General features: G+C 68.9%; 54 protein-coding genes and 2 pseudogenes (2 of these 56 only partly in view). 32 read left to right on the forward strand and 24 right to left on the reverse strand.

From position 1 onward, the window contains the following. Positions 1 to 26 carry the end of an acyl-CoA synthetase gene (locus D0C15_RS04215; protein WP_116041010.1) on the forward strand. It extends 1,549 nt beyond the left edge of the window, so the window shows 26 of its 1,575 coding nt (coding positions 1,550–1,575); its start codon lies beyond the left edge, outside the window; it ends in the stop codon at positions 24 to 26. Positions 27 to 146: 120 nt separating this feature from the next. Here the strand turns inward: D0C15_RS04215 and D0C15_RS04220 are convergent, their stop codons facing one another. After that, complete coding sequence (locus D0C15_RS04220; RefSeq protein WP_116041011.1) at positions 147 to 959, reverse strand: crotonase/enoyl-CoA hydratase family protein; 813 nt, start codon at positions 957 to 959, stop codon at positions 147 to 149. Between the two features lie 64 nt (positions 960 to 1,023). Here D0C15_RS04220 and D0C15_RS04225 point away from each other — a divergent pair, with 64 nt between their 5' ends. Together D0C15_RS04225 and D0C15_RS04230 are read left to right on the forward strand one after the other, a co-directional pair. Further along, the gene (locus D0C15_RS04225) at positions 1,024 to 2,658 is read left to right on the forward strand and encodes an acyl-CoA synthetase (protein WP_116041012.1); all 1,635 of its coding nucleotides are present in this window, start codon (positions 1,024 to 1,026) and stop codon (positions 2,656 to 2,658) included. A gap of 40 nt (positions 2,659 to 2,698) precedes the next feature. Further along, positions 2,699 to 3,805, forward strand: a complete 1,107-nt coding sequence (locus tag D0C15_RS04230) for an NAD(P)H-dependent flavin oxidoreductase (RefSeq protein ID WP_116041013.1) — start codon at positions 2,699 to 2,701, stop codon at positions 3,803 to 3,805. A 189-nt stretch (positions 3,806 to 3,994) separates the two neighbouring features. Here D0C15_RS04230 and D0C15_RS04235 read toward each other — a convergent pair whose 3' ends face one another. Then, positions 3,995 to 5,263: an APC family permease gene (locus tag D0C15_RS04235; protein WP_116041014.1), complete on the reverse strand. Its 1,269-nt coding sequence runs from the start codon at positions 5,261 to 5,263 to the stop codon at positions 3,995 to 3,997. Next, positions 5,260 to 5,637 carry a VOC family protein gene (locus D0C15_RS04240; RefSeq protein WP_116041015.1) on the reverse strand — a complete coding sequence of 126 codons (378 nt, stop codon included), beginning with the start codon at positions 5,635 to 5,637 and terminating at the stop codon, positions 5,260 to 5,262. Before D0C15_RS04240 ends, D0C15_RS04235 begins: the two co-directional genes overlap by 4 nt. 77 nt (positions 5,638 to 5,714) lie before the next feature. Here D0C15_RS04240 and D0C15_RS04245 point away from each other — a divergent pair, with 77 nt between their 5' ends. Further along, positions 5,715 to 6,260, forward strand: a complete 546-nt coding sequence (locus D0C15_RS04245; RefSeq protein ID WP_245975553.1) for a hypothetical protein — start codon at positions 5,715 to 5,717, stop codon at positions 6,258 to 6,260. 44 nt (positions 6,261 to 6,304) lie between these two features. Then, the gene (locus tag D0C15_RS04250; protein ID WP_116041016.1) at positions 6,305 to 6,742 is read left to right on the forward strand and encodes an SRPBCC family protein; all 438 of its coding nucleotides are present in this window, start codon (positions 6,305 to 6,307) and stop codon (positions 6,740 to 6,742) included. A 44-nt stretch (positions 6,743 to 6,786) separates the two neighbouring features. Here the strand turns inward: D0C15_RS04250 and D0C15_RS04255 are convergent, their stop codons facing one another. From D0C15_RS04255 to D0C15_RS04270, 4 genes are all read right to left on the reverse strand, one after another. Then, the gene (locus D0C15_RS04255; RefSeq protein WP_116041017.1) at positions 6,787 to 8,454 is read right to left on the reverse strand and encodes a fumarate hydratase; all 1,668 of its coding nucleotides are present in this window, start codon (positions 8,452 to 8,454) and stop codon (positions 6,787 to 6,789) included. A 320-nt stretch (positions 8,455 to 8,774) separates the two neighbouring features. Beyond that, positions 8,775 to 9,824, reverse strand: coding sequence for a sigma-70 family RNA polymerase sigma factor (locus D0C15_RS04260; protein ID WP_116041018.1), 1,050 nt, complete (start codon positions 9,822 to 9,824; stop codon positions 8,775 to 8,777). Between the two features lie 255 nt (positions 9,825 to 10,079). Further along, complete coding sequence (dtd, locus tag D0C15_RS04265) at positions 10,080 to 10,505, reverse strand: D-aminoacyl-tRNA deacylase (RefSeq protein WP_116041019.1); 426 nt, start codon at positions 10,503 to 10,505, stop codon at positions 10,080 to 10,082. Continuing rightward, on the reverse strand, positions 10,502 to 12,010 hold the full coding sequence (locus D0C15_RS04270; RefSeq protein ID WP_116041020.1) for a DUF7782 domain-containing protein: 1,509 nt from the start codon (positions 12,008 to 12,010) through the stop codon (positions 10,502 to 10,504). The genes dtd and D0C15_RS04270 overlap by 4 nt, the downstream gene beginning before the upstream one ends. A 47-nt stretch (positions 12,011 to 12,057) precedes the next feature. Between D0C15_RS04270 and D0C15_RS04275 the strand changes: the two genes are divergently transcribed. Then, positions 12,058 to 12,636, forward strand: a complete 579-nt coding sequence (locus D0C15_RS04275; protein WP_162829892.1) for a hypothetical protein — start codon at positions 12,058 to 12,060, stop codon at positions 12,634 to 12,636. A gap of 10 nt (positions 12,637 to 12,646) precedes the next feature. On the opposite strand, the gene D0C15_RS04280 is transcribed toward D0C15_RS04275, so the two are convergent. Next, positions 12,647 to 13,597, reverse strand: a complete 951-nt coding sequence (locus tag D0C15_RS04280; RefSeq protein ID WP_116041022.1) for a GlxA family transcriptional regulator — start codon at positions 13,595 to 13,597, stop codon at positions 12,647 to 12,649. A gap of 70 nt (positions 13,598 to 13,667) precedes the next feature. Between D0C15_RS04280 and D0C15_RS04285 the strand changes: the two genes are divergently transcribed. From D0C15_RS04285 to D0C15_RS04295, 3 genes are all read left to right on the forward strand, one after another. After that, a complete protein-coding gene (locus D0C15_RS04285) occupies positions 13,668 to 14,492 on the forward strand; it encodes an alpha/beta fold hydrolase (protein WP_211323080.1) in 825 nt (274 codons plus the stop codon). 83 nt (positions 14,493 to 14,575) lie between these two features. After that, positions 14,576 to 15,850, forward strand: a complete 1,275-nt coding sequence (locus tag D0C15_RS04290; protein ID WP_116041024.1) for an amidohydrolase — start codon at positions 14,576 to 14,578, stop codon at positions 15,848 to 15,850. A 40-nt stretch (positions 15,851 to 15,890) separates the two neighbouring features. After that, the gene (locus tag D0C15_RS04295; RefSeq protein ID WP_116041025.1) at positions 15,891 to 16,205 is read left to right on the forward strand and encodes a DUF3099 domain-containing protein; all 315 of its coding nucleotides are present in this window, start codon (positions 15,891 to 15,893) and stop codon (positions 16,203 to 16,205) included. Between the two features lie 174 nt (positions 16,206 to 16,379). Here D0C15_RS04295 and D0C15_RS04300 read toward each other — a convergent pair whose 3' ends face one another. Continuing rightward, a complete protein-coding gene (locus D0C15_RS04300) occupies positions 16,380 to 17,276 on the reverse strand; it encodes a carbohydrate kinase family protein (RefSeq protein ID WP_425455360.1) in 897 nt (298 codons plus the stop codon). Further along, entirely contained in the window at positions 17,273 to 17,443 is a 171-nt protein-coding gene (locus tag D0C15_RS33935) for a pseudouridine-5'-phosphate glycosidase (protein WP_162829888.1), read from the reverse strand. The genes D0C15_RS04300 and D0C15_RS33935 overlap by 4 nt, the downstream gene beginning before the upstream one ends. A 124-nt stretch (positions 17,444 to 17,567) precedes the next feature. Here D0C15_RS33935 and D0C15_RS04305 point away from each other — a divergent pair, with 124 nt between their 5' ends. Then, positions 17,568 to 17,816 (forward strand): DUF3039 domain-containing protein, encoded by a 249-nt coding sequence (locus D0C15_RS04305; protein ID WP_116041026.1) that lies wholly within the window; start codon positions 17,568 to 17,570, stop codon positions 17,814 to 17,816. Here D0C15_RS04305 and D0C15_RS04310 read toward each other — a convergent pair. Next, on the reverse strand, positions 17,783 to 19,006 hold the full coding sequence (locus D0C15_RS04310) for a YihY/virulence factor BrkB family protein (protein ID WP_116041113.1): 1,224 nt from the start codon (positions 19,004 to 19,006) through the stop codon (positions 17,783 to 17,785). The genes D0C15_RS04305 and D0C15_RS04310 overlap by 34 nt on opposite strands. Before the next feature lie 298 nt (positions 19,007 to 19,304). Between D0C15_RS04310 and D0C15_RS04315 the strand changes: the two genes are divergently transcribed. From D0C15_RS04315 to D0C15_RS04335, 5 genes are all read left to right on the forward strand, one after another. Further along, positions 19,305 to 21,038: a DEAD/DEAH box helicase gene (locus D0C15_RS04315; protein ID WP_116041114.1), complete on the forward strand. Its 1,734-nt coding sequence runs from the start codon at positions 19,305 to 19,307 to the stop codon at positions 21,036 to 21,038. Positions 21,039 to 21,307: 269 nt separating this feature from the next. Continuing rightward, positions 21,308 to 22,432: a sugar ABC transporter substrate-binding protein gene (locus tag D0C15_RS04320; RefSeq protein WP_116041027.1), complete on the forward strand. Its 1,125-nt coding sequence runs from the start codon at positions 21,308 to 21,310 to the stop codon at positions 22,430 to 22,432. An 85-nt stretch (positions 22,433 to 22,517) separates the two neighbouring features. Beyond that, a complete protein-coding gene (locus D0C15_RS04325) occupies positions 22,518 to 23,291 on the forward strand; it encodes an ATP-binding cassette domain-containing protein (RefSeq protein WP_116041028.1) in 774 nt (257 codons plus the stop codon). Positions 23,292 to 23,317: 26 nt separating this feature from the next. Continuing rightward, positions 23,318 to 24,754 carry a sugar ABC transporter permease gene (locus D0C15_RS04330; protein ID WP_116041029.1) on the forward strand — a complete coding sequence of 479 codons (1,437 nt, stop codon included), beginning with the start codon at positions 23,318 to 23,320 and terminating at the stop codon, positions 24,752 to 24,754. A gap of 84 nt (positions 24,755 to 24,838) precedes the next feature. After that, on the forward strand, positions 24,839 to 26,008 hold the full coding sequence (locus tag D0C15_RS04335; protein ID WP_116041030.1) for an ROK family transcriptional regulator: 1,170 nt from the start codon (positions 24,839 to 24,841) through the stop codon (positions 26,006 to 26,008). A 275-nt stretch (positions 26,009 to 26,283) separates the two neighbouring features. Here D0C15_RS04335 and D0C15_RS04340 read toward each other — a convergent pair whose 3' ends face one another. Then, positions 26,284 to 26,466, reverse strand: coding sequence for a DUF7455 domain-containing protein (locus D0C15_RS04340; RefSeq protein WP_091674771.1), 183 nt, complete (start codon positions 26,464 to 26,466; stop codon positions 26,284 to 26,286). 270 nt (positions 26,467 to 26,736) lie between these two features. Between D0C15_RS04340 and D0C15_RS04345 the strand changes: the two genes are divergently transcribed. The 3 genes from D0C15_RS04345 (at position 26,737) to D0C15_RS04355 (ending at position 31,372) form a co-directional block, all read left to right on the forward strand. Continuing rightward, complete coding sequence (locus tag D0C15_RS04345; protein WP_116041031.1) at positions 26,737 to 27,627, forward strand: EamA family transporter; 891 nt, start codon at positions 26,737 to 26,739, stop codon at positions 27,625 to 27,627. A 133-nt stretch (positions 27,628 to 27,760) separates the two neighbouring features. Further along, positions 27,761 to 28,405 (forward strand): DUF6885 family protein, encoded by a 645-nt coding sequence (locus D0C15_RS04350; protein ID WP_116041032.1) that lies wholly within the window; start codon positions 27,761 to 27,763, stop codon positions 28,403 to 28,405. 159 nt (positions 28,406 to 28,564) lie between these two features. Next, entirely contained in the window at positions 28,565 to 31,372 is a 2,808-nt protein-coding gene (locus D0C15_RS04355) for a PQQ-dependent sugar dehydrogenase (protein WP_245975554.1), read from the forward strand. A 26-nt stretch (positions 31,373 to 31,398) separates the two neighbouring features. Here D0C15_RS04355 and D0C15_RS04360 read toward each other — a convergent pair. From D0C15_RS04360 to ppgK, 3 genes and pseudogenes are all read right to left on the reverse strand, one after another. Then, positions 31,399 to 32,001, reverse strand: a pseudogene (locus D0C15_RS04360) (amino acid permease); the annotation flags it as partial. A gap of 120 nt (positions 32,002 to 32,121) precedes the next feature. After that, entirely contained in the window at positions 32,122 to 33,552 is a 1,431-nt protein-coding gene (locus tag D0C15_RS04365; protein ID WP_170161322.1) for an RNA polymerase sigma factor, read from the reverse strand. Between the two features lie 195 nt (positions 33,553 to 33,747). Next, positions 33,748 to 34,509 (reverse strand): polyphosphate--glucose phosphotransferase, encoded by a 762-nt coding sequence (gene ppgK, locus D0C15_RS04370; RefSeq protein ID WP_116041033.1) that lies wholly within the window; start codon positions 34,507 to 34,509, stop codon positions 33,748 to 33,750. 136 nt (positions 34,510 to 34,645) lie between these two features. On the opposite strand from ppgK, the gene D0C15_RS04375 reads away from it, so the two are divergent. Next, complete coding sequence (locus D0C15_RS04375) at positions 34,646 to 35,464, forward strand: inositol monophosphatase family protein (protein ID WP_211323082.1); 819 nt, start codon at positions 34,646 to 34,648, stop codon at positions 35,462 to 35,464. Positions 35,465 to 35,522: 58 nt separating this feature from the next. On the opposite strand, the gene cei is transcribed toward D0C15_RS04375, so the two are convergent. After that, a complete protein-coding gene (gene cei / locus D0C15_RS04380; RefSeq protein ID WP_245975555.1) occupies positions 35,523 to 36,221 on the reverse strand; it encodes an envelope integrity protein Cei in 699 nt (232 codons plus the stop codon). A gap of 495 nt (positions 36,222 to 36,716) precedes the next feature. On the opposite strand from cei, the gene D0C15_RS04385 reads away from it, so the two are divergent. Then, the gene (locus D0C15_RS04385) at positions 36,717 to 37,025 is read left to right on the forward strand and encodes a DUF4193 domain-containing protein (RefSeq protein WP_091674761.1); all 309 of its coding nucleotides are present in this window, start codon (positions 36,717 to 36,719) and stop codon (positions 37,023 to 37,025) included. A 141-nt stretch (positions 37,026 to 37,166) separates the two neighbouring features. On the opposite strand, the gene D0C15_RS04390 is transcribed toward D0C15_RS04385, so the two are convergent. Next, a complete protein-coding gene (locus D0C15_RS04390; RefSeq protein ID WP_116041034.1) occupies positions 37,167 to 37,694 on the reverse strand; it encodes a DUF3093 domain-containing protein in 528 nt (175 codons plus the stop codon). 66 nt (positions 37,695 to 37,760) lie between these two features. Between D0C15_RS04390 and dut the strand changes: the two genes are divergently transcribed. The 3 genes and pseudogenes from dut (at position 37,761) to D0C15_RS04405 (ending at position 39,890) form a co-directional block, all read left to right on the forward strand. Beyond that, positions 37,761 to 38,216 (forward strand): dUTP diphosphatase, encoded by a 456-nt coding sequence (gene dut / locus D0C15_RS04395; RefSeq protein ID WP_116041035.1) that lies wholly within the window; start codon positions 37,761 to 37,763, stop codon positions 38,214 to 38,216. Positions 38,217 to 38,267: 51 nt separating this feature from the next. Further along, complete coding sequence (locus D0C15_RS04400; RefSeq protein WP_162829893.1) at positions 38,268 to 38,954, forward strand: DUF3710 domain-containing protein; 687 nt, start codon at positions 38,268 to 38,270, stop codon at positions 38,952 to 38,954. 82 nt (positions 38,955 to 39,036) lie between these two features. Next, a pseudogene (locus D0C15_RS04405) lies at positions 39,037 to 39,890 on the forward strand (SGNH/GDSL hydrolase family protein). On the opposite strand, the gene D0C15_RS04410 reads toward D0C15_RS04405, so the two are convergent. Further along, on the reverse strand, positions 39,871 to 40,596 hold the full coding sequence (locus tag D0C15_RS04410; protein WP_245975556.1) for an alpha/beta fold hydrolase: 726 nt from the start codon (positions 40,594 to 40,596) through the stop codon (positions 39,871 to 39,873). The pseudogene D0C15_RS04405 and the gene D0C15_RS04410 overlap by 20 nt on opposite strands. Before the next feature lie 105 nt (positions 40,597 to 40,701). Between D0C15_RS04410 and D0C15_RS04415 the strand changes: the two genes are divergently transcribed. Then, a complete protein-coding gene (locus D0C15_RS04415; protein WP_116041037.1) occupies positions 40,702 to 41,082 on the forward strand; it encodes an OB-fold nucleic acid binding domain-containing protein in 381 nt (126 codons plus the stop codon). A 46-nt stretch (positions 41,083 to 41,128) separates the two neighbouring features. Then, entirely contained in the window at positions 41,129 to 41,935 is an 807-nt protein-coding gene (locus tag D0C15_RS04420; RefSeq protein ID WP_245975557.1) for a DUF3159 domain-containing protein, read from the forward strand. 82 nt (positions 41,936 to 42,017) lie between these two features. Here the strand turns inward: D0C15_RS04420 and D0C15_RS04425 are convergent, their stop codons facing one another. Continuing rightward, positions 42,018 to 42,674 (reverse strand): potassium channel family protein, encoded by a 657-nt coding sequence (locus tag D0C15_RS04425; RefSeq protein WP_116041038.1) that lies wholly within the window; start codon positions 42,672 to 42,674, stop codon positions 42,018 to 42,020. Continuing rightward, positions 42,674 to 43,339, reverse strand: a complete 666-nt coding sequence (locus tag D0C15_RS04430) for a potassium channel family protein (protein WP_116041039.1) — start codon at positions 43,337 to 43,339, stop codon at positions 42,674 to 42,676. Before D0C15_RS04430 ends, D0C15_RS04425 begins: the two co-directional genes overlap by 1 nt. Positions 43,340 to 43,549: 210 nt before the next feature. Here D0C15_RS04430 and D0C15_RS04435 point away from each other — a divergent pair, with 210 nt between their 5' ends. From D0C15_RS04435 to D0C15_RS33945, 5 genes are all read left to right on the forward strand, one after another. Further along, complete coding sequence (locus D0C15_RS04435) at positions 43,550 to 45,640, forward strand: APC family permease (RefSeq protein WP_116041040.1); 2,091 nt, start codon at positions 43,550 to 43,552, stop codon at positions 45,638 to 45,640. Next, positions 45,637 to 46,845 carry a class I SAM-dependent RNA methyltransferase gene (locus D0C15_RS04440; protein WP_116041041.1) on the forward strand — a complete coding sequence of 403 codons (1,209 nt, stop codon included), beginning with the start codon at positions 45,637 to 45,639 and terminating at the stop codon, positions 46,843 to 46,845. The genes D0C15_RS04435 and D0C15_RS04440 overlap by 4 nt, the downstream gene beginning before the upstream one ends. Before the next feature lie 77 nt (positions 46,846 to 46,922). Continuing rightward, positions 46,923 to 48,122 (forward strand): DUF2786 domain-containing protein, encoded by a 1,200-nt coding sequence (locus D0C15_RS04445; protein WP_116041121.1) that lies wholly within the window; start codon positions 46,923 to 46,925, stop codon positions 48,120 to 48,122. A gap of 147 nt (positions 48,123 to 48,269) precedes the next feature. After that, positions 48,270 to 48,596: a hypothetical protein gene (locus D0C15_RS33940; protein WP_162829894.1), complete on the forward strand. Its 327-nt coding sequence runs from the start codon at positions 48,270 to 48,272 to the stop codon at positions 48,594 to 48,596. Between the two features lie 188 nt (positions 48,597 to 48,784). Continuing rightward, positions 48,785 to 48,955: a hypothetical protein gene (locus D0C15_RS33945; protein WP_162829895.1), complete on the forward strand. Its 171-nt coding sequence runs from the start codon at positions 48,785 to 48,787 to the stop codon at positions 48,953 to 48,955. An 88-nt stretch (positions 48,956 to 49,043) separates the two neighbouring features. On the opposite strand, the gene D0C15_RS04455 is transcribed toward D0C15_RS33945, so the two are convergent. Beyond that, positions 49,044 to 50,594: a GMC family oxidoreductase gene (locus D0C15_RS04455; RefSeq protein ID WP_116041043.1), complete on the reverse strand. Its 1,551-nt coding sequence runs from the start codon at positions 50,592 to 50,594 to the stop codon at positions 49,044 to 49,046. Continuing rightward, the gene (locus D0C15_RS04460; RefSeq protein WP_116041044.1) at positions 50,591 to 52,096 is read right to left on the reverse strand and encodes an aldehyde dehydrogenase family protein; all 1,506 of its coding nucleotides are present in this window, start codon (positions 52,094 to 52,096) and stop codon (positions 50,591 to 50,593) included. The genes D0C15_RS04455 and D0C15_RS04460 overlap by 4 nt, the downstream gene beginning before the upstream one ends. A gap of 302 nt (positions 52,097 to 52,398) precedes the next feature. On the opposite strand from D0C15_RS04460, the gene dxs reads away from it, so the two are divergent. Together dxs and mmuM are read left to right on the forward strand one after the other, a co-directional pair. Continuing rightward, complete coding sequence (dxs, locus tag D0C15_RS04465) at positions 52,399 to 54,327, forward strand: 1-deoxy-D-xylulose-5-phosphate synthase (protein WP_116041122.1); 1,929 nt, start codon at positions 52,399 to 52,401, stop codon at positions 54,325 to 54,327. Position 54,328: 1 nt separating this feature from the next. Further along, positions 54,329 to 55,246, forward strand: coding sequence for a homocysteine S-methyltransferase (gene mmuM, locus D0C15_RS04470; protein WP_116041045.1), 918 nt, complete (start codon positions 54,329 to 54,331; stop codon positions 55,244 to 55,246). On the opposite strand, the gene D0C15_RS34625 is transcribed toward mmuM, so the two are convergent. Then, positions 55,227 to 56,645, reverse strand: a complete 1,419-nt coding sequence (locus D0C15_RS34625; RefSeq protein ID WP_211323083.1) for an aminobutyraldehyde dehydrogenase — start codon at positions 56,643 to 56,645, stop codon at positions 55,227 to 55,229. The two genes, mmuM and D0C15_RS34625, sit on opposite strands and share 20 nt — an antisense overlap. After that, positions 56,642 to 56,870, reverse strand: partial view of a thiamine pyrophosphate-binding protein gene (locus D0C15_RS34630; RefSeq protein ID WP_211323091.1) — the end only. 1,424 nt of this gene lie beyond the right edge of the window; only the last 229 of its 1,653 coding nucleotides appear in the window; the start codon falls outside the window, past its right edge — the gene reads right to left on this strand; the stop codon is at positions 56,642 to 56,644. The genes D0C15_RS34625 and D0C15_RS34630 overlap by 4 nt, the downstream gene beginning before the upstream one ends.

Raw genomic sequence — 56,870 nt, forward strand, 5'->3', positions numbered from 1 at the left:
GGCAGGGCCGCGAGCGCGCCATCTGACAGTGTTCGGCTGAGAGGGCGCGGCGAGAACTGCGGACCGAGTGGTTCTCAGACAGGTTCTGAGATGTCCTGGCAGGCTTCAGGGCTGGTCCGAGTGTGGGACCAGCCCTGACCGCGGTGCTACCGTCCCCGGAACTGGGGCTTGCGCTTCTCGGCGAACGCGCGCGGGCCCTCCCGTGCGTCCTCGCTGGCGAACACCGGGATGCCGTACTGGGCGTCGAGCTTGAACGCCTCCTCCTCGTGCATTCCCTCGGTGTCGCGCATCGTTCGCAGGATCGCCCGCACCGCGAGCGGGCCGTTCGCGGCGATCAACTCGGCGATCTCGAGTGCGCGGTCCAGCGCCGAGCCATCCGGCACGACATGGCCGATCAGGCCGATGTCCTTCGCCTCGGTGGCGGTGACGTGTCGTCCGGTGAGCAGGATGTCCGCGGCGATCGTGTAGGGAATCTGCCTGGGCAGCCGGACGGCGGACCCGCCCATCGGGAAAAGGCCCCACCGCGCCTCGGACACACCGAACTTGGCGCTCTGTCCGGCGACCCGGATGTCGGTTCCCTGCAGGATCTCGGTGCCGCCGGCTATCGCGGGCCCCTCGACAGCCGCGATCAGCGGCTTGCTCAACCTGCGTCCCTTGAGCAGTCCCTCGATCCGGGTCGGGTCGAACGAGCCGCGCTCGAAGGAGTCCGAGGGGTTGTTCCGGCTCATCGACTTCAGGTCGGCGCCCGCGCAGAACGCGCCGCCCGCCCCGGTGAGCACGCAGCTGCGGATCTCGTCGTCGGCGTCCACCCGGTCCCACGCCTCGGCCATGATCGCCAACATCTCGCCGGTGAGGGCGTTGCGCGCGTGCGGGCGGTTCATCGTGACCACGAGGGTCGCGCCGCGTCGCTCGACGAGCGCGTGCGGGGCTTCCTGGGAGTCTGCTGCCCTCTCCGGCATATTGCCGCCTTCCGATCGGGTCGGGACCATTGCCCAGAACAATAACATGTTCTAGTTTAGTCGCGTGGCATACAACATCGCGGACCTACTCGAGCACGCCGTCGACGTCGTGCCGGACCGCACTGCGATCGTCTGCGGCGCGCGACGGATCACCTTCGACGAGCTGGACCAGCGCGCCAACAGGCTGGCGCATCACCTCGCGGAACACGGTGTGGGACCTGGTGCCCACATCGGCGTGTACTCACGAAACTCGATCGAGGCCATCGAGGCCATGGTCGCGGCGTACAAGCTGCGCGCCATCGCGGTCAACGTGAACTACCGCTATGTCCAGGGGGAGTTGAACTACCTCTTCGACAACGCGGATCTGGTCGCGCTGGTGCACGAGCGCCGCTACAGCGACCTGGTGGCCGAGGTGCTGCCGAACCATCCGAAACTGAAACACGTTGTCGTCATCGAGGACGGCAGTGACGGTGACTACGCTCGCTACGACGGTGTCGAGTACGAGACCGCGCTCGCCGGGTCCTCACCGGAACGTGACTTCGGTGAACGCAGTGCGGACGACCTCTACATCCTCTACACGGGTGGCACCACGGGCTATCCGAAGGGCGTGCTGTGGCGGCACGAGGACATCTGGCGTGCCCTCGGCGGCGGCATCAACTTCGTGACGGGGGACTACGTCGCCGACGAGTGGACCCTCGCCAATGAGGGCAGGGACACCGGAGGGCTGGTCCGGCTCCCGGCGGCCCCGCTGATCCACGGGGCCGCACAGTGGGCTGCCTTCGGGGCGTTGTTCACCGGTAGCACCGTGGTCTTCGTGCCCCAGTTCGACGCGCACGAGGTCTGGAAAGCCGTGCAGGACAACAAGGTGCAGGTGCTCACCATCGTCGGTGACGCGATGGCACGGCCGCTGATCGAGGCATATCGACAGGGCGGCTACGACGCGTCCTCGCTCGTCGCGGTGTCCAGCCACGCGGCGCTGTTCTCCCATTCGGTGAAGCAGGAGTTCCTCAACGAGTTGCCGAACGTCGTCATCACCGACGCCATCGGCTCCTCGGAGAGCGGGTTCACCGGCATCGGCATGGTCAGCAAGGACGCCGACCATTCGGCCGGTCCGAGGGTGAATTTCGGTAAGCAGGCGATCCTGCTGGACGAGGACGACCGGCTGATCGACCCCGCTCCCGGCGCTGTCGGCCGGATCGCGCGGCGCGGGCATGTGCCGCTGGGCTACTACAACGACCCGGAGAAGAGCAAGACGATCTTCGTGGAGATCGACGGCGTGCGCTACGTCGTGCCGGGCGACTATGCCCGATACGAGGAGGACGACACCGTCACTCTGCTCGGGCGCGGCTCGCAGTGTGTGAACACCGGGGGCGAGAAGGTGTATCCGGAAGAGGTGGAGGGCGCGCTCAAGTCACATCCTGACGTCTTCGACGCGTTGGTGATCGGCGTTCCGGACGAGCGTCTCGGGCAGCGGGTCGCCGCCGTGATCCAGTCCAGGCCGGGAACAGCCCCGGACTTCGGTGCGATCGAGGCGCATGTCCGTACCGAGCTCGCCGGGTACAAGGTGCCGCGAACACTGTGGGTCGCCGACGAGATCGGCCGGTCGCCGAGCGGGAAACCGGACTATCCCTGGGCACAGCGGTACGCGCAGGAACACGAGGCCGCGGTCGACCTCAGCAAGCCTGCCGCCACCGCCTGAGCCCGGCGCGCCAAGCGGCGCACGATCGAGGAGAACTTCCATGCGTACCCCACTCTGCGACACCCTCGGCATCCAGTATCCGATCGTCGGGTTCACTCCGTCCGAGCACGTCGCGGCGGCGATCAGCAGAGCGGGCGGACTCGGCGTGCTCGGCTGCGTTCGGTTCAACGACGCGGCCGAGCTCGACTCCGTGCTCGACTGGATGGACGACAACACCGAAGGCAAGCCCTACGGCGTCGACATCGTGATGCCCTCGAAGATCCCGACCGAGGGCAGCTCGACCGACCTCACCAAGCTGATCCCCGAGGAGCATCGGGCCTTTGTGGACCGTACGCTCGCCGACCTCGGTGTGCCGGACCTGCCCGACGGCTCCGATGAGCGGGCCGGGGTGCTCGGCTGGCTGCACTCGGTGGCGCGGTCGCACGTCGAGGTGGCCCTGCGCCATCCGATCCGGTTGATCGCCAACGCGCTCGGTTCGCCGCCGGTGGACGTGATCGAGCAGGTTCACGTCCACGACGTCCCGGTGGCCGCGCTGGCCGGGAAGGCGGAGCACGCGGTTCGGCACGTGGACAACGGCGTCGATTTCGTTGTGGCACAGGGATACGAGGCCGGCGGGCATACCGGCGAGATCGCGTCGATGGTGTTGCTGCCGGAGATCGTGGACGCTGTCGGCGATCGCGCGCCCGTGCTCGCGGCCGGTGGTATCGGCTCCGGAAGGCAGGTCGCGGCCGCGCTGGCACTGGGCGCGTCCGGAGCCTGGATGGGCTCGTACTGGCTCACCACACAGGAGTACCTGCAGACGATGGGGGACTCCGCGGCGATGCAGCAGGCGCTGCTGAAGGCGGGGTCGTCGGACACCGTGCGCACCCGCATCTACACCGGAAAGCCTGCCCGGCTGCTCAAGACGCGCTGGACCGAGGCGTGGTCGACACCCGACGCGCCGAAGCCGCTGCCGATGCCGCTGCAGAACCTGCTGGTGTCGCACGCGCACAACCGCATCCACGCCGCGAACGATCCCAGCGTCGTGTCCATGCCGGTCGGTCAGATCGTCGGCCGGATGAACGAGGTCCGTCCCGTTGCCGACGTCATGGCCGAGCTCCTGCGCGACTACGACGAAACCCTCTCCCGCCTGGACAAGACCCGCTGACCCACACCCGCCACCGCCCGGAACCACCAGGGATGGTGCGTCTGCAAGTACCACCAAGCAAGATCCACTTCGTCGTTAACCGCTACCAAGCCGCCGGGCACTCGGTAGCGGTTAGCGGCGATCCCGATCTTGCTTGGGCGTACTTGCAGACGCTCCAAGCCGGGGACGCGCTCGGGGTGAGGCCTGGGACTAGGGGGTGGAGCTGCGGAGGCGGTTGCGGAGGGTGTAGGTGAGTGCGCCCGCGGACAGGACCAGCACACCGGTCAGCACCGACGAGGCCGGGAGACTGACCGCGAGAACCACACAGCCCAGCAGGCCGATCACGGGCACTGCCCTCGGTGCCGGGTTCTCCCGCGCGGTGAGCGTGAGCGCACTGGCGTTGGCGATCGCGTAATACACCAGCACCGCGAAGGCGGAGAACCCGATCGCCCCGCGCAGGTCCGCGACACTCACCAGCGCCGCGACCGCGACACCGACCGCCAGTTCGGCATGGTGCGGCACTCCGGTACGCGGGTGCACCGCCGCCAGGGTGCGCGGCAGGTGACCGTCACGCGCCATCGCGAGGGTCGTACGCGAGACCCCGAGAACCAGCGCCAGCAACGCGCCCAACGCTGCCAGCGCCGCACCTGCCCGGACGACCGGAGCCAGCCAGGACCAGTCCGTGTCCTGCACGGCTTCGGCCACCGGATCGGTGAGCCCTGCCAGCCGCTGCGGTCCCAGTTGGAGGAGTACCACCACCGCCACGGCCACGTAGACGGCGAGGGTGATCCCCAGCGCCAACGGGATTGCCCGCGGAATGGTCCGCTCCGGCGCCCGCACCTCCTCGCCGAGCGTGGCGATCCGCGCGTATCCGGCGAAGGCGAAGAACAACAGCCCGGCGGCCTGCAGAATGCCGCCCGCACCGCTGCCGGGAAACGGCACGAGGTTGGCCGCGGCGGGATCGCCCGCGACCGCGACTGCCAGCACCGTCGAGGTGAGCACCAGGAGGGTGACCGTGACGATCACCTTCGTCGCGAGCGCCGAACGCCGCACACCCCGATAGTTCAGTGCCGTCAGCGCCGCAACCACACCGACGGCGAACAGAGTTCGCCACGGTCGTTGCACGTCCGGCGCCGCGTAGCTGACGACGGCCAGTGCCATCGCCGCGCAGCTCGCGGTCTTGCCGACCACGAAGCCCCAGCCCGCCAGGTACCCCCAGAACTCACCGAGCCGCTCCCGGCCGTACACGTAGGTGCCACCGGAGGCCGGATAGCGGGCCGCCAGCCGTGCCGAGGACGTCGCGTTGCAGTAGGCGACCACCGCGGCCAGCGCCAGTCCGAGCAGCAGTCCGGAGCCCGCCACCGAAGCGGCGGGAGCGAACGCCACGAACACACCAGCGCCGATCATCGAACCGAGGCCGATCGTTACCGCGTCGAACGTGCCCAGCCTGCGGGCCAGGGGTGCGGAGCCTGAGGTCATCGTGGTTCGAAGAGTTCCACCGGATTTCCGGAAGGATCCTCCACGAGGATCTGCTTCCCGCCCCGGCCCTCGGTGAGTTCGGTGCGGAACGCGACGCCCTCGGTGCGCAAGCCGTCGACGACCGACTCCAGATCCGTGACCGCGAGCTGGATCCGGTTCCAGCCACCCGGCTCCGGCTTGCCGCCGTGCACGTCGTGTGCCGCTGCCCCACCGCCACTCGCCGGAGCTGACAGCAACAGCCGCAGAGGGCCGTGGACCACCACGGCGAATCCCGCCGCTGGGCGATCATGCACCTCGAATCCGAGGTGCCGGGTGTAGAAATCCACGGCCTCGTCTACGTCGTGCACGATGTAGCGCACGCTGATCGTGGTCATCCGCTCGCAGCCTCCCGATGTCGTCGCAATCATCCTTGCATGCAACGCCGCGGTGGTCCTGTTCCGTCTGTGCCGATATGAGGTGGAAAGAGATTCTCGTAGTCGGCAGTGTCGTCCTGCTAGCCGGGACGGCCTGCGCCAGCCAGGAACCCGATCCGGTCAACGGCACCAGACCGGCCGACGGTGAACAGCCGATCTCGGCTCCCAGCACCACGGTGCCGCCCCTGCCGATGCCGTCGGCGGAGGAGCCCATGCCGGCGCCACAACCGCCGAACGCGCCGGGGGAGCCGGTGCAGGTCCCCGACGGAGCGGAACAGGACGATCTGCTGCCGGGCAAACAGATCGACGGCAGCGCGTTACCCGAGGCGTACCCACAGGATGTCGCCACCAGCGCGGACGGCAGGAAGCTGCTGATCGTCGCGCAGGAGGGCGGCTGTGGTCAGGTCAGCGCCGAGCTGGCGGAGCAGTCCGCCCGGCAGGTGGTGGTGAACCTCGTGGAAACCGAACCGGCGGAGAAGGTCGCCTGCACGATGGACATCCGCTTCGAGACGGTGAGTGTCGTACTGGACGAACCCCTGGGTGAGCGCACCGTCGTGCTGACCTACGAAAACCGCAAGGGTTGATCGTCACAGTGTGCGGTACGCCGTGTCCCCTTACAGTGACATGCATGGGTAAACGCCAGGTCTCGGGGACACGCAGCATCGCCGCCTCGCCGGAGACGTTGTTCCAGATGCTGACCGATCCGGCCCAGCACCCGCTGATCGACGGCTCGGGCTCGGTGCGGGCCGCCCGCGTGGGTGGCCCGCAGCGGCTCGAACTGGGGTCCAGATTCAGTATGGATATGCAGCTGGGTACGCAGTACAAGATCCTGAACACGGTTGTCGAGTTCGAGCAGGACCGGCTCATCGCCTGGCGGCACTTCAACGGTCACCGGTGGCGCTGGCAGTTCGAACCCGCGGACGGCGGCCGGACCCTGGTGACCGAGACCTTCGACTGGTCAACTGCCCGGATCCCGATCCTGATCACGTTCAGTCCGTTCCCGCGCCGCAACAAGGCCGGCATCGAGAAGAGCCTCGACCGGCTGGCCTCGATGTTCCCCGGCTGACCGCAGCGGCCCGGATCACCCGGGCGCTGCGGTCAGCCGGACGTTCAGCGGAAGGCGATCTGCAGCACCGGCTCGGAGGTGGCGTCGAAGAAGTCGTTGCCCTTGTCGTCGATGACGACGAACGCGGGGAAGTCCTCGACCTCGATCTTCCAGACCGCCTCCATGCCCAGTTCGGCGTACTCCAGCACCTCGACCTTGCGGATGCAGTCCTGCGCGAGCCGGGCCGCGGGGCCGCCGATCGAGCCGAGGTAGAAGCCCCCGTGCTCACGGCAGGACGCGGTCACCTTCTTCGACCGGTTGCCCTTGGCGAGCATCACCTGCGAGCCGCCGGCGGCCTGGAACTGCTCGACGTAGGAGTCCATCCGCCCTGCCGTGGTGGGACCGAACGAACCGGACGCGTAACCCTCCGGGGTCTTGGCCGGGCCCGCGTAGTACACCGGGTGATCGCGGAGGTACTGCGGCATCGGCTCGCCGGCGTCCAGCCGCTCGGCGATCTTGGCGTGGGCGATGTCGCGGGCCACGACCAGGGGCCCGGTCAGCGCCAGCCGGGTCTTGACCGGGAGCTGGGAGAGCTGTGCGCGAATCTCGTCCATCGGCCGGTTCAGGTCGACCCGCACGACCTCGTCGGACAGCTCGTCCTCGGTGACCTCCGGCAGGAACCGCGCCGGGTCACGCTCCAGTTGCTCCAGGAACACGCCCTCGGCGGTGATCTTGGCCTTCGCCTGGCGGTCCGCTGAGCAGGAGACCGCGACACCGACCGGGCAGGACGCGCCGTGCCGCGGCAGGCGGATCACCCGGACGTCGTGGCAGAAGTACTTCCCGCCGAACTGCGCGCCGATGCCGAACTGCCGGGTCATCTCCAGTACCTGCTGTTCGAGGTCCACGTCCCGGAAGCCGTGCCCCAGCGCGGAACCCTCCTGTGGCAGGTCGTCCAGGTAGCGGGCCGAGGCGAGCTTGGCGACCTTCAGGTTGTACTCGGCCGACATACCGCCCACGACGATAGCCAGGTGGTATGGGGGGCAGGCGGCGGTACCGAGGCTGCGCAACTTCTCGTCCAGGAACCGGGCCAGGCGCTTGGGGTGCAGTACGGCCTTGGTCTCCTGGTACAGGAACGTCTTGTTGGCGCTGCCACCGCCCTTGGCCATCACCAGGAACTCGTAGCTCGGGTCACTGCCCGACGGCGCGTCCCGGTGGTACAGCTCGACCTGAGCCGGCAGGTTGGTGCCGGTGTTGCGCTCTTCCCAGAAGTTCACCGGAGCCATCTGCGAATAACGCAGGTTGAGCTCCTGGTAGGCCTCGAACACGCCCCGTGACAGCGCCTCCTCGTCGTTGCCGCCGGTGAGCACGCCTTCCGACCGCTTGCCGATGACGATGGCGGTGCCGGTGTCCTGGCACATCGGCAGCACACCCCCGGCGGCGATGGCGGCGTTGCGCAGCAGGTCCATCGCGACGAACCGGTCGTTGCCGCTCGCCTCGGGGTCGTCGACGATCGCACGCAGCTGCGCCAGATGTGACGGCCGCAGCAGGTGCTGGATGTCGGTGATGGCGGCGCGGGCCAGCGTGGTCAGCGCGGCGGGCTCGACTTCGAGGAACCTGCGGCCTGCGGCCTCGACGACACGCACTCCGTCCGGCGTGACGAGCCGGTACTCGGTGTGGTTGTCCGTGGCCAGCGGCAGGACTTCGGTGTGCTGGAACGTGGTGGGGTGGGTCACTTGCGCGGGCTCCCTTGCACGCGGTGCGGTCCGGGGGTGGACCGACGTTACCGCGCCGCCCGCCGCCACGGACGCTCGCGTGGCCCTCCTCGCACTTCCGGGAAAGTGCGAGCGAATAGTCGGAAGGCCGGGCCCACCCCGACGGACCCGACCTTCCGGGGAAGGCGATCAGGTGCGTGCACCTATCGCGAAGCTCACTCCAGGGGACGCCTTCCGTACCGGAGGCGTTGCCTCAAGCGGGCCCCATTGACCGTCCCGTGACCTTGGTCATAAGTCAACGCGGCCGAATGGGTGCACCGCGAGGGGCTTCTGCCGGCAGGTCAGCTCGCGTAGGCGCGCAGCTTCTCCGCCCGCTCACCCTGGCGGAGCTTCGACATGACCTCACGCTCTATCTGCCGCACCCGCTCCCGCGACAGGCCGAAGTGCTTGCCGATCTGGTCGAGGGTGCGGGGCTGGCCGTCGTCCAGGCCGTAACGCAGCCGGATGACGAACTGCTCCCTGTCGTCGAGCGTGGACAACACGCGCCGCAGGTCGTCCTGCAGCAGGCCGGAGATAACCGCGCTCTCGGCGTCGGTCGCGTCGGAGTCCTCGATGAAGTCGCCCAGCGGGGCGTCCTCCTCGGTGCCTACCGGCATGTCCAGGCTCACCGGGTCGCGGGCGTGGTCGAGCAGGTTGGCCACCTTGTGCTCGGCGATGCCGGACTCGGCGGCCAGTTCCTCGTGGGTGGCCTCCCGGCCCAGTTGCTGGTGCAGGTCGCGCTTGATCCTGGCCAGCTTGTTGACCTGTTCGACCAGGTGGACCGGGAGCCGGATCGTCCGGCTCTGGTCTGCCATCCCCCTGGTGATGGCCTGGCGGATCCACCAGGTGGCGTAGGTGGAGAACTTGAAGCCCTTGGAGTAGTCGAACTTCTCCACCGCGCGGATCAGGCCCAGGTTGCCCTCCTGGATCAGATCCAGCAGCGGCATGCCGCGGCCGGTGTAACGCTTGGCCAGCGACACGACCAGCCGGAGATTGGCCTCCAGCAGGTGGTTCTTGGCCGCCTTGCCGTCGCGAACCAGGGCCCTGAGCTCGGTCTTGCGCCGCGAGGTGAGGTTCTCGTCGGTGTCCAGCACGTGCTGTGCGAACACTCCGGCCTCGATGCGCTTCGCGAGTTCGACCTCGTCGGACGCGGTGAGCAGCGCGGTCTTGCCGATCCCGTTCAGGTACACCCGGACCAGGTCGGCGGCAGGACTCTGCGCGTCGAGGTCGGCGTCCATGTTCGGGGCGGCGGGCAGCTCGGTCTCGACTATGGGGGCGGACTCGGTGGCGGGAGCGGGAATCCCACGCTGACGGATCCCACGAGCCTCACGCTCGAGCGTTTGGACGGACATTCTGCCTCCCCTGTCGCGGGCTGACGTGAGCTTGGATCTCCCACGTCAACTCTGTGCGTCGCGCTGCGGGCCTGTGGAACTCGCACCGCGAGACGAGCTTGCTGACTGACACCCGGGTTAACGCTGTGGGTTCCCAAAACGTTCCCGGCTTCTCAACTTCAAGACGGCTTTCCCGGGCAGGCGGTTGCTCAACCAAAGCTGAGGTTTTCCTGAGAACGTGTGATGGTCTCTCAGGTGTGCACGCGCGACTGTGGTCTATACCTCAACCAGGACGGTGAACGGGCCGTCGTTAACGCTGTGCACGGCCATCATCGCGCCGAAGCGACCGGTCTCCACCCGGGCGCCCCTGGCGCGCAGTTCCGTCACGACCGCGGCCACCAGTTGTTCGGCGTTTTCCGGGCGGGCAGCGGAAGTCCATGATGGACGTCGCCCTTTCCGGGTGTCGCCGTAGAGGGTGAACTGGCTGACGACGAGCAGGGGCGCGTCCGCGGAGGCGCAGGACTCCTCGTCACGCAGAATGCGTAGCTCGTGCAGTTTCCTGGCCATCGTGGCGGCCTGTGACTCGTTGTCCTCGATGTGAATTCCGAGTAATACCAACAGTCCGGGTTCGTTGATGGCCCCCACGACCTCGTCCTGCACTGTGACCGATGCCTCGGTCACCCTGGCCGCTACCGCCCTCACGTGAGCTGCCCGTCCGCGGGCAGCAGCATTCCGTGGCGGACCAGTTCGGCGACCATCGGCACGGCGGTCTTGGTCAGCTCGTCCACGTCTTGTCCGTGTCCCACGGCCAGAAGTCCGAGCAGGTCCGACAGCGGGAGTGCGCCACGGCATCCCGCGAGCAGAGCAGTCGTCAGCTCGTCGAGCTCGTGCTGCCAGCCGGGACCGTCGGTCCGGTGCAGCCTGCGGATCGTCGTGGACCAGCCCTCGTCGCCCGGTTCGTCCACCCGCTCCAGCAGTACCGTTGGTGGCACCGTGAAGGCGGTGTCCAGCAGGTCCCGCTCGTGGTCGCGCAGCCAGTCCACACGGTCCAGCCAGCGACCGGCCTCCGCGCCCAGCGGGTCGTCGTACGCCTGGCGCAGGTCCTCGCACACGACGACCGGCTCGGCCGGTGTGCGGCGGAGGGTGACGAAACCGAACCCGATGCCCTCGACGTTCTGTTCGGCGAACCAGTCCAGCCAGGCACCCCCCTTGGCCCGGCCCTCCGCCGATCGCGGGTCGATGCCGGCGTCGCGCAGCCAGGTGCCCACGTACAGGGCGGGGTCCGCGACGTCGCGCTGGACGAACCATGCGTCGGTTTCGGCGGGCAGCCACGCACTCACGCGGTCCGCCCAGTCCTCGCCCTCGACATGCAGCCAGGACGCGAGCAGCTGCCCCACGCCGCCTTCGGTGAGGAAGGCGGGCAGCTGGCGGATGACGAGTGCGCTGGCGTCGTCCCCGGCAAGGCCGGAGTCCCGGTAGACGTAGTCCACGCGGGGCGGGCCGACGACGAATGGCGGATTGCACACGATCTGGTCGAACCGTCTCCTGGCGACCGGCGCGAACCACTCGCCGTGGAGCAGTTCCACGTCCAGTTCGTTGAGCTGGAAGGTCGCGCGGGCCAGCGCGAGCGCCCTGGCCGAGACGTCGGTCGCGGTGATCCGCCGCGCGTGCCTGCTCGCGTGCAGCGCCTGGACGCCGTTGCCGGTGCCGAGGTCGAGCACGGTGTCGACCGGACGCCGGGTGGTGGCCCTGACCAGGCTCAATGAGGCATGTCCCACCCCGAGCACATGGTCTTCGCGCACCGGCGCGCCCGACTGGTCGGAGTCGAGGTCGGCCAGCACCCACCAGGAGCCCTCGTCGTCACCGTGCGGGCGCAGGTCGAGACCGGCCCGGATGGTGTCCCCGGTGCCTTCGGAACGCAGGAGTCCGGTGTCGATCGCCTCATCCAGTGCTACTGGCGCGATCGCCGCGCGTACGGCTTCGGTCCGCTCGCTCGTGCCGAGCAGGAACAGCCGGATGAGGGTCCCGAGCTCGCCGGCATCAGCGGTGGCGCGCAGCGCGGGCTCGGGTTCACCCCGGCCGAGTGCGGCGTGCGCCCGCCCGCCGAGGACGCCGACGACCCCGTCGGCGTCATAGCCCGTGCGCAGCAGTGCGGCACGCAACCGGGAGCAGAAGCCGGCGGAGAACTCAGGAAGATCAACACTCACGCTGTCAATGTTGTCATGCCAGACATCCGGCGCACTATCTTGTGCCCATGTCCCAAGTTCCCGTGTGGGTCCCGATCGTGGTCGCCGGGCTCGGATTCGTCGGCGTCGTCACGGCTCAGTTCATCGCGGGATGGCGCGAGGACCGGCGATGGCGCAGGGAGTCCGAGCGCGAGGAGCTGAGATGGCGCCGCGAGCGTGAGCGGGATTGGGAGGTCCGCAACTTCGATGGAAGGGCGGAGGCGTACTCCGAGGTCATCGGTTCGATCGAGGCGTTCGACTGGGTGTTGTTCCGGGCTCGCAGGGTCGTGGAGTCCGGCGTGGACCTTGACGAGCATCTGCGGGCCGATCTTCGTGCGGTCTCCGAACAGGCGCGGAACTCGCTCGGCGCGGTCAACCTGCATTCCCCCGAGCGAGTTCGTGTAATGCTGCGCGAGGCGATGATGCCGCGTTCCCGGCTCTCGATACGGCTGCTCGACGGCGAACGCCGTGACGACATGCGCGAGCTGTGGGACACCGGCCAGCGCCAGTACCGGCTGATGCGCATCGAGATGCGCCGCGATCTCGGGCTGGACGCGGAAGAGGAGCCTGACCGGCTGCGTGCGGAGATACGGGCGCGGTCGTCGTAGCCCGCCCAGGTCAGGTCCGGCCGAACGTGCGTCGGTAGGCGCCGGGTGTGGTGCCGAGGTGCTCGCGGAAGCGGCGGCGCAGGTTGACCGCCGAGGCGAGCCCGACGCGGGTGGCGATGGCTTCCACCGGAAGGTCGGTCTGCTCCAGCAGCACCCGTGTCGCTTCGAGGCGTTGGCGGAGCAGCCACTGTCCCGGGCTGGTGCCGAGCTGTTCGGTGAACCGCCGGGCCAGAGATCGGGTCGACAGTCCGGCTCGTTCGGCGAGCCGGTCCAGGGTCAACCGGCTGTCGAGGTGAGCCGTGGCCCACTCCAGCAGTGGTGCCAGTGACCCGTCCGCCCTGGCCGGTGGGGGCTGGGTGGCGTACTGGAGTTGGCTGCCCTCCCGGTGTGGGGGAAGGACCATGTTCCGGGCGACCTGAGCGGCGTATGCCGCGCCGTGGTCGGAGCGCACCAGGTGCAGGCACAGGTCGATGCCCGCACCGGTTCCGGCACTGGTCGCCACGTCGCCGTGGTCCACGTAGAGCACGTCCGGGTCCACCTGTATCTGGGGGAAGGCGGCGGCGAGCTGGGCCGTGTGACGCCAATGTGTGGTGGCGCGGCGGCCGCCGAGAAGTCCGGCCCGGGCGAGGACGAACGCCCCCGTGCAGATGGCGACCATCCGCGCCCCACGCTGATGGGCCGCCCGCAGCGCCTCGGTGACCGTCGGCGGCACCGGCGCGTCCGGCGGCTGCCAGCCGGGGACGACCACGGTGTCCGCCTCCCGCAGGGACGCGAGATCCGCCTCCACCGACATCGAGTAACCGACGGTGGTCCGCAGCGGCCCGGGGCGCTCGGCACAGATCCGGAAGCTGTAACGGGCAGGCAGATCCCGCTGGTTGGTGCCGAAGACCTCGGTGGCGCAGGCGAGTTCGAACGGCGACTGAGGCGGATTGAGCAGGGCGACAACCCGATGGAGACTCATGGCAGGAATGTACCCCTAGGCGTCTTTCCAGACACTCGGCCGCGAGGCCCGCGCGGGTCACAGTGAGTTCATGAGTGAAACCACTGAAACGACAGTGCGCAGGACCACGGTCCAGGTCGACGGCGAACCGGCCAGCTACCTGACCGCTGGTCACGACGGCCCGCCCGTGTTGCTGCTGCACGGGACCTACTGGAGCCGGGTCTGGCTCCCCGTGCTGGACCACCTCGCCGACGCGGGGCTGCGGCCCCTCGCGGTCGACCTGCCCGGACTGGGCCGCTCAGGAGGCCGGCTCACCCCGGAAACAGCCACGGTTCCGGCCCTCGCCGACTGGGTGACACGATTCGCCTCCGCGCTGAACCTCTCCGGTTCCGTCGCCGTGGGGGGCCACGACATCGGTGGCGCCATCGCCCAGCACCTCCTCGCCCGCGAGCGGCTCGACGTGTCCCGGCTGGCGCTGGTCAACTCGGTCCTCTACGACTCCTGGCCCGCGCCACACGTGGCCAGGTTCCGGGGCGGGGACACGGCCGAGGGTGTGCTCGCCGGCCGCCGACAGTCGGTGGCGAGGGTGCTGGGCGGTGTCGCCACCGAGTCGTTGATCACGGAGTACGTGGATCCGTGGACCGATGAGCGGGTTCGCCGCTCCTGGATGGCACTGGCGGGCGCGGCCGACAACCGCTACACGCTTGACCTCGTTCCCGCGCTGCGGCGGTCCACCACGCCCAAGCTGCTGGTCTGGGGCGAAGACGACCTCCACGAGACGGTGGAATACGCCGAACGGTTCGCCTCGGAGATCCCCAGCACCACGCTCATCCGGATCCCGAATGCGGATCACATCCCCACGGAGAACGCCCCAGGCCGGATCGGCCGCGCGCTCAGCGGCTTCTTCACGGCGTAGAGGCTCACGGGAGCGCGAGCGGGACTGGGAAAGCCGCAGCGTGGACCTGAGTACGGGCGCGCTCGATGTGATCAGATGGATCGGTGACCTCAGCACAGCGAGCGGGCGTACTCGACGGACTCGACGATCTGCTGCCGGAACTGGAATCGCTCTACCGGGACCTGCACAGCCATCCCGAACTGTCGTTCGCCGAGCATCGGACGGCCGGTGTGCTCGCGGATCTGCTGGCCGAGGCCGGATACACCGTGCACAGCGGGATCGCGGGCACGGGTGTGCTCGGTGTCCTGCGCAACGGGCCTGGACCGGTGGTCATGCTGCGTGCGGACATCGACGCGCTGCCGGTCGAGGAGAAGACCGGTCTCGACTACGCCAGCAGGGCCAGGGGTATCGACCCCGGCGGTGCGGACGTGGCGGTGATGCACGCCTGCGGCCACGATATGCACGCAGCCTGGCTGACGGGTGCCGCGCGACTGCTTGCCGGGCACCGGCAGCAGTGGTCGGGCACCCTGCTGGCGGTGTTCCAGCCGGCTGAGGAGGTGGGGGAGGGGGCCGCGGCGATGGTGCGCGACGGCCTCTTCGACCACGGGGGCAGGCCGGACGTGGTGCTGGGGCAGCACGTCGTTCCCGGGCCCGCAGGTTGGGTGCTGACCAGGCCAGGGGTGCTGATGGCCGCGACCGACGCGCTGCGGATCACCCTGCACGGGCGGGGCGGGCACGGTTCGCGGCCGGAGACCACGGTCGATCCGGCGGTGCTGGCGTCGTCGGTTGTGCTGCGGCTGCAGACGATCGTGTCCCGGGAGATCGCGGCGACCGAGTCGGCGGTGGTGACGGTCGGGTCGATGCACGTCGGGACGACGCACAACGTGATCGCCGACAGTGCGGTTCTCGAGGTCAACATCCGGACGTTCGACGAGCACGTCCGCGCCCGCGTACTGGCGGCGGTGGAGCGGATCGTGCATGGTGAGGCGGCTGCGGCGGGATGTCCGCAGCCGCCGGAGATCACCTCGATCGGCCGGTTCCCGGTGACGACGAACGACGAGGCCGCGACCGAGGAGATCACCGACGTGTTCCGGGAGCACTTCGGGGCGCAGCGGTCCTTCGAGGCGCCGCTGGTCACCGGAAGTGAGGACTTCGGCAGCTTCGCGGAGGCCGCGGGGGTGCCCTCGGTGTACTGGCTGGTGGGCGGGGCCGACGAGGAGACCGTGCTCACCGCGATGGCTGAGGGTCGTTTCGAGCGCGACGTCCCGTCCAACCACTCGCCGCTGTTCGCGCCGACCACACATCCAACGCTGCGTACCGGTGTCGAGGCACTCGTTGTGGCGGCGTTGCATCGGCTGGGCTCCCCGGCTGTCGGGTGAACCCGCGCGGTGGGAGCATGGAGCCAGGAGGTGGTGCTCGGTGAGCGACCCCGACAGGCGCGTGACCCCGGTGCTGATCACCGAGGCGGAACCTTCCTACGAGGAGCAGCACGCCGCCCGCAAACGCAAGTACATGTTGATGATGGCGCTGCGCTTTCCCTGTCTGGTGCTGGCCGGGGTGTTCTACGAGACCTGGTGGCTGGCCATGGGCTTCATCGTCCTGTCCATCCCGCTGCCATGGATCGCGGTGCTGATCGCCAACGACCGTCCGCCGCGCAAGAAGGAGGACGTCAACCGCTACCAGCGGGAGGCAAGGGCCATAGAGCGAACCGAGCACCGCGTCATCGACGGTTGAACCTCCCGTCCGTACCGTCCCCGGCTTGGAGCGTCTGCAAGTACGCCCAAGCAAGGTCAACATCACCACCAACCGCTACCAAGCGGGCCGCCGACACTCGAGGCGCTTGGTTGCGGTTAATGGCGCTCATGATCTTGCTTGGTGGTACTTGCAGACGCTCCAAACCCCGCGGGGTTAGGTGAGGCGCTCTCCTGGGGCCGGTTGCGGGCCTACTCGGCGGACCGCGGCGGCGCCCGCGCGCACACCCGCCCGGAGCATGTCCGCGGCCGGTTCCCGCCGTAGCCAGGCCGCCAGCAGTCCCGCATCGAACGCGTCGCCCGCGCCCGTGCTGTCGACGCAGTCGCCCTGCGGAGCGGGGACCGTGGTGATCCCGCAACCGTCGACCCAGCTCGCGCCGTTCGCGCCTGCGGTGACGGCCACCGCGCCGACCACGTCGAGCAGTTCCCGTGCCGAGGCGGGCTCCGGCTTGCCCGTGAGCGCGGCCAGCTCGTCGGCGTTGGGCAGCAACAGGTCCACGCCTCGGACGTCGTCGAGGAAGCCTGCCGGATCGGTCAGGTGTGCCGCCGCCTGTGGATCCACCGACGTGCTCAGCCCGGCGTCGTGGGCAGCCGCGAGGGCGGCCAGCCCCGCAGGCCGCGACGCGGGATCGAGCAGGACGTAACCCGACAGGTGCAGGTGCCGCGCGGCTTTCAGGGCGGATACGCAAACCGGTGTGTGGAGGTCGGCAGGATCGAAGCGTGCGTTGGCGCCCCGGTCGGCCAGCATGCTCCGCTGACCGTCGGGGTCGACCAGGACCACGACGCAGCAAGTGGCCGCCTCGGGATCCACGGTGAACGCACAGTCCACCCCGGCGGACTCCAACTCACTGCGGATCAGCCGCCCGCCTGCGTCGTCGCCCACCCGAGCCACCAGCGTCGTCGGCACGCCACAGGAACGTAGCCACAGCGCCGTGTTCGCGCCCGCGCCGCCGCCGGTCAGCCGGACCGGCGCCCGGGTGTCGCCGCCGTGTACGACCTCGCTCGCGGGCCGGGCGACCACGTCGAGCCCGGCATCGCCCACCACGACGATCACAGTGCGCAGAGCTCCACGGCCGCCTCCGCGGCGACCCCGGGGTTGCGGGCAGCGGGGAGGCCGTGCGAGAGCGGGATGCTCTTCGGCGCGACGACGGGGCGGTGTTCGTGCAGGGCGTCGGCGACCTCTGTGGAGATCGACAGCCCGCTCAGGAGAGTGCGGTTCACGAGGCGTCATCCTCACGGATTCGGCTCATCCGGCCGCCACCGGGGCGCCACCTGTCTCCCCCTGGCGGGGCCACCTCGGGCGGCAGCCGTGACCGGCGACGGCGGTGTGCGGCATCATGGACTCGTGAGCACTCAGACCTTGCCTGACGTCGACACCCGCCCTGAGGGCACCGACAGCACCGATGACGACGCGCCGAAGATGTTCCACTACGTGCGCAAGAACAAGATCGCGGAGAGCGCGGTCATGGGCACGCACGTGGTGGCACTCTGCGGCGAGGTCTTCCCGGTGACCAAGTCGGCGAAGCCCGGCTCGCCGGTCTGCCCGGACTGCAAGAAGATCTACGAAGGTCTGCGTTCGGGCGGCGACGAGTAGGAGCCGCTATCGGTGGCCGGGGATGCTGATCCTGCGCGATCCTCCCCGGCCTGCTCGTCGTGCTCGGCCAGGTCCCGGGCCTCCTCCGGCGCGGGTGATGAATCCGCCTCCTGCGCGTCTGCCGTTCCCTGCTCGGCCGCCTTGCGTGGCCTGCGCAGTGGCATCGTGGTGCGTTCCCAGAGTTTGCGGTGTTCCTCCGAACGCATCCGCTCGTTGGCCCGCTCCATCTCCAGCCTGCGCCACTTGCGCCGCTGCCTGCGGGTCATTTTCGCCGGCCACAATTCCTGAATGGCGCTGTTGAAGTAGGCGCCGCCGACAATCGCCAGGCCGATGAAGAACGTGAACAGCAGGAAGGCGATCGGTGTGGCGAGCGCGCCGTAGGTGTAGCCGGTGGTGGTGATCCAGCTGATGTAGAACCGCAGACCGACACTGGAGAGCAGGAAGATCGCCATGGCGAGGATCGCGCCGGGCAGCCCGCGATGCCACGGCAGCTTGCGTGGCAGGGCCAGCTTGTACAGGGTAGCCAGCGCCAGCACGAGCAGCACTCCGAGCGTCGGGTAGTAGAGCACGCCGATCCAGAACGCGATCGTCGGCCCCCAGTCCGGCGGGAAGAACTCCGAGAGCAGTTCGGGGCCGAGCGCGATCACCGGGAGCCCGATCACGACGAGCACCAGCCCGGCCATGTAGAGCAACAGGGCGAAGATTCGCTGCCAGACCTCGTTGCGGACGCCGTACTGGCCGTGCGCCACGGTGATCGCGTCGACGAATGAGGACATCGCCGAAGAGCCTGCCCACAGCGAGATCAGGAAACCGACCGAGACGATCTCGCCCTTGCCGATGGTCAGGATGTCGTCGACGGTCGGCTCGATGATCTGGTTGACCACGCTACCGCTGAAGATCTTCTCGGTGAACGCGATGATCTGGTCGTGCACGGCGGTGACGACCTTCGGGCCGAACCAGTCGCCGATGAAGCCCAGGCTGCCGAGCAGGCCGAGCAGCAGCGGCGGCAGGGACAGTGTCTGCCAGAAGGCGGCCTCGGCCGCCTCGGAGAAGATGTTGCCCTCCCACGCCTTGCTGAGGGTGCGCCGGAGCAGGCGCAGGGGCCCCTTGCGGACGCCCTGACGCTGGGTAGCCCGCTCCTGCTCGCTGTCGCCGTTGCTCGGGTCGACGCCCCCGGATGCTGCGCTCATCGCAGTGCCAAGCATGGTCCATCCGCGCCGGGTTGGCTCGTCGCCCCCACCGGCGTGTTCTTTCTCGCGCGTGCCGTGGACGGCCACGGCGGGGGAGGGCGGGTAGGCTGATCGTCGCGCCCTCACCGTGGGTTCGGCACCGAGGCCGGTCGACGTGGGGGCATTCGCATGCGGCCGAGGTCGCACCAAATGACCGCGTGAGACTGACACGACACGGACGCCCGCGAGAGGAGTTGGACCCTCCTTGTCGGACACGGCCCAGCAGAATCCGGCGCAGGCTGACGAGCAGGCACAGGCCATGCGCGGGTTCATCGCACCCGAACCCGAACACGACGCCACCGCCCGCCCGCTGCGGGCCTGGCAGCGGCGTGCGCTGACGAAGTACCTGACCACGAAGCCGAAGGACTTCCTCGCCGTCGCCACCCCCGGTGCGGGCAAGACCGTGTTCGGTCTGCGCGTGGCGGCCGAGCTGTTGTCGGACCGCACGATCGAGTCGATCACGATCGTGACGCCGACCGAGCACCTCAAGCACCAGTGGGCGATCGCCGCCGCGGGCGCCGGGATCGCGATCGATTCCAACTTCCGCAACACCACGGCGGTGACGTCCTCGGACTTCCAGGGCGTCGCGCTCACCTATGCGCAGGTCGCCGCGCACCCCACGCTGCACAGGGTGCGCACGGAGAACCGCAAGACGCTGGTCATCCTCGACGAGATCCACCACGGCGGTGACGCCAAGTCCTGGGGCGACGCGATCCGCGAGGCATTCACCCCGGCCGTGCGCAGACTCGCACTGACCGGGACCCCGTTCCGCAGTGACGACTCGCCGATCCCGTTCGTCAATTACGAGCCCGACGGCGACGGCAGTCTGCGCAGCAGAGCCGATCACGCGTACAACTACGCCGACGCCCTCGCCGACGGGGTGGTGCGGCCGGTGGTGTTCCTGGCGTACTCCGGTGAGGCCTCCTGGCGAACCAGCGCGGGCGACGAGTTCACCGCACGGCTGGGTGAACCCCTGACAGCGGAGCAGAACGCGCGCGCCTGGCGGACCGCGCTGGATCCCGGTGGCGAGTGGATCCCGTCGGTGTTGCATGCCGCGGACACGAGGCTGAACCAGTTGCGTGCGGGCGGTATCCCGGACGCGGGCGGCCTGGTGATCGCTTCGGACCAGGAGTCCGCGCGCGCATACGCCAAACTGCTGGCCCGCATCTCCGGGGAGAACCCGGTGCTCGTGCTGTCCGACGACCCGAAGGCCACCAAACGTATCGGTGAGTTCTCCGACTCGTCCGACCGCTGGCTGGTGGCCGTGCGGATGGTTTCCGAAGGTGTCGACGTGCCTCGGCTTGCGGTCGGTGTCTACGCGACCAGTGCGTCGACCCCGCTGTTCTTCGCGCAGGCGATCGGCCGGTTCGTGCGCTCGCGCAGGGCCGGTGAGACGGCGAGTGTGTTCGTGCCGAGCGTGCCGGTGCTGCTGGAGCTGGCGAGCGAGCTGGAAGCCGAGCGGGACCACGTGCTCGGCAAGCCGCACCGGGAGAAGGACGGCTGGGACGACGAGATGCTCGCAGCCGCCAACCGGACCGAGGACGAACCCGGCGAGGAGGAGAAGGCGTTCACCTCGCTGGGCGCCTCCGCGGAGCTCGACCAGGTGATCTACGACGGCAACTCGTTCGGTACCGCCGTGTTCTCCGGTACCGACGAGGAGCAGGAGTATCTGGGCCTGCCCGGGTTGCTGGAACCGGACCAGGTACGTGCCCTGCTGCGTAAGCGGCAGGAGGAGCAGCTCTCCGATTCGAAGCGGCGCAAGCCTGCGGAGGAGCCCGCCGCGCAGGCGCAGCCGAAGCCGAAGAGCGTGCGAGAGCGCATCGCCGGGCTGCGCAAGGAACTCAACGCCCTGGTCGGCATGTACCACCACCGCACCAACAAGCCGCACGGCGCCATCCACAGCGAGCTGCGCAAGGTCTGCGGCGGCCCGCCCACCGCGATGGCGACGATCGAGCAGCTCGAGGAGCGCATCACCACCCTCCGCTCCTGGTAGCCCCACTCCCGACTTGGCAGTTTCGGGGCTCGAGTTGGCAGTTCTGGTGGCCGACTTGGCAGTTTAGGGCCGATCGATGAGCGGGGGTTCGTCTCCTTCGGTGGCCCGTCCCGTTGCCAAACCGTGTCCGAGCAGCGCCACTTAATCGATCCAGTACATCTTCCGCTGCTCTCGTCCCGGGCATATGTTGCCGTCCACAACATTTAGTGCGACGGAGCGCAGGACCGATTCGGCCGTCGCGCCCAGCTGATCTTGGAAAGGTTCGACGGATGCGCATCAGACCATTTGCCGTTGTCGCGGCGACCATGGTGTCGGCACTCGCCCTCGCCGCATGTGGGGCCAACTCCGAGGGGCCGGCGGAACCCGCTGGCGAGACATCCGCGGATGGCGGAGGGGCGGCGGGCAAGGTGGGCGTGATCCTGCCCGAGACAGCGACCTCGGCGCGCTGGGAGGGCTTCGACAAACCCATGCTGGAGAAGGCTCTGCGTGCGGAAGGCTTCGAGCCCGACGTCCAGAACGCCCAGGGCGACGTCCAGAAGTTCTCCACCCTGGCCGACGGCATGATCAGCCAGGGCGTCAAGGTCCTGATCATCGCCGCGATCAACAGCGAGATCGGCAGCGCGGTCGCGACCAAGGCGAAGAACGCTGGTATCCCGACCATCGACTACGACCGGCTCAACCTCGGCGGCAGCTCCGACTACTACGTCTCGTTCGACAACGTGAAGGTCGGCGAACTGCAGGGACAGGGGCTGGCCGACGCGCTCAAGGGCAAGAAGGGCGCGGAGGTCATCGAGATCGAGGGCGCCCCCACTGACAACAACGCGACCCTGTTCCACGAGGGACAGCGCAACGTGCTGCAGCCGCTGTACGACTCCGGGGACCTCGAACTCGTGCAGAGCCAGCCCATCGATGGATGGGAGAACCAAAAGGGCGGCGTGATGTTCGAACAGATCCTTACGAGCAACGGCGGCAAGGTCGACGGTGTCGTCGCGGCCAACGACGGCCTGGCCGGCGCGGTCATCACCGTGCTGAAGAAGAACGGTCTAAACGGGACAGTGCCGGTGACCGGTCAGGACGCGACAGCCGACGGGCTGAAGGCGATCCTGCGTGGTGACCAGTACATGACGGTGTTCAAGCCGATCCAGCAGGAGGCCGACGCGGTGGCGGCGCTGGCGGCGGCCCTCGCCGAGGGCGACACGGCGGCGGCCGATGCGATCGCCTCCGATGTCAGCAAGGACCCGGAGGGGAACCGGGACGTCAAGTCCGTCCTGCTCGAGCCGGAACTGATCACCAAGAACGAGGTCAAGAAGGTCGTCGACGAGGGGTATGTGCCCGCTGCCGACATCTGCGGCGGCGACCTGCAGCAGGTCTGTGCCGAACTCGGAATCTCCTGACCCCGTACCCATCCCGGACAGCCGGGGCGGGGGTGCCTCCCCCGACGAGGTGCCCCCGTCCCGGTACCCACGCGAAAGAGTTCCGATGAGCGAGCCCATTCTCGAACTGCACCAGATGAACAAGAGCTTCGGCCCCGTGCACGTCCTGCACGACGTGGACTTCGCGGTGCGCGCGGGTGAAGTGACGGCCCTGGTAGGCGACAACGGTGCCGGAAAGTCCACATTGGTCAAATGCATCGCCGGAATCCACACCGCCGACTCGGGAACGGTGACCTTCCAGGGTGAGGCCGCGCATATCCGTGGACCGAGGGACGCGGCGGCACTGGGAATCGAGGTCGTCTACCAGGATCTGGCATTGGCCGACAACCTAGACATCGTGCAGAACATGTTCCTCGGGCGGGAACGCGGCAGTCAGTGGCTGCTCGACGAGGCGAGTATGGAACAGGCCGCGCGCGAGACGCTGGCCTCGTTGTCGGTCCGCACGGTCAAGTCGGTGCGTACTCCGGTGTCCTCATTGTCCGGTGGGCAACGGCAGACCGTGGCGATCGCGAAGTCGGTGCTGTGGGAGAGCAAGGTCGTCCTGCTGGACGAGCCGACCGCCGCACTCGGAGTCGCCCAGACCAGACAGGTCCTCGACCTCGTCCGCAGACTGGCCGAACAGGGCCTCGGTGTCGTGTTGATCAGCCACAACATGGCCGACGTGTTCGAGGTCGCCGACCGGGTCGCCGTGCTGTACCTGGGCCGGATGGTGGCCGACGTGCAGATCAAGGACGTCACCCACGGCCAGGTCGTCGAACTGATCACCGCGGGCCGCTCCGGCGACCTCGGCCTCGCCCGCCCCGAATCCGCCGTTCTGTGAACGAGCGAGTCACGAAAGAACCGGTCATGACTGAGACCCCCACGTCCTCACCGCCCGCATCCCCGCCGCCGAACGCCGCCATCAGTGACTTCGGCATCGACACCACCACCATGTCCTCCAGGGAAGCCGTGCGGGACTACGTTTCCCGCCTGGGTTCCGGGCAGCTCGGCTCGCTTCCGGCGCTGCTCGGGCTGATCGCCCTCGTGATCATGTTCGCGGCCATGTCCGACGTGTTCATGTCGCTGAACAATGTCGCCAACCTGCTCGCACAGGGGGCCGGTCGCACGATCATCGCGATGGGCATCGTCTTCGTCCTGCTGGTCGGCGAGATCGACCTCTCGGCGGGCACGGCCTCCGGGGTCTGCGCCGCACTGATGGCGATGCACCTCGTCGAACAGGGCAACCTGCTCGGCGGCATGGGAAGCACCGTCTTCTACGCCTTCCTCGCGGTACTCGCACTCGCCGCGCTGCTGGCCGCGTTTCTGCGAATCTGGGTCGGGGCAGGGCTTTCGGTGCTCACCATCGTGGTCGCGCTGTCAGGACTCGGCGCGAATCCGTGGGTCGAGATCGGCCTGGCGATCTGCGCCGGCACCGCCATCGGCTGCATCACCGGGTTCCTCGTCTCCAAGATCGGGATGCCCTCCTTCGTCGTGACCCTCGCACTGTTCCTGGCCTGGCAGGGGGTGATCCTGCAGTTCATCGGCGAGGGCGGGGTGCTCGGAATCAGCTCTTCGCCGGTGTTGAACAAGGTCGCGAACGGCAACCTCTCCACGGCGGGCAGCTGGGCGCTGTTCCTGGTCGCCGCTGGCGGCTTCGCGGTGGTGACACTGGGCAGGCACTACTCCCGGCTGAATCGAGGTCTGGTGACTCAGCCGACACCGCTGGTGCTGACCAAGGTGGGTGTCATCGGGGCATTGGGCGCGATCGCCACCTACCTGATGACGATCAACCGCTCGCCCAACGACAACATCGTCATCTCCGGCGTTCCGTACGTCGTGCCGATCGTCCTCGCTCTGCTCGCCGTCGGCACCTACGTGCTGAATCGCACGCGTTACGGCAGGCACATCTACGCCGTCGGCGGCAACAGGGAGGCCGCGCGGCGTGCCGGGATCAACGTGACCAAGATCCGGGCCAGCGTCTTCGTCGTCTGCTCGTCGGTCGCGGCGGTCGGCGCGATCGTGTACTCCTCCAAGGTCGGCTCGGTCGACCCGCAGGCAGGCGGCCTGAACACCCTGCTGTTCGCCGTTGGCGCAGCCGTTATCGGCGGGACGTCGCTGTTCGGGGGCCGGGGCAGGGTGTTCGACGCGGTCATCGGCGGCACGGTGCTCGCGGTGGTGGAAAACGGCCTCGGCCTGCTCGGGCAACCTGCCGCGGTGGTGTCGATCGTGACCGGATTGGTACTGCTGCTGGCTGCGACCGTGGACGCACTATCGCGCAAACGGGCCACCGGAGGGGTGCGATGACCGGGCCTGCCGGCGTCCGGACGTGAGGCGTGAGGGCGGGTCCCGGCGGCTGGCCGTCGCCGGGACAGGTGGGACACTGGCCGCGTGACCAGCACGCCCGTTGCCCGCCCCGACGACGTGCGCCGGCACAACCGAACCACCTTGCTCCGGCTGTTGCACGTGGGCGGCCCGCACACGCGGGCGGCGCTCGCGACCGAACTCGGGCTCAATCGCAGCACGATCAAGACCCTGGTGGACGGGCTCGCCGAGAGCGGTGTGGTCCAGGAGCGGGTGCCGAGGCCGGGAAGGGGCGCGGGGCGGCCGTCGCTGCTCGTGCTGCCCCAGCCGCAGGCCGCGGTCGTGCTCGCGGTGGACGTCCAGGTGGAGCACGTCGCGATCGCGCTGGTCGGGCTGGGCGGGCAGATTCTCGGGCGCAACAGCTGGAACCTGCACGGCCGGACCGGGGAACCGGGCGAGGTCATCACGCACGTCGTGGAGTCCGCCGCCGTACTGGCCGGTGATCTCGGTGTCCAGCCGGTCGCGGCCGGGGTGTCGGTGCCGGGCGTGGTCCGGCGCTCCGACGGACACGTGCACGAGGCGCCGAACCTGCGGTGGACCGAGGTGGCGCTGGGGGAGCGGCTGGCAGCGGTTCTGCGGATTCCGGTCCAGGTGGGCAACGACGCCGAGTTCGGTGCGGTCGCCGAACACCTGCGTGGGACGGCGCGGGGGGCGCAGGACGCCGTGTATGTCTCCGCCGACATCGGAGTGGGGGGCGGGGTCATCGCGCAGGGAGCGTCGCTGCGCGGGGCGGCGGGTTACGTCGGGGAGATCGGGCACATGGTGATCCGACCGGGCGGGCGGACCTGTTACTGCGGTAATCGGGGGTGCTGGGAGACCGAGGTGGGGGAGGCGGCCCTGTGCCGCGCGCTGGAGCTGGAGCCGGACAGCCCGAGGGGCATGGTGATCGTGGAGCTGCGGCGGCTGGCCGGTGTGCCCGGCGAGGCCCGTGCGCGACTCGCGGAGTTCGCCGAATGGCTCACACTCGGCCTGGTCAACGTCGTGAACCTGCTCGGTCCGCAGCTGGTGGTGCTGGGGGATCTGTTCACCGCGCTGCCACCGTCGGTGCTGGACCAGGTCGAGGCGGAGGTGCGCAGACGCAGTCTGGTCAGCAGAGCGGTCGGTGGCGTCCGGGTCGAGGCGTCGAAGCTCGGCGCCGACGTCAAACTGCTCGGCGCCGCCGAGGCGGCCTTCGAAGGCGTCCTGGACACCGTCTGACCCCGCCCGTCACCCCCGGCTGGTGGTAGGTGTGCCTGCAAGTACGCCCAAGCAAGATCAAGAGCGCCGTTTTCCGCCGCCAAGTGCCCTGGCCCGCCCGTGCAGGGCGCCGCAGGTTGGTAGCGGTTGGTGACGCTGTGGATCTTGCTTGGGCGTACTTGCAGACGCTCCATTCCTGGGCGGGACGCAGCGCGGTGGTGCGCACGGCTATCCGGGGTGGATGTGCAACGGGCGGGGACCCCGTGAGGTCCCCGCCCGTGTGCGTCTGTGCGGCGTCAGCCGCCCTGGATGTTGGCGTCCAGCTCCTTCAGCCGGGACTCGTGCTCACGACCGTGGTGGCCGCAGAACAGAAGCTCGCCACCAGTGCTCAGGATTGCGCGAAACTTCGCCGCCGCACCGCAACGGTCGCAACGGTCCGCAGCGGTCAGTTCGGGGCGGGTGAGCGTGGGTGAAGTCATGGGAGTCTCCCTCCGTCCCGGCACCGGCGGTGCCGATGCCATCGATCCAGCCGCGACCACTCTGGTGAAAACCCGGCGATCGGATGATCGCCAGCTCCGCGGTGCTCGCTGCCTCCACTCTTGCAGACGTTTCGGCGCCCGCAAGTGTTCCCGGCTGTGTGGGAGGTGTGTCACGCGTAATTACCCCAGATGTCGTAAGTCCGTCCCGACAGGTAGGACGGCCGGGGTCAAAACTCGGCATTTCCGCCGGTCAGGCACCATGTGGAGGTGATGGCCTCGTTATCTGTCCGACGCCTTTCCGCCATTCCCGCTCCTGCCGTGTTCGTTCTCAGCGGAATTTCCATGTACCTCGGTGCGGCGATCGCGGTCGGCATTTTCGGCGCAGCCACTCCGGCCGGAGTGGCCTGGCTGCGTTGTCTCGGGGCCGCGCTGATGCTGCTGGCATGGCGCAGGCCCGGAAGGGCGGCGTGGCGGGGTCGGCCTCTGCTGCTCGCCGGGGCGTTCGGAGTGGTCACCGCGGGAATGAACGTGCTCTTCTACGAAGCGATCGCGCGGCTGCCCCTCGGCACGGCGGTGGCGCTGGAGTTCACCGGACCGGTGCTGGTGGCCGCGCTGGGCTCCCGTGGCCGCCGAGACGTGTTCGCCCTGTTGCTGGTGGGTGCCGGGGTGCTGTGCATCGCCGACGTCCGGCTCGCGGGCAGCCCGGCGGGGGTGCTGTTCGCCCTCGGCGCCGCCGCGGCGTGGGCCGCGTACATCGTGATCGGGCAGCGGGTGGCGATCGGCGGCAACGCAGGATCCGGTATCGACAGCCTCGCCGTGGGGTTCGCCGTGGCCACGGTGCTGCTCTCGCCCCTGGCGCTCGGCACGACAGGAGTCTGGGGCTCGCCGCGGCTGCTCCTGCTCGGCGTCGGGGTCGGGCTGTTGTCCACCGTCGTCCCGTACGCGCTGGACCAGGTCGTGCTGCGCCGCGTCGGCAGGGCCCGCTTCGCTCTGCTGCTGGCGTTGTTGCCGGTCACGGCGGGGGTGACCGGCCTCATCGTGCTCGCCCAGGTCCCCACACCGCTGGAAGCCGCAGGCACCCTCGCGGTCGTCGCCGGGGTGGCCCTGCGGTCCCGGGACGAACCGTCCACCCGGACCGCGCCGCCCGTTGAACCGGCCTGAGTGGCCGGGAGACGGCCGGAAAGCATGTGACCGGCCCCGCCACCACTGGCAGGATGCAACGATGACGACAGGCGGTCTGAGCGCCTTCCAGATGCCCACGCATCGTCGTGTGGTCCCTGACGGGCGGTTCTGAGTGTCGCTACTCGAGGACGTCAGGTGGCTGCCCGGCACCGCCGGGCTGCGGGCCGAACTGTCGGCCGGAGCCGGTGGCCCTCGGCGCACCCCGGAACAACTGGCGGTGCTTGCGCTGGCCGGAGAGGTGCGCCGGACGGGCGAGCCCGGCTCGACGGTGCCGCAACTGTTGCCGAGAACCGTCCGCGAACTCTCGGCTGGCCGGCTTCGGGCCGTGCCGGTGCTCGGGCCGTGGACGGCGGAGTTCGTCTGCCTCCTCCTCGAAGCGGCCATGCGGCTCAGCGCCGTGGTGCCGATCGCGGCCGTGGACACCGGCTCGTTCGCCGCGGCGGACACCCCGCAGCGAGCGTTGCGCGACTTCCTGGACACCGGGCTGCCACCGCTGTGGATGTCGGCGCACCGAACCGCCGAGGTCGTGTTCGTCGGTGGACTCCTGCGTGGCCGCGAAGGCGCACTGGCCTGCGTGCTGGACACGGCGCCCGGTCACCGGGCGCAACTGCAGCCCCTGTCGCATCTGGCGGCGGCGTTGCACGACGCGGGCATGCTGCTCGTCGTCCACGCGGCCGAGGCCGGTCGCGCTCGCCGGATCGTCACCGAGGCCGGGCTGCGGACGCGGACGTGGGATGACGAGGACAGCGTCGGTTGAACACCGTCTGTCGTGCTCCCGGAGGTCGCCGTCAACCCGGGTCGATACCACCGCGCTGCCGCGACACGGTTTCGTAACCAAGCACCTTGGTCAGGAACGAAGCCGCCCGGCGGAACGAGAAACAACCGAAAGGGTGCGTTGTGCTCGGAAGGGGCGGACATGGTCGGACGCGGCGGCGTGATGGTGTGGACAGCTGTTCTGGTTCTCGGGTTGCTGTTGATACCGGCCCCCGCGCACGCGGTGGCGGCACTGCCCACGGGCTTCGCGCTGAGCGAGCGGGCCAGCGGGCAGGAGCCGTACCAGCTCACCGACTTCGCGTACTTGCCGGACGGCGGGATTCTCAGCACCGGAAAGCCGGGCACCGTTGCCTGGGTCGCGCCGGACGGTGGATCCAAGACGATCGCGAACCTGCCCACGTACGACGTCCAGGATCTCGGCCTGGTCGGTATCGCCGTCGCCACCGACTACCTGACATCGCGGGAGATCTACCTGGCCAGGTCCGTGCCCTCGGGCGACGGCGGATTCACCATCGGGCTCGCGCGCTGGACGGTCACCGGAGCTGATGAACCAACCGGACTCGGCGGTGAACGAGTGCTGGTGGAACTGCCTGGTGAGTCCACGGTCCACGGCATCACGGGCATCGTGACGGCCCCGGACAACACCGTCTGGGTCTCCATCGGTGACGTGTCGGACTACACGAAGGTGGACCGCAGAGCGCTGCGCGCCCAGGACCCCGATGCGCTCCAGGGCAAGATCCTGCACATCACCCGTGAGGGGCTCGGGGTGCCGGGCAACCCCTCGTACAACCCGTCCGATCCCGCGTCCGTGCGCAGTCGTGTCTACGCCAGTGGTTTCCGCAGCCCTTTCCGGCTCGCCCTCGATCCCGACCTCGGTATGCCCATCGTCGGAGACGTCGGCTGGCGGAACTGGGAGGAGGTCGGGTTCGTGCGGCCCGGGTCAAACCACTCCTGGCCCTGCTGGGAGGGCACTCAACGGACGCCTGGCTACCAGGAGTTTTCCGAATGCGCCGGGGTGGCGAACAATCCTCCGCTCTGGGCCTACTCCCACGGCAGCGGGGTCGACCAGGGCAACAGCGTCACCGGAGGGATCGTCTACAGCGGGAGCAGCTATCCCGAGCGGTACCGGGGGGCGTACTTCTTCGGTGACTACGTGACGAAAAAGCTGTGGTCACTGCGGTACGACGAGCAGGGCAGGCTGGTCCAGCCGCCCCAGAGCCCGCCGCTGGGAACCGATATCGGCGGGCCGGTGAAGTTCGCCGCCGCCCCCAACGGCGACATCGTGTATGCCGACATCTACACCGGATCATTGCGGCGTCTGACCTATGTGGACGGAAACTCGGCGCCGTCGGCGAAGGCCACTACCCGGACCGACCCCGGCACCCGAACCGTGAGTTTCGACGGGACCGAGTCGGTGGACTACGACAGTGACCCGTTGACATACCAATGGGACTTCGGGGACGGCAGCGGTGCGGCGGGTGCACACGTCGACCACACCTACGCCGTGGGCTCCGACCGTGTCACCGCAGCGTTGACCGTCACGGATCCCCTTGGCGCCAACGATCGGGTGGAGTTCGTGGTGGCGCCGGGAAATCACTCGCCCGACCTGCGGCTCACCGAGCCACCGGAGCAAGACTTCGCGGTGCACGATCCAGTGACCACCTCGGCCACGGCGCAGGACGCCGAGGACGGCGACTTGCCGGTCAGCTGGATGATCAAGGTCCTGCACTGTTCGCAGGAGGCGACCTGCCACGCGCATCCCGCGACCGGCGGAACGCGTTACTCGCTCACGACTCCCTTCACCGACCACCCGGATTCGCGAATGGAGATCACGGCGACCGCCACCGACAGCGCGGGTGTGTCGGTCAGCAAGACGTATGTGGCGTGGCCGCGCGAGCACCGGCTGACGCTGCGCGGTTCCGTGCCCGCGGCACTGCAGATCACCTCCGAGGGAGGTGGCAACACGACCATGGTCACCGAGGGTGCGAACGTCGACGTCGTTGCCGCGGCTGTTGCCGCTGACGGGGTGTCGAGCTTCGCGAAGTGGGCCGATGGCTCGGCGTCGCGGAACCGCAGCCTGACGATGGGAACGTCCGACCTCACCCTGACGGCCGAGTACACGAGCCCCATCCAGCAGCGATACGGCAGTGATCCGGCACTGCGTGAACTGCTGGGGGTGGCGACAGGCCCGGAGATGACGGACGGCGGCGTGCGCTACCGGACCTACGAACGAGGCAGGCTGTACTGGTCCGCGTCGACCGGGGTGCACGAGACGCACGGAAGGATCATGGACAAGTACCTCGAGCGCGGTGGCCACACCACGCTCGGGCTGCCGGTCACCGATGAGAAGCCGACCCCGGACGAAGTCGGCCGCTACAACCATTTCTCTGGAGTCCCGGGAACGGGTCCGGCGTCGATTTATTACACGCCGTCGACCGGTGCGCATGCGGTGTGGGGTGCGATCCGGCGGCAGTGGGCGGCGTTGGGCTGGGAGTTGGGTCCGATGGGTTATCCGACGACGGATGAGAAGCCGACGCCGGACAAAGTCGGCCGGTACAACCATTTCAGCAAGGCGGCGTCGATTTATTACACGCCGTCGACCGGTGCGCATGCGGTGTGGGGTGCGATCCGGCGGCAGTGGGCGGCGTTGGGCTGGGAGTTGGGTCCGATGGGTTATCCGACGACGGATGAGAAGCCGACGCCGGACAAAGTCGGCCGGTACAACCACTTCAGCAAGGCCGCCTCGATCTATTACACGCCGTCCACCGGAGCGCACGAGGTGTACGGCGCGATCCGGCGACGCTGGTCCGCGCTCGGCTGGGAACGGTCCTACCTCGGTTACCCGACCACTGGTGAGTACGCCGTGTCCGGCGGACGACGGAACAACTTTCAGCACGGATACGCGGTGTACTCCTTCAGCACGAAGCAGGTGGTCGACCGCCGATACTGAAGAGCGGCCTCATCACGTGTTCGTCCTCATTGGATTGTGGTGGCGCCGGTGTCCTTGTTGGCGGCCAGCCGGGAGTGCTTGCGGCCGTAAAAGAAGTAGATGAGCAGACCGAGACCGAGCCAGGCGGCGAACCGCAGCCAGGTGAGGACATCGAGGTTGAGCATCAGGGCCAGACAGGCCAGTGCCGTCGCGACGGGCACCACAGGGGAGAAGGGCGCCCGGAACGGCCGTCGCAGATTGGGCCGGGTGCGCCGCAGTACCGGCACGGCCACCGCGACGATGATCATCGCGGACAGGGCACCGATGCTCACCATGTCGGCGAGTTCACTGATCGGCACGAACGCGGCGAGCAGAGCGACCAGTGTGGCTCCGCCGATGGTCATCCGGTGTGGCGTTCCCCAAAGAGGGTGCGCGGTACCCAGCTTCGCGGGCAGCAGACCGTCGCGGCCCATGGCGAAACCGATGCGGCCGATCGTCACGAGTTCGACCATCATCACCGAGGTCAGACCGGTGACGGCGCCGAGGGAGATCAACGCGCTGATCCAGTGCAGGCCGACCGAGTCGAAAGCCGAGGCCAGCGGTGCACCCTCGGCGATATTCGTGAACGGCACCATTCCGGTCCACAAGAGATAGTGCCGCTGATGGCGGTGGCTGGCACGCGGGGGAGTAGATCGGCGGGGAACTAAACGGGCCCTCCCGGCTGCCTGGGGGCAGCCGGGAGGGCCCGTTCGAGTGCTGTGTGGCCTGACTCAGTCGAGGTAGTCCCGCAGAACCTGCGACCGCGAAGGATGCCGCAGCTTCGACATCGTCTTCGACTCGATCTGCCGGATCCGTTCGCGGGTCACCCCGTAGACCTGGCCGATCTCGTCCAGCGTGCGTGGCTGGCCGTCGGTGAGACCGAAGCGCAACCGGACCACGCCGGCCTCGCGCTCGGACAGGGTCTGCAGCACCGACTGGAGCTGGTCCTGCAGCAAGGTGAACGACACCGCGTCCACCGCGACCACGGCTTCGCTGTCCTCGATGAAGTCACCGAGCTGCGAGTCACCCTCGTCACCGATGGTCTGGTCCAGTGAGATCGGCTCCCGCGCGTACTGCTGGATCTCCAGGACCTTCTCCGGGGAGATGTCCATCTCCTTGGCGAGTTCCTCGGGAGTCGGCTCGCGACCCAGGTCCTGCAGCAGCTCACGCTGTATGCGGCCGAGCTTGTTGATCACCTCGACCATGTGCACCGGAATACGGATGGTGCGTGCCTGGTCGGCCATGGCCCTGGTGATGGCCTGGCGGATCCACCAGGTGGCGTAGGTGGAGAACTTGAAGCCCTTGGTGTAGTCGAACTTCTCCACCGCGCGGATCAGTCCGAGGTTGCCCTCCTGGATCAGGTCCAGGAAAGCCATGCCACGGCCGGTGTAGCGCTTGGCCAGCGAAACCACGAGTCGCAGGTTCGCCTCGAGCAGGTGGTTCTTGGCCCGCTCTCCGTCGCGCACGATCCACTTGAGGTCGCGGCGCATCTGGGTGGCGAGCTTCTCGCCCTCCTCCTCCGCTGCTCGAACACGGTCGGCGGCGTAGAGCCCGGCCTCGATCCGCTTGGCGAGCTCCACCTCCTCCTCGGCGTTGAGCAGTGCCACCTTGCCGATCTGCTTGAGGTAGGCACGCACGGAGTCGGCCGAGGCCGTGAGCTCGGCGTCCTTGCGGGCCTGCCGCAGGGCCTCCGACTCCTCCTCGTCCCAGACGAAGTCCGGGTCGTTGGGCGACTTGGCCCCGCCCTTGGCCCGGCTGGTCGTGGCGGCCGGCTCCGAGGATTCTTCCGCCTCCTCGGGCTCTTCGGCCTCTTCGGTCACGGTGGCGTCGACGACGTCGACCTCCACCGTCTCCACGTCGAGGTCTGACAGGTCGACCTCCTCGAGTTCGGCGTCGTCACCGGGCCCGTCCGGCTCACCCTTGGTGTCGCCGGTCTTGGCGCCCTTGCGGCCCTTGGCCGGTGCCTTCTTCGCGGGCGCCTTGCGGCCGGGCGACTTCGCGGCCGCCTTCTGGTCCGCCGGACCCTCGGTGCCCGTGGTGTCCGGGTCGGCCGCCGTGTCCTCGCCGGCCGTCGAGGTCTTGGCGGCGCTCGTTGATTTCGTCCCGCTTCGGGTTGCGGTTCTTGCGGCTGCCACGTACGCCCTTTCACAGCGGTCGATCATGACGAGCCGAGACACGTACGTCCCAGCTGCCTCAGATTCGGGGATCACGCCCCGGCCTGCGGTTTTGCTTGCCGCAGCCGTGGGCCGTGTTCCATTGTAACGACGATGCTCCCCGGCGTCGCGAAGCGATCAACTCCGGCGTGTGCCGGAAGGCGCTTCCGGGCGGTTCCGCCACGGCGGAAGACGGCCTGACGATCAGTGCTCGATGCCCTCGGCCGCGGCCAGCGCGGCACCCACGATCCCCGCGTTGTTCTGCAACGATGCCACCACGATCTCGGTGCGGATGTCGAGCAGCGGAACCCATTTCTCCGATTTCTTGCTGACTCCGCCCCCGACGATGATCAGATCGGGGGCCATCAGGCCCTCCAGCACAGTCAGGTAACGGTTTACCCGCTGCGCCCATTCGGGGTACGAGAGGTCCTCGTTGTCCTTGATCGAGGCCGCCGCCCGCTTCTCGGCGTCGTGGCCGTCCACTTCCAGATGGCCGAACTCCGTGTTGGGCAGGAGCTTGCCGTCCAGGAACACGGCGCTGCCGATCCCGGTGCCGAAGGTGAGCAGGACCGTCACCCCGGTGCGCGCCTCCGGATGACCGAACCGGATCTCCGCCATCCCGGCCGCGTCGGCGTCGTTGAGCATCGCGACGTCGTCGATATCGCGGCCGAGCCGCTTGGCGAACAGCGCGTCGGCGTCGGTGCCGATCCACGAAGGGTCGATGTTGGCGGCGGTGCGCGCGAAGCCCTTCTTGATCACGGCGGGCAGGGTGACGCCCACGGGACCTTCCCAGTCGAACTCGGCCACGATGTCGGCCACCACGTCGGCGATGGCCTCGGGGGTGGAGGGCCGCGGGGTGTCGACCCGCCGCCGGTCACCGATGAGCCTGCCTTGTTCCAGATCGACCAAGCCGCCCTTGATGCCACTGCCGCCGATGTCGATACCGAAGCCACGGGTCGCCGTCATTGGCGTGATCCCTTCATCGTTCGTGTCCCATCCGTAACCATGCCCGGCGAACGTTGAGGCCGGTGTTCGCCCGAGTTACCTTCTCGATTCAGAAACCTGCGCACGAGACTTTAGCCGGATGTGATCCCATGACGTCATGGGTGCTTCGAGAACAATCGAATCCGAGCTCACCGACATCGCCGAGCAGGTCGCCGCCGAGGCCGCCGAGCTGGTGCGCGAGGCAAGGGACGGGATGTGGGCAGGGCGCGCCGTCGACGTCGACACCAAGAGCACCGACACCGATGTCGTGACCGCGGTGGACCGCGAGGCCGAACGGTTCGTCCGGACGAGGCTCGCGCAGTTGCGGCCGGGTGAGTCCGTGCTGGGTGAGGAGGAAGGCGGAACGGCGGGCACCGGGGTCACCTGGGTCGTCGATCCGATCGACGGGACCGTCAACTTCCTCTACGGCTACCCCTGGTTCTCGGTGTCGCTCGCGGCGCAGGTGGACGGGGTGTCGGTGGCCGGTGCCGTGGTGGAGCCGATCAGCGGCCGTCGCTGGACCGCGACCCGGGGAGCTGGCGCGTGGCTGGACGGCCGCCCGTTGCGCGTCTCCGCGCCGCGACGGCTGGAGCTGGCGCTGTTGAGCACCGGGTTCGCGTACCGGGTCGAGCGGCGCACTCAGCAGGCGGCGATGGTCGCCGGGCTGGTGAGCCGGGTGCGCGACGTGCGCAGGGCCGGCGCGGCTTCGCTCGATCTCTGCGCTGTCGCCGCGGGCTGGGTGGACGCCTACTTCGAGCACGGGCTCTCGCGCTGGGACTGGGCCGCGGGTGCCCTTGTCGCTGCCGAGGCGGGCGCGGTCGTCTCGCTGCCGGGCGCGGACCCCGAGTTGGGCTCGGACGCCACGTTCGCGGCGGCGCCGCCGATCGCGGAGGCACTGCGCTCCGCCCTGATCGAGTGCGGGGCCGGAGCGATCTGACGGCCGTGCCGCCCGGCGAGGTCCACGTGGTCCACACGGCCCACGTGGACCCGGGCCGTCAGCAGTGGGCGTCGCGAGCCGCGGTGATCAGGGTCGGGTCGATCTGCGAAGCCGGTGTGGCCGCCTGTTCGCCACCGCCCTGGTCCGACTGGCTGGCCGACCACTTACTGAGCTGGTCCAGGATCTGCAGGCCCTCCTTGCGCGGCCGCACGCCGTTGAAGAGTGTGCCGATGGAGAAGTCGACCGTCGCGTCCTTGCGGTTGTCCCTGATCAGCTCTGCGCACGGCTCCACCAGGCTCAGCGTGCGCGCCGCCGCCCTGCCGTTCTCGCCGAACCGGATCTGGCCACGGCAGTTCGCCTGCACTTCCTCGTACGCGGGATCGTTTGCCGGCTCCGCCGTCTCGGTGAAGCCCAGTTCACGCAGTGCCGCGGTGGTCAGGGCGGCACCGTTGCGTGCCTCGCTGGCGTTGAGAACCTGTACGGCGACCTTGTCGGGCGGAACGGGCGTGACACCGTCGAGGCCGCCGTGGCCAAGTGAGGTGTAGGTCACACCCTGTGGTGGGGCGGCTTCAGGTTCGCACCGGACGGCTTCGTTCAGGCCCTCGCGATTGACGATGACGTTGAGCCAGACGAACACCGAGATGGCCCCCAGCAAGCCGATGACGATGAGCGCGGGCAGTGGCCGATGCTTGCGGTACGGCCTTGACTTCCGCCCCCCGCGTCCAGCACCGCTGATCCCGCCGATCCCCGACACCACCTGCCCCGTCCCTTCCGGTCACTGACCGTGTCACTACTGACACCGTCGTTGCAGATCAGCCTAGGCGTTACAGCCGAGTACCCCGCTACGGGCACCACGGGCACGCCGGCTCACCGTCCGTGGACGCCCGCGCCGGCACCGGTCATCGGCGGATTCCCTGGACGAACCCCACCTCAGCGGCCATCTCGGCCGGACGGCCCCGCGGTCGCCTGCACCTCGGTTCCACCCAAAAGAGTTAACCCGTGACGAGGGCTCTCTGCGCCTGTCGAGTGATCTACGCACGGTGACGGGCAACCTGTTTCCGTGCCGTTTCCGTCATGGGCTACCCTCTGCGGGCTCCGGGCGTAGATCGAGACGGGAAAACAGAGATCTCCCTCACTGCGAAGCCGGGCACAAAAAGGGGCGCTGGGACGTTTACCAGCGACACGAAGGACTCACGGGATGGCCCGGAGTCCGGGTCATCTGATATCGACGCTGATCGCAGGGGTGAGGGAAATGGCGACCGACTACGACGCTCCGCGCCGCAGCGAGGCCGACGAGCTGGCCGAAGACTCGTTGGAGGAGCTGAAGGCGCGGCGCAATGAAACACAATCCGGCGTGGTGGACGTGGACGAGGACGCCACCGCGGAGAACTTCGAGCTTCCCGGGGCAGATCTCTCCGGGCTCTCCGGCGAGGACCTGACCGTCAAGGTCGTACCGAAGCAGGCCGACGAGTTCACCTGCTCGGTGTGTTTCCTGGTGCATCACAGGAGCAGGCTCTCCGAGGAGAGTGGCGGAAGGCTGATCTGCCGCGACTGTGCCTGACGGCACCGGGCCGCGACCGGCCAGTACGGGTCGCGGACCCGGAGGGACGCATGCGAAGGGGTGGTGGGACCGAGAGGTCCGTGCCACCCCTTCCGCTTGTCCGCGGCCCTGCGGCGGCGGCACCGAGGCTTGTGATGCTCCTCACTCCGTGCTGGTCAGCGGGGCGCGACTGGACCGGATGGCCTCGGCCAGCGCTTCCGGATCGCGGCTGCTGATCAGCCAGTAGGGGGTGGGGTCCGCGGGGTCGGTCAGTTCCACCCGGACGACGGGGCCCACCCACCCTCGGTGCAGGACGAAGGCGGCCGGATCGAGTTCGGGGCCAAGGGCCTTGCGCTTGCGGTCCTTGCCGATCACCTCGATCTCACCGGTGAACCGCACGGGCAGGTGGGCATCGCCGGCTCGAAGTTCCACTTCGCCTGCCTCCGTCGCCGCGGCGCCGTCGTCGCTCACCGCTACCTTCGCCCGGCCGAATGCGATCAGCAGCGCGGCGACCAGCGGGAGCAGCACCACGTAGGGGAGCCAGGAGCGCACTCCCGGGTATCCCATGTGAATCTCGGCAGCGAGCAGCCCGCCGCCGATCAGCGGCAGGGGCCAGCCCCACCAGGGCACATAGAGCCGTTCGAGGTACCAGGTCCGGGTTCCGGCCTGTCTGCCGCTCGTCTCCGCCACGCCGTCTGCCCGCCGATCAACCGCACTTGTGCTACCGCTCACGACCTCAGGGTAGTCTCGCCGCCCGTGTCCAGCGTGCAGGTCCTGCTCTCCAGAACTGATCCCGGTGTCCCCCTCCCGTCCTACGCCAGACAGGGCGACGCGGGTGCCGATCTCGTCACCACGACCGATGTCGTGCTCGAACCCGGCGCACGTTCGCTCGTCGGTACCGGGATAGCCATCGCACTGCCGCCCGGGTATGCGGGGTTCGTCCATCCGAGGTCCGGGCTCGCCGCCAGGGCGGGGCTCTCCGTGGTGAACACGCCGGGGACCATCGACTCCGGCTACCGCGGCGAGATCCGTGTCTGCCTGATCAACCACGACCCGCACGAGCCGATCGTGCTGTCGCGAGGTGATCGCATCGCCCAGTTGGTCATTCAGCGGGTAGAGCACGCCGAGTTCGTCGAGGTCGATGAACTCGACAAGTCGGAGCGCGGCGCCGGCGGCTACGGTTCGACAGGTGGGCATGCCGTTCTCGGCTAGCGGATGCCACACGGCTAGATTGAGCTCACTGGGGAAGGAAACGGAGAGCTAGTGGGGATTTTCGGACGTAAGCGCCGGCGGGCCGAGCAGAACGGCCAGGTGGAGGAGCGATCCAGAGGCCGGCATGCCGCACCCGATGTGGATGAGCACACTGGTGTGGACGAAGAGGACTGGGTAGATCCGCAGCCTCTCGACAGCCCGGAAGGGCCGTTCGACATCGCGGACGCGCCGGAGGACGAGATCCCGCGCATCGATCTCGGCTCCGTCCGGGTGCCCGTCCCCGACGGCGCGCAGGTGCAGGTGGAGATGGACCAGGCAGCAGGCACCGTCAGGGCGGTTCACGTGGTGACGGGGCAGGGTCAGGTCACGGTGAGCGGTTACGCCGCCCCGCGTTCCGGTGGTCTGTGGGCCGAGGTGGGCGAGGAGTTGGCGGAGCAACTGCGCAAGGACGGTGCTCAGGTCGCCACCGGTGACGGTGAGTGGGGCATGGAACTGTCCGCCGTGCTGGGCGAGGTCGCGCTGCGCTTCGTCGGTGTCGACGGTCCACGGTGGATGCTCCGGGGTGTGATCGCGGGCCCGCAGTCCAAGTCGGCGGAGGCGCCGGGCACCCTGCGCGACATCGTCCGGCACACCATTGTGGTTCGCGGCGACGCGCCGATGCCGGTGCGCACGCCACTGCAGATCACCTTGCCGGACGCCGTCGCCGAACACATCGCGGCACAGCAGCAGGGCCAGTAACCCGACATCGTGGCCGCGTGGCCGGCCGGGGCGGCTGGAAAAATCGTTATGCGGACCGGTACCCGGCTGCGAGCCTGCGATCATGAGCGCGCGTCCACACTCCGTTCCCGGCTGTTACAGCTCGCCCGTCACCGCGGACCTTCTGCGGGGCGCACTCGAGGTGGAGCGCACCTAACACGGGTTGCTCCCGCACAGGCTGCCTGCCCGGGCCCGTGCGCAGTGCTCGGACGGGCAGCTGGCCATGTCGGAGGCCCAGCCCTCCGGCGTGCGGCTGGTGTTCCGTACTCAGGCCACCGCCATCGAGCTGGACACCCTCCGCACCAAGGTGGGATATCGGGATCTCCCACCTCGCCCTGACGGCGTGTACGACCTGTTCGTCGACGGCGGCCTGGCAGGTCAGGCGCCCTGCTCGACCCGTTCACCGCCCGCGCCATGCGGGACACCCCCGCGGACCTGATCAGCATCAAGATCGGCATCAACCTGGTCAACGCCGATCTGCTGCGGCTGCGGGCCTTCACGCCCGCGGTGCACGGCTTCCTCGACACCATCCGTGAAGGCCATGCCAGCACGCCGCTACTGCTCGTCTCGCCGATCCTGTGCCCCATCCACGAGGACACTCCAGGGCCCAGTGCCGTGGACTTCAACGCGGGGAAACCGCGGTTCCGGGCCACCGGTGACCCCGCCGAGCGCGCCGCGGGGAAGCTGACGCTCAACGTCATCCGGGACGAACTGGCCCGCGTCGTGCGGCAGCGGGTGGCCGAGGACCCGAACCTGCACTACCTCGACGGCCGCGAACTCTACGGCGAGGCCGACTTCGCCGGGTCGCCGCTGCCCGATCAGCTGCACCCAGAAGCGGAGACGCACCGCCGCATCGGCGAACGATTCGCCACCACCGTGTTCGGCGCAGACGGCCCGTTCACCTGCGAGGGTGCCTGAGGGTGTCGGTCCAGGCCGCTGTCACCGCCCGCCCGAGCGACTCCCGTTCGGCGCCGAGCGTGGCCAGGGTGGTTTCCCGCACGGTCGCCCTCGGCAGTGCCGCCGCCCACTCCCACGCCACGGCGGCGGGATGTACCGGGTCGTCGACGCAGGCAGCGATGCCGACCGGGACCGTAAGACCGGCGAGATCGCTACTGCTCGGTCCCGGATGCGCGGCCGCGGCGCGCAGGCCGGCGATCAAACCGTCGCCCTGCCTGCGCCACGCCCGGCGCAGCTCGGCCGCGAGCCACGGTTCGACCTCCGCCGTCGAGATCGCCAGCGCGGCCTCGAGGCCCTCACGTTCCACGAGGTCTGCGGAGATGCCCGCGGCGACGGCCGCGGGTGCGTGCCGCGCGGGTCCGATCCACGCGGGCAGTGCGGCGAGTACTCCGGCGCACCGGTCCGGATTGCGCACCGCCCACTCGGCCGCCAGGTGTGCGCCGAGCGAGATTCCGCCCACCAGGACGGTCCCGGGCGCGTCGGCCGCGAACGAGTCGAGTTCGGCCAGATAGCCCCGGACGAGATCGCTGCCACGCGGCGGCGCCGGAGTGTGTACCCGCACCCCGAGGGCCCGCAGCGGTCCGGCGAACACTGAGCGGACGAACACCTCGTCCGAGCCCGTACCGGGCAGTAACACGGCTTGTTTCACAAGCATTGCGGACGTCACGTTGCGATCCTGACGCAAAGCAGCTTCCCTTGCCGGGAAAGAGTTACGCTGGATCTGCACGGGCCGTGAGTTTGTCGGGGGCCCCGGAGCACAGGAGCACCGCATATGCCCGCCAAAGACGGCGGCTACTTCAGCCGGCTGGTTCGTAAGCTGACCAGCGAAGTCGAGGATCTCGACGCACACGACCTGTCCGAGAAGTCGGAGGCAGGCGGGGCCCAGCGAGCGTGCGACTGCCGTTCGGGCCAGGAGGTCACCGTCCTCGGCAGGCTGCGCACCGTGGAGCTGTGTCCGAACAACGCGGCCGCCACCCTGGAGGCCGAGCTCTTCGACGGCACCGACGGCGTCACGCTAGTCTGGCTTGGTCGCCGCCGTATTCCGGGCATCGAGCCAGGACGCACGATAAAGGTGCGCGGCCGGATGGCCGACCGTAACGGTCGCAAGGTGCTGTACAACCCGTACTACGAACTGCAGACGACGACGTCGTAGCGGCTGGCGGGTTGCCCGAACCGACGTGAATGAGTGATAGCGCATCGTGAGTGACCCCGCCCGTAACGGTGATCAGGACACCAAGCCGGACACCGAGGACGTCGAGGACGCCGACAAGGCGAGCGGCACGGCCGCGAAAGACGGGGAGGACTCGGAGGACGCCGAGCGGCCCGCGGCCGCACCGACGATGCTCGAGCAGATGGGTGGCGTGTCGGGACTCGCCTATTCCTCGCTTCCGGTCGTCGTGTTCGTCCTGGCCAACTCCCTGTTCGGGCTGCAGGCCGGTATCTGGTGCGCCCTCGGCAGCGCCGTGCTGATCACCGTGGTCCGGGTGGTGCGCAAGGAACCGCTGCAGCCGGCCATCTCGGGCTTCTTCGGTGTCGCGATCGCTGCTTTCCTCGCGTACCGGACTGGATCGGCGAAGGGCTTCTTCCTCTTCGGCATCTGGGCGAGCGTGGTGTACGGCAGCGCGTTGCTCATTTCGGTCCTGGTGCGCTGGCCGCTGGCCGGGGTGATCTGGAACGCCCTCAACGGCGCTGGCATGGCCTGGCGGCAGGACAAGCGGTCGAGGCGTGACTTCGATATCGCCACGCTGGCGTTGACCGCGGTGTTCGCCGCGCGGTTCATCGTGCAGCGGTGGCTCTACGACGAGGACCACACCGGTTGGCTGGCCTTCGCCAAGATCGCCATGGGATACCCGCTGTACGGCTTGGCGCTGCTGGTCGTGGTCTGGGCGGTTCGCCGTTCGGACAAGCGACTCAAGGAGATCGAGGAGACCCGCGCGGCCGAGGAGGCCGACGTCGAGGCCCGGCTGCGCGCCAAGTACGGCCAGACGCCGCCCCAGGAAGCCTGACCGGGCGCCGGGACACCACCGGTCGGTAGCGGTCAGCGGCGATCTCGATCTTGCTTGGTGGTACTTGCAGACACCCCGTGCGCTAGTAGCCGAGGGCGGTGCGGATGTCGGATTCGACATCCGCATGCGCGACGAACAGGAGTTCGTCACCGGGCTCCAGCGGGTCCTCGGGTTGCGGAACGATCACCCGGTCGCCGCGCAGGATCGTCACCAGTGCCGCGTCCCGGGGCAGGTCGAGATCGCGCACCGGGCGGCCGGCGAGCGGCGTCTCCTCGGGCAACGTCAGTTCGACGAGGTTGGCCTGACTCTGGCGGAAGGTCATCAACCGGACCAGATCGCCGACGCTGACCGCTTCCTCGACCATCGCCGCGAGCATTCGCGGGGTGGAGACCGCGACGTCCACGCCCCAGGAGTCGGTGAACAACCACTCGTTCGCCGGGTTGTTCACCCTGGCCACAACCCGGCGAACGGCGAACTCCGTCTTGGCGAGCAGCGACACCACGAGGTTGACCTTGTCGTCGCCGGTCGCGGCGATGACCACGTCACACAGCTGGATCCCGGACTCCTCGAGAGTGGACACCTCACACGCGTCCCCGAGCACCCAGTCGGCCTGCTCGACAGTCTCCGGCATGAACTGTCCGGACTCGCGTTCGATGAGCATCACCACGTGCCCGGCATCGACCAATTCGGTCGCGATGGACCGGCCGACCGCACCCGCTCCGGCTATGGCGACCCGCATCAGTTTTCCTCCTCCGGGGCTCGCCCGGCCACGTTCGTGACGTCACTGATCGTGCCCGACTGTGCGGCCACGTAGACGACGTCGTCCGCCTGCAGCACGGTTTTGGAGTTCGGCAGCACGCCGGTCCCGAACCGCATGATGAACGCCACCCGGCAACCGCTGGCGCGTTGCAGGTCCCGCACACTGCGCCCCACCCAGCCCTCGTGCAGAGGCAACGGCAGTAGGGCGACCGTGCCCGAGGGCTCGCGCCACGAGGTGGCCACTCCATCGGGCAGCAGCGTGCGCAGAAAACGATCCGTGGTCCACGGAACCGTCGCGACCGTCGGGATGCCCAGGCGCTCGTACACGGCAGCGCGCTTGTGGTCGTAGATCCTGGCGACAACGTGCTCCACACCGAAGGTCTCGCGCGCCACCCTGGCCGAGATGATGTTGGAGTTGTCTCCACTGGAGACCGCGGCGAAGGCGCCCGCGCGCTCGATTCCGGCCTGGACGAGCACCTGCCGGTCGAAGCCGACCCCGATGACCTGCTGACCGGTGAACTCACTGCCGAGTCTGCGGAAGGCCTGCTTGTCCTTGTCGATCACGGCCACCTCGTGCCCGAGTCGCTCCAGCGCAGCGGCCAGGGACGCACCGACCCGGCCGCATCCCATGATCACCACGTGCACGCCTTGCCTCCTCCTGTCGGCGTCGCCTGCCCGGCGGCACAGTACAACCCGGACTTCGCAGGCCGCGGAAACCCTCGCTCGCGCCCACGCCAGTGGAGAACGTACCGCGAGATCGGCGCCGGTGTCCCTGCGCGGGGTGCGTGCGCAAGGCGAACCGCGCCGCGAGCGGCCAGCGTCGGCACCTCCGGTGAGACGATCTACCCTTTTCCGGTGTCCAAGTTCACCACTGCGGCGAAGAGGCTGGTGCTCGGCCGGCCGTTCCGCAGCGACCGGCTCTCCCACACGCTGTTGCCCAAGCGCATCGCGCTGCCCGTCTTCGCCTCCGACCCCATGTCCAGCGTGGCGTACGCGCCGGAGGAGATCCTCCTCATGCTCTCCATCGCGGGAGCGTCGGCGTACGTGTTCAGCCCGTGGATCGGGCTCGTGGTGGTCCTCGTCATGGTCGCGGTGGTCGCCTCGTACCGGCAGAACGTGCAGGCGTACACCTCCGGCGGCGGTGACTACGAGGTGGCCACGGTCAACCACGGACCGAAATGGGGTCTGGTCGTCGGCAGCGCACTGCTGGTCGACTACGTCCTGACGGTCGCGGTCTCCATCGCGGCGGCCGCCGCCAACATCGGTTCCGCGGTGCCGTTCGTCGCCGCCCACAAGGTCGAGTTCGCGGTGGCAGCCATCCTGCTGCTCACCGCCGCGAACCTGCGTGGTGTCCGCGAGTCCGGCAAGGCGTTCGCCATTCCGTCCTACGCGTTCGTCGTCGGCATTCTCGGCATGATCATCTGGGGCGCGATCCGGGTGTTCGTCCTCGACGAGGAGGTGCGCGCGGAGAGCGCCGATCTGATCCTGCAGGAGGAAGGCACCCACCTCGCCGGGTTCGGGCTCGTGTTCCTGGTGTTGCGCGCCTTCTCCTCCGGCAGTGCCGCGCTGACCGGGGTCGAGGCGATCAGCAACGGCGTGCCCGCCTTCCGCAAGCCGAAGGGGCGCAACGCCGCGACCACCCTGCTGATGATGGGCGTGCTCGCGATCACCATGTTCCTCGGCCTGCTCTTCCTGGCCAGGGTGACCGGAGCAGTGATGGCCGAGCACCCGGAGACACAACTGGTCAACGCGCCGGAGGGCTACGAACAGAAGACGCTGGTGGCCCAGCTCGCCAATGCGGTCTTCACCGGTTTCTCGCCCGGTGTCTGGTTCATCATCTTCTTCACCGGGCTCATCCTGGTGCTCGCGGCCAACACCGCCTTCAACGGGTTTCCGGTCCTGGGGTCGATCCTCGCCCAGGACCGGCATCTGCCCCGGCAATTGCACACCCGCGGCGACCGGCTCGCGTTTTCCAACGGAATTCTCTTTCTCGCAGGATTCGCGATCCTGCTGGTGGTCGTGTTCGAGGCCGAGGTCACACAGCTGATCCAGCTCTACATCGTCGGTGTGTTCGTCTCGTTCACGCTCAGCCAGAGCGGGATGATCCGGCACTGGAACCGATTGCTGGCCACGGAGACCGACCCCGAGGCGCGGCGGCGGATGCGGCGATCACAGGCCATCAACTCCTTCGGTCTCTTCATGACCGCATCCGTTCTCGTCATCGTGCTGGTGACGAAGTTCCTCGCGGGCGCCTGGATCTCCATCGTGGCGATGGCGGCCATCTACTGGTTGATGACCGCGATCCGCAAACACTACGACCGGGTCGCCGAGGAGCTGCGGGACGTGGATCGCAAGCCTGCCGTGATGCCGTCCCGCAACCACGCGATCGTGCTGGTGTCCACACTGCACCGTCCCACCCTGAGGGCACTGGCCTACGCCAAGGCGACCAGAGCCGATGTCCTGGAGGCGGTCACGGTCAATGTGGACGATGTGGACACCAAGAAGCTGGTGGAGGACTGGGAAAAGCACGGCTTCTCGATTCCGTTGAAGGTCGTCGAGTCGCCCTACCGCGAGATCACCAAGCCGGTCCTGGACTATGTCCGGCGGGTCCGGGGAGACAACCCGCGCGACGTCGTGACCATCTTCATCCCGGAGTACGTGGTCGGACGCTGGTGGGAACAGTTGCTGCACAACCAGAGCGCCTTGCGACTCAAGGGCAGGCTGCTGTTCCAGTCCGGAGTGATGGTGACCAGCGTTCCGTGGCAGCTCGAGTCGTCCAAGCGCCGCTCCAGCCGGGCGAAGCGTGAGCGGCCGGCCGCCGGCGACGTGCGGCGCGGACTGTACGGAGCCAGGCGGATCTCCGGATCGAACGGTCAGGACGCAAAGGGCACAAAGGGCACAAAGGGTACAAAAGGCACACGCGACGCGAAGGACCCGGAACGGTGAGCGAGCAGCGGCACGCGGAGAACTGGTCGGGCCGTACCGTGGAGCTGGAGGTCGGCGCGGTGGCCCACGGCGGCCACTGTGTGTCGCGAGTGGAGGGACGAGTTGTCTTCGTGCGGCACGCGTTGCCGGGCGAGATAGTGCTCGCGGAGATCACCGAGGACAAGGGTGGGTCCTTCTGCAGGGCGGACGCGATCCGCGTGCTGCGCTCGTCGCCGCACCGGGTGGAGCCGGTCTGCCCACTGGCCGCTCCCGGACTCTGTGGTGGCTGCGACTGGCAGCACGCGGAACCGCAGGCGCAGCGCGATCTCAAGGCCCAGGTCGTGAGTGAACAGTTGCGACGTCTCGCGGGACTCGATCGGACGGTCGAGGTAGAGGCCCTGCCAGGGGGCCCGCTCGGCTGGCGCAGCCGCGTCCGGCTGGTCGCCGATGCCGAGGGCAGGCCGGGACTACGCGCGCATCGCAGCCACCGGGTCATCCCGCTGGCCGGATGCCCGATCTCGGTGCCCGGCGCGGTGGAGGAGGCGTTGGCGAAGACCTGGCGTCCGGGGACGGAACTGGAGGTCACCAGCGACGGGCAAGGGCGTGGGCATCTGCGTGAGCTGACCACCGTGCGCGGACGAGACAGGTCGCGCCAGGTCAAGGGTGGAATCGCCGTGCAACACGCGGCGGGACGGGACTGGCGGCTGGCCGCCCACGGGTTCTGGCAGGTGCATCCCGCTGCCGCCGATGTGCTCGCCTCCGTCGTGGGTGAGTGGGCGGACGCGCCGGTGGGTGGCCGGGCGTGGGACCTCTACGCCGGGGTCGGTCTCTTCGCTTCGGTGCTGGCCGGCCAGGTCGGTCGCGAGGGCCGGGTGCTCGCCGTGGAGTCGGGACGGCGTGCCGTCGCCGACGGGGAGGCGAACCTCTCGGACCTGCCTCAGGTGCGCTGGCGGGCCGGGCAGGTCGAGCGGGTACTCGCCGAGGTCGACGAACGGCCGGAGGTGGTGGTGCTCGACCCACCCCGCAAGGGTGCGGGTGCCGCCGTGGTCCGTTCGATCGTGGCGGGCGCGCCCGACCGGGTCGTCTACGTCGCATGCGATCCGGCCGCGCTCGCCAGGGACGTCGCCACGTTCGCGAGCCACGGCTACCACCTGGACGAACTGCGAGCCTTCGATGCTTTCCCGATGACCCATCACGTGGAGTGCGTGGCCCTGTTGCGAGCGTGACGCCGGAACTGTCGGTGGTGTCCGGCAGGCTCACGGACCGGACGGCATTCGTGCGTACAAAGGGGAGAGACATGTCGATGGGGGAGCAGCACGCGAACGGAGACGACCGGGTGCGGGCGGCGGTGGACGCCATCAGGCTGGCCGCCGCGCTTCGCGCCGCGGAGGCCGTCAGCGAGGTCGAGAAGCGGTACGCGGACTCGCCGCGTTCGGTGGAGGCCGCGGCGGACCTGGTGCTCGTCGAACTGGCCGCGATGCTACGGATGCAGGGCTGGTCGGCGACGGATCTCTGGCAGGTGACCAGCAGGAAGCTGGACCGGCTCGCGGAGAGCCTGTTGGTCGACACGCTCGCCGCCGACAACGCCCGCCGGGCCGCGGCCACCGTGACCAGCGCACAGCGCGAGCAGTTGAGCAGGCTCGGTGCCGCCGTGTGGTGGGAACGGGATCGGCCACACCTCGGGCAGTGGGCGCGCCGGAATCGCCTGGCCGGCCCGGCGGCCGTCTGGGTCGTCCTCCGCCTCGCTGCCTTGTGGGGCCGTCTGCCCGCCTTACCCGTACCGGCCCGGGAATCCGCGCACAGGTCCGGTGTGGACGAACGGATGCTCGCCAAGGTGCGGGCACTGTTGGCCAAGGCGGAGTCAAGCCAGTTCCCGGAAGAGGCGGAGACGCTCTCTGCCAAGGCCCAGGAACTGATGAGCCGCTACTCGGTCGAGCGGGCGCTGGTGGACGACCCCGCCCGAGTTGGCCCGCAGGGCTCGGTGCGCCGGATCTGGTTGGACAGTCCGTATCTCGGCCCGAAGGCCCACCTCGTTTCGGCGGTGGCCGGGGCGAACCGCTGCCGAGTGGTGTCCTACGAACGGCTGGAGTTCGCCGTGCTGGTGGGCCATGAGGTCGACCTGGACATCGCCGAACTGCTGGCCACCTCCCTGCTCGTCCAGGCCACCGAGGCGATGCTGGTCGCGGGCAGGCACGCGGGCACGTCGGGCCAGTCCCGCCTCAGGTCGTTCCGGCACGCGTTTCTGCTGGCCTACGCCGCCCGGATCGGCGAGCGGTTGCGGGAGGCGGACCGGGTGAGTACCGAACAGGTGCGCGATGAACGGCTCCTGCCGGTGCTCGCCCGCCGGGAGCAGGAGGTGGACCAGCTGTTCACCGAGCTGTTCCCGCGCACCGTCTCCCGTCGCACCACGGCGAGCAATCCCGAGGGGTGGGGCGCCGGGCGGGCCGCGGCGAACGCGGCGGACCTCGGGGTGCGCCGAAAGGCGCTCAACGCCTTTCGGTGAGTGCCAATCCGTGTCCCAGCCGCGGGGACAGTTGCCGGTCGATTTTCTGTTCCCCGTAAGGTGTGGCGGTCAGGGAAAATGTCGTCGGTGAGGAGCCGGTACGTGCGGGCACGGACGAGGACGGGCCGATTAGGTCTCATTCTCGCCGTGTTGCTGGTGCTGTTCGGTGCGGGCGGGACTCCGGCGGGCGCTTCCGTTGACGAATACACGGGCCAGCAGCGGATAACGACTGTCGTCGAATTGGCATCGCTCACGCCGCCGATACACGACGACGGTCAGGATCAGCCGCGGCTTTCCGATATGGCGCGGTATGCGCCTGCCACCGTGCTGCCGGACACCTGCTGGGCAGTGTGCCACCGGGTCAACGATGAGCGCTCGCTGAGACGATTTTCGTGTGTCGGCGAGGCCCGCTGGGTGGCGATGGCGGCCGCGGCGCCGACAGGTCAGTCGTCTCGAGCGCCCCCGTCCGCGTGAACCAGACGAGCCAACTCTGACCCGGTCGCGCCACTGCGCGCGGTATCTCCGGGCAGTGCCGCCGCGGCGGGTAAACGGGGCCGTCGATTCCGTATTCCACTCATTCTTCCGGGTGTGTCAGTGCTGCCGGTAATGGCGGATGACGCCACCCGGCTTTGCCGAACTTTTCCCGTGCGGAGGACCGATACATGTCTTTTGTCGTGCTGGCGCTGTTGCTTATTTCCGTCGTGATCGCGGCCGGGTTGCTGGTGGCGATGCTCGTGACGGACAGGCCGTTCTACGGCGGAATGGGCCTCTGTGTTCTGCTCGGGCCCGGTACCGTGCTGACGTTCCTGTACACGGCCTTGTCCTGGGGCTAGCGGGAACGCACGCGTACCAGGTGATGTCGCGGGTGAAATCCTTCGGCCCGCGGAGGGCGTGCGCCGATGGCTCGGCGCACGCCTCACCTCACCGGGCGTCCTGGCCGATCAGCTCGGCGCATTTCTCGCCGATCGCCATCGTGGTGATGCACGGGTTCACCGCGACGAGGAACGGCATCACCGACGCGTCAGCCACCCGCAGCCCGTCCACGCCCCGGACCCGCAGTCGTTCGTCCAGCGGGGCGAAGCGGTCGTTGCCGGCGCCCATCTTCACCGTGCTCGCGGGGTGATAGACGGTGTTGTGCGTCTTGCGCAGGTAGTCCGCGATCTCGTCGTCGGTCCTGGCATCCGGTCCCGGCGCGAGCTCCGCGCCTGCCCATTCGGACATCGCGGGCTGGGAGACGATCTCCCGCGCCAGCTTCACGCCGTAGGTCATGACCCGCACGTCGTGCTCGTCGGTGAAGTAACGCGGATCCACCCTCGGCTTGTCCCGGAAGTCGCGGGTGCGTAGCCGAACCGAACCGGTGGAACGGCTGCGCGTGACGTTCGGCGTGAGACAGAAGCCGTTCTCCGTCGTCGGGTACCCGTGGCGCAGGGTGTTCAGGTCGAAGGGCACCGAGCCGTAGTGGAACATCAGGTCTGGCCGATCGAGCCCGTCCTCCGTGGTGGTGAAGATGCCGATCTCCCACCACTGGGTCGAGTCGGTGACCATCGGCTTGCGGGCATCCCACTGGACCAGCCCCTCCGGATGATCCTGCAGGTTCTCCCCGACACCGGGGGAGTCCACCAGCACGTCCACCCCGACCTCTCGCAGGTGCTCGGCGGGCCCGATCCCGGACAGCATCAGCAGCTTCGGGCTGTCGATGGCACCGTTGCTGAGGACGACCTCGCGCTGTGCCCGGATTTCCTCGCTGTGCAGCAGGTCCTCCGTCAGCACCTCGACCCCCGTGCAGCGGGTGCCCTCGAACGTCAGCCGCTTCGCGCGGACGCCGGTGCGGATCTCCAGGTTCGGCCGGTTACCCATGATCGGGTGCAGGTACGACACGGACGCCGAGGAACGGGTCCCGTCCTCCCTCGCGTTGATCTGGAACCAGTTCGCGCCGTGGGTGACGGTCTTTCCCGAGTTGAACTCGGTGCGCGGGATCCCTGCTTGTTCGCAGGCCTCAAGCAGCGCCGCACCCGTCGGGTCACGGGGCGGGACCGACCGGATGGTGACCGGGCCGGAACGGCCGTGGTGCTCGCCGGGCCCGTCGTTGGTCTCCAGCTTCTTGTACAGAGGAAACATGTCGGCCGAGGACCAGCCCGAAAGGCCGAGAGAGGCCCATTCGTCGAGGTCCTCGGCAGGCGCCCAGAAGGCGATGCAGGAGTTGTGCGAGGAGCAGCCACCGAGCACCTTCGCGCGCGCGTGGCGCAGGTAGGAGTTACCGGACTCCTGCGGTTCGACCAGGTAGTCCCAGTCGTAGCCGGACTCGAGCAGTGCCATCCAGCGGTCGAGTTCGAGAATCGCGGGGTCGCCGACGTCGGACGGTCCGGCTTCCAGGAGGCAGACGGTGACGTTCGGGTCCTCGGAAAGGCGGGCGGCCACGACCGATCCAGCCGTTCCGCCGCCGACCACGACGTAGTCGAACTCCTTGCTCACTTGCCCGCCTCCTCGTCCGTGCCGGTCACCGGGCCGTCGGAGAACCAGCCGCTGGGTCCGGCCTTGAGGTTCTGGTAGATGTGCTTGGCTTCCTGGTACTCGGCGAGGCCGGTGGGACCGAGTTCGCGGCCGAAGCCGGACTGCTTGAAGCCGCCCCATTCCGCCTGGGGCAGGTACGGGTGGAAGTCGTTGATCCAGACCGTGCCGTGGCGCAGCCGGTTCGCGACCCGCTGGGCGCGGGAGGCATCGGTGGTGAAAACCCCGGCCGAGAGCCCGTAGATGGTGTCGTTCGCGATTTCGACCGCCTCGTCCTCATCGGTGAACGTCTCGACGGTGAGCACGGGCCCGAAGGACTCGTCGGAGACCGCGAGCCCGCCGCGGGGAACGTTCTCGAGAATCGTGGGCAGGTAGAAGTAGCCATCCGCGAACTGCTCGCCCTCCGGGCGCCCGCCGCCGGTCCGCAGCACCGCACCCTCCTCGAGCGCACCGGCCACATAGGTCTCGACCTTCGCCAGGTGCTCCGCGGAGATCAGCGGCCCGGTCTCGGCATCGGGGTCGAACGGCCCGCCGAGACGGATCTTCTCGGCCCTGCGCACCAACTCGTCGACGAAGGCCTCGTGGATCTCGCGTTGCACGACCAGCCGAGCACCCGCGGAGCAGACCTGCCCGGAGTGCAGAAAGATCGCGGTCAGCGCGTAGTCCACCGCGGAGTCGAATTCGGCATCGGCGAACACGACGTTGGGGTTCTTCCCGCCGAGTTCCAGTGCCACCTTCTTCACGGTCGCCGCGGCGGCCGCCGCCACGCGGCGTCCGGTCGTCAGCCCGCCGGTGAAGGAGACCATGTCGACGTCCGGATGCTCGGACAACGGCGCGCCCACCTCGGCCCCCGCGCCGAGTACCAGGTTCGCCACGCCGTCGGGGACGCCCGCGTCGGAGAGCAGGCGCATCAGCAGGATCGCGGTGCTCGGCGTCAGCTCGCTCGGTTTCAACACGAAGGTGTTGCCCGCCGCGAGGGCAGGCGCGACCTTCCACACGGTCTGCAGGAGCGGGAAGTTCCACGGCGTGATCAGTCCGCAGACACCGACCGGCTCGTGCACGATCCGGCTGATCGCGTCCGGATCCCCGGTGTCGACAACACGGCCAGCGTCCTGGCCCGCGAGTTTGCCGAAGTACCGCAGGCAGGCGGCGATGTCGTCCATGTCGAGTTCGCTCTCCACCAGGCGTTTTCCGGTGTCGAGCGACTCGGCACGGGCGAAGGCGTCCCTGCGCTGTTCGAGCAGGGCGGCCGCGCGCAGCAGCACGTCGCCGCGTTCCCAGGCGGGGGTGGCGGGCCAGGGACCGCTGTCGAAGGCGGTGCGAGCCGCGGCGATGGCCGCCTCGGTGTCCTCCCTGGTGCCTTCGGCGACCGTGGCGACCAGTGATCCATTGGCCGGGCAACGGATCTCCCTGGTGTTGCCTTCCCTGGCGTTGACCCACTGGCCGCCGATGAAGAAGTCAGCCATCTGTCCTCCTGCTCGTCGCGGTGCCGCCGGCGCTGTCGTCCTGGCGCACCGCCGCGTCATCGCGTCGGCTTGATCGATCGAGGGGGATCGTACGGTTTGTGACCACGGCCACCGGAGCTTCGCGTAACCGCCGTCACGATCTGTGATGCCGAAGCGTATCCGAGAGTGGTCGCCGCGTCAGATCGGCGAGTTCACGTGTGAGTGGTCGCATCCGGCACCAGATGACCGCGATGTCCTTGTCCGTAGACTGGGCGGAGCATTCCCGGATCGGGATGACGGGCGGCGAACAGGCGAGGTGGAGCGTGACGTTGCTGGAGTCCGTACACGGACCGGCTGATCTGAAGCGGATGGACCACGACGAACTGGGGGTTCTCGCCGAGGAGATCAGGGCGTTCCTGGTCGAGAAGGTGTGCAAGAACGGTGGCCACCTCGGCCCCAACCTCGGTGTCGTCGAGCTGACGATGGCTCTGCACCGTGTGTTCGACTCACCGGCCGACGCGATCCTCTACGACGTCGGGCACCAGTCGTATGTGCACAAGATCGTCACCGGGCGCCACGGCGAGTTCGACAGCCTGCGTAAGCGAGACGGCGTCGCCGGATATCCGGCTCGTGCCGAAAGTGAGCACGACCTCGTCGAGAACAGCCATGCCTCCACGGCGCTGTCTTATGCCGACGGGCTGGCCAAGGCGTTCCAGCTCGCGGGCGGCGACAGGTACGCCGTCGCCGTGGTCGGCGACGGCGCGCTGACCGGCGGTATGTGCTGGGAGGCGCTGAACAACATCGCCGCCGATCCCCACCGGCCGGTCATCATCGTCGTCAACGACAACGGCCGCTCCTACTCGCCGACCATCGGGGGCCTGGCCGATCACCTCGCCGCGCTGCGGCTGCGGCCCGGCTACGAGCGCATGCTCGACGGCGGCAGGGAGTTGCTGCAGCAGACGCCCGTCGTGGGCAGACCGCTGTACGCCGCGCTGCACGCGGCCAAGGCCGGGATCAAGGACGCGCTCAGCCCGCAGATGATGTTCTCCGACCTCGGGCTCAAGTATCTCGGTCCGGTGGACGGACACGACCTGCCCGCGCTGGAGAAGGCGCTGCACAGCGCCCGTTCCTTCGGCGGGCCGGTGATCGTGCACGCGGTGACCGAGAAGGGGCATGGTTACCCGCCCGCGGTCAACCACGAGGCCGACCAGATGCACCAGACCGACCCCATCGACCCGGAGACCGGCCTGCCACCGGTGAAGGGAACCAGCTGGACATCGGTGTTCGGCGCCGAACTCGCCCGCATCGGCGAGGAGCGCGAGGACGTCGTGGCCATCACCGCCGCGATGCTGCGTTCGACCGGGCTGGAGAAGTTCGCCGGTGCCTTCCCCGACCGCTGGTTCGACGTCGGCATCGCCGAACAACACGCCGTCACCTCCGCGGCCGGGCTCGCCATGGGCGGTCTGCACCCGGTGGTCGCGATCTACTCGACATTCCTCAACCGCGCTTTCGACCAGGTACTCATGGACGTCGCGCTGCACCGCCAGCCGGTGACCCTGGTGCTGGACCGGGCGGGGATCACCGGGCCCGACGGCCCCAGTCACCACGGTATTTGGGATCTCTCGCTGCTCGGCATGGTCCCGGGCATCCAGGTCGCCGCCCCGCGTGACGCCGAAACGCTGCGGGAGGAGCTGCGGGAGGCGGTGGCCATCGGCGACGGGCCGAGTGTCCTGCGGTTCTCCAAGGGCGGTGTGGTCGAGTCGATCCCGGCCCAGCAGCGGATCGGCGGGGTCGACGTGCTCCGCGAACCCGGTGCGGGGACCAGCTCGGACGTGCTGCTGGTCGCCGTCGTCGCGTTCGCGCGGCTCGGCCTCGCCGCCGCCGACCGGCTGGCCGACCAGGGCATCGGCGTGACCGTGGTCGACCCGCGCTGGGTGGTCCCGGTACCGCAGGAGCTGGTGCGGCTGGCCCAGGAACACCGCATGGTGGTCACCGTTGAGGACAGCGGCAGGCACGGCGGCTTCGGCTCCGCGCTCGCCGCGGTGCTGCGCGACGCCGACTGCGACACGCCGCTGCGCGATCTCGCGGTACCGCAGCGGTTCCACGCCCATGGTTCCCGTGACGAGGTACTGGCCGACGTCGGCCTCACCGCTCAGGACGTCGCCCGCAAGGTGACCGGGTGGGCCGCCACCCGGATCGGTCAGCCCGCGCGCTCCGGCGTGGAGTCCGAGACACCCTCCGCGCGGGACTGACGTGCCCGACACGTTCGAGCAGGCCCTCGCGGCACCCGGGGCGCCGCTCGTACTCGACGGCGGTCTCGCCACGGAACTCGAAGCCCGCGGCAACGACCTCTCCGGGACGCTGTGGTCCGCCCGCTTGCTGCGCGACGCACCGGAGGAGGTCGTCGCGGCCCATGCAGCCTTCTTCACCGCGGGCGCGGATATCGCCATCACCGCCAGTTACCAGGCCAGCTTCTCCGGCTTCGCCGCGGCGGGAATCGGTCACGACGAGACCGTGTCACTGCTGCGCCGCAGTGTGGAGGTGGCGCGGCAGGCGCGCGATCAGTTGCCGGGCGACGGGCGGCCGCGCTGGATCGCGGCCTCGGTCGGCCCGTACGGTGCCGCGCTCGCCGACGGCTCGGAGTACCGGGGCCGATACGGCCTTGGGGCGGCGGAACTCGCCGACTTCCACCGGGCCCGGCTGGAGGTGCTGGCCGATTCGGGCGCCGACCTCCTCGCCCTGGAAACCGTGCCGGACCAGGACGAGGCCGTCGCGCTGCTGTCGGCCCTCGACGGCCTCGGCGTTCCGGTGTGGCTGTCCTACACCGTCGAGGGTGGCCGGACCAGGGCGGGGCAACCGCTGGAGGAGGCCTTCGCGGTCGCGGCGGAGCACGAGGACGTGGTGGCCGTAGGGGTCAACTGTTGTGCACCCGCTGAGGTTCTGCCCGCCGCCGAGGTGGCGCGCCGAGTCACCGGCAAGCCGGTGATCGCCTACCCGAACAGCGGGGAGACCTGGGATGCCGCCGGGCGGCGCTGGACCGGCCACAGCGAGTTCGATGTGGACTTGCGCGACTGGATCGCGGCGGGCGTCCAGATCGCCGGCGGGTGCTGCCGTGTCGGTCCGGCACAGATCTCCGCGATCGCCGCCCGGCTCAGCGAGTGCTGCTCATGACGTGTTTGACCCTGGTGTACTCGGCGAACGAGTAGGCCGAGAGATCCTTTCCGTGCCCGGAATGGCCGAAGCCACCGTGGGGCATTTCCGCGACCAGCGGTCCGTGGGTGTTCAGCCAGACACAACCGAAGTCCAGCTCGGCGCAGACACGCAATGCCCGGCCGTGGTCCCTGGTCCAGACAGAGGCCGCGAGGCCGTAGGGCACCCCGTTCGCCAGTTCGACGGCCTGCTGCTCACTGTCGAACCGCTGCACGGTGAGCACCGGGCCGAAGATCTCCTCCTGGACGATCCGGTCCTGCTGCGCCAGCCCGGAGATCACCGTGGGGCCGAAGAAGAATCCCCGCTCCGCCGTCACCTTCCCGCCGGTGTGGATCCGTGCCCGTCCCGGCAGATCGCCCACCAGTCCGGCGACCCGGTCGAGCTGGGCCGCGCTGTTCAGCGGTCCGAAGTCCGCGCCGGTGTCCTCCGGCGGACCGGTGCGCATGGCCGCCGCGGCCTCGGTCAGTGCGGTGACGAGCTGGTCGTGGACGGACTCGTGGACCAGTACCCGGCTCGCGGCCGTGCAGTCCTGGCCCGCGTTGTAGCAGGCGGCTTCCACGATCGCGGCGGCCGTGGCCGCCACGTCGACGTCGTCGAACACCACCAGCGGCGCGTTGCCGCCCAGTTCGAGATGTGTCCGGGTGAGGTCGGCCGCCGCGACCGTGGCCACGTCGATTCCGGCCCTGGTCGATCCGGTGATGGACACCAGGTCGGTCTCCGGATGTGCCACCATCGCCCGCCCCGTGTCGCGATCGCCGCACACCAGGTTGACCACGCCCGACGGTAGGAACTCCGCCGCCGCCCGCACCAACAGCGACGCGCTGGACGGGGTGGTCTCGGCCGGCTTGAGCACCACGGTGTTGCCCGCGGCCAATGCCGGCGCGATCTTCCACACGGCCATCATCAGCGGGTAGTTCCACGGGGCGATCTGCGCGCACACCCCGACCGGCTCCCTGCGGATCATCGAAGTGTGACCGGGGAGGTACTCGGCGGCCGCGGTGCCCTCGAGCATGCGGGCGGCACCCGCGAAGAAGCGCAGGGCGCTGACGCTCTCCGGGATCTCCTCGTCCAGCACCACCGCGCGAGGCTTACCGGTCTCGCGGACCTCGGCCTCCGCGAACTCCCGTGCGTCACGTTCCAGCGCGTCGGCCAGCTTCAGCAGCGCCAGTTGCCGCTGGGCAGGGGTGCTACGCCGCCACTGGCCGAACGCGGCTCGCGCGGCCCGCAGTGCGGCGTCCACATCGGACTCACGGGACAGCGCACTCTGTCCGCCGAGATCGCCGGTGCTCGGGTTCACCAGGTCGAGGGTGCCCCCTTGGCCGAGTTTCTCCTCGCCCGCGATGAAGTTGGTGACGGTCACGTGTCCTCCAGATGAGTCGGTTCGAACATCCGCGGCACTGCGGGCAGTACCACCACGCTCGGGCCGGGTGCCCGCAGCGCCGCGCCGAGGTCCGCGCGCAGAGAGTCCACAGAGGACACAGTGGCCGGGATGCCGAACGCGCTCGCGAGTGCCGCGAAGTCCGGCCGGGCGAGTTCGGTGGCATGGGTGTGGCCGAACGTGCCGGTCAGGTATTCGCGGAGGATT

This window comes from Amycolatopsis palatopharyngis, from assembly GCF_003385185.1.
In the GTDB taxonomy this organism is placed as follows: Bacteria; Actinomycetota; Actinomycetes; order Mycobacteriales; family Pseudonocardiaceae; genus Amycolatopsis; species Amycolatopsis palatopharyngis.

Bases quoted from the DNA above. Each gene is read 5' to 3' on its own strand.
- D0C15_RS04315 (WP_116041114.1), top strand. From the start codon at position 19,305: ATGCGCGGGTTCATCGCACCCGAACCCGAACACGACGCCACCGCCCGC.
- D0C15_RS04245 (WP_245975553.1), top strand. From the start codon at position 5,715: ATGAGGTGGAAAGAGATTCTCGTAGTCGGCAGTGTCGTCCTGCTAGCC.
- D0C15_RS04365 (WP_170161322.1), bottom strand. From the start codon at position 33,552: ATGATCGACCGCTGTGAAAGGGCGTACGTGGCAGCCGCAAGAACCGCA.
- D0C15_RS04330 (WP_116041029.1), top strand. From the start codon at position 23,318: ATGACTGAGACCCCCACGTCCTCACCGCCCGCATCCCCGCCGCCGAAC.
- D0C15_RS04355 (WP_245975554.1), top strand. From the start codon at position 28,565: ATGGTCGGACGCGGCGGCGTGATGGTGTGGACAGCTGTTCTGGTTCTC.
- D0C15_RS04345 (WP_116041031.1), top strand. From the start codon at position 26,737: ATGGCCTCGTTATCTGTCCGACGCCTTTCCGCCATTCCCGCTCCTGCC.
- D0C15_RS04445 (WP_116041121.1), top strand. From the start codon at position 46,923: ATGGGGGAGCAGCACGCGAACGGAGACGACCGGGTGCGGGCGGCGGTG.
- D0C15_RS04325 (WP_116041028.1), top strand. From the start codon at position 22,518: ATGAGCGAGCCCATTCTCGAACTGCACCAGATGAACAAGAGCTTCGGC.
- D0C15_RS04460 (WP_116041044.1), bottom strand. From the start codon at position 52,096: ATGGCTGACTTCTTCATCGGCGGCCAGTGGGTCAACGCCAGGGAAGGC.
- D0C15_RS04385 (WP_091674761.1), top strand. From the start codon at position 36,717: ATGGCGACCGACTACGACGCTCCGCGCCGCAGCGAGGCCGACGAGCTG.
- D0C15_RS04375 (WP_211323082.1), top strand. From the start codon at position 34,646: ATGGGTGCTTCGAGAACAATCGAATCCGAGCTCACCGACATCGCCGAG.
- D0C15_RS04425 (WP_116041038.1), bottom strand. From the start codon at position 42,674: ATGCGGGTCGCCATAGCCGGAGCGGGTGCGGTCGGCCGGTCCATCGCG.
- D0C15_RS04260 (WP_116041018.1), bottom strand. From the start codon at position 9,824: ATGTCCGTCCAAACGCTCGAGCGTGAGGCTCGTGGGATCCGTCAGCGT.
- D0C15_RS04310 (WP_116041113.1), bottom strand. From the start codon at position 19,006: ATGAGCGCAGCATCCGGGGGCGTCGACCCGAGCAACGGCGACAGCGAG.
- D0C15_RS04275 (WP_162829892.1), top strand. From the start codon at position 12,058: ATGTCCCAAGTTCCCGTGTGGGTCCCGATCGTGGTCGCCGGGCTCGGA.
- D0C15_RS33945 (WP_162829895.1), top strand. From the start codon at position 48,785: ATGTCTTTTGTCGTGCTGGCGCTGTTGCTTATTTCCGTCGTGATCGCG.
- D0C15_RS04230 (WP_116041013.1), top strand. From the start codon at position 2,699: ATGCGTACCCCACTCTGCGACACCCTCGGCATCCAGTATCCGATCGTC.
- D0C15_RS04240 (WP_116041015.1), bottom strand. From the start codon at position 5,637: ATGACCACGATCAGCGTGCGCTACATCGTGCACGACGTAGACGAGGCC.
- D0C15_RS04285 (WP_211323080.1), top strand. From the start codon at position 13,668: ATGAGTGAAACCACTGAAACGACAGTGCGCAGGACCACGGTCCAGGTC.
- D0C15_RS04280 (WP_116041022.1), bottom strand. From the start codon at position 13,597: ATGAGTCTCCATCGGGTTGTCGCCCTGCTCAATCCGCCTCAGTCGCCG.
- D0C15_RS04340 (WP_091674771.1), bottom strand. From the start codon at position 26,466: ATGACTTCACCCACGCTCACCCGCCCCGAACTGACCGCTGCGGACCGT.
- ppgK (WP_116041033.1), bottom strand. From the start codon at position 34,509: ATGACGGCGACCCGTGGCTTCGGTATCGACATCGGCGGCAGTGGCATC.
- D0C15_RS04415 (WP_116041037.1), top strand. From the start codon at position 40,702: ATGCCCGCCAAAGACGGCGGCTACTTCAGCCGGCTGGTTCGTAAGCTG.
- D0C15_RS04250 (WP_116041016.1), top strand. From the start codon at position 6,305: ATGGGTAAACGCCAGGTCTCGGGGACACGCAGCATCGCCGCCTCGCCG.
- D0C15_RS04320 (WP_116041027.1), top strand. From the start codon at position 21,308: ATGCGCATCAGACCATTTGCCGTTGTCGCGGCGACCATGGTGTCGGCA.
- D0C15_RS04235 (WP_116041014.1), bottom strand. From the start codon at position 5,263: ATGACCTCAGGCTCCGCACCCCTGGCCCGCAGGCTGGGCACGTTCGAC.
- D0C15_RS04220 (WP_116041011.1), bottom strand. From the start codon at position 959: ATGCCGGAGAGGGCAGCAGACTCCCAGGAAGCCCCGCACGCGCTCGTC.